Consider the following 55975-nt stretch of genomic DNA (forward strand, 5'->3'; position numbering starts at 1 on the left):
CTGGCTGCAGGCATTGGCTTAGCGATCGCTGCGAATCGGGCCAAATTCGACCGGTACCCAGGCATAAGCACTGCCTTCATTGCGAACATGGCCAATCCCTGGGAAGGGCATGTGCGCACCGGCTACCCAGAGCTTGTCGCGTGCGGCTTCAGCAAAAAGCTTCTTGCGGGTTGCCACGGCCTTGGCTTGGTCTGAGTCGAATTCGATCACCACTTCTGGTTTGGCGAACTGCACGGCATGGCTGTGCACAATATCGCCCCATACCAGCAGGCTCTGGTTGTTGGAACTGAGCAAGTAGGAGCTGTGCCCCGGGGTGTGGCCATTACTCGGTACCACGCTAAGCCCGGCAAACAGTTGGCTGTCAGGGCTGTAGCGCTTCAGGCGTTGCTGGGCGGCGTAGGGGGCGACCGCCTGCTGCGACATGCTGAACATCCCGCGTGAGGCTTCGGGCGCTTGGCTGGCGGTTTCCGCACTGAGCCAGTAGTCGGCTTCGGTTTGCGGTACATACACCGTGGCATTGGGGTAAGCCGCCTTGCCGTCACTGGTGAGCAGGCCGCACGCATGGTCAGGGTGCAGGTGCGTGAGCAGCACAGTGTCGACTTGTTCAGGGCGGTAACCCGAGGCTTTCAGATTGCTTTGCACCACGCCGAGGGTAGGGCCGAAGCATTGGGCGGCGCCCGTATCGATCAGCAGCAGTTGAGTGCCGGTATTGATCAAATACGCATTAACCGCGGTTTGCACGCCGTTGCTGGAATCGAGAAACATCTTGCTCAGCAGGCTTTGTATATCCTCGGCGCTGGCGCCCTTGAGCAGTTTGTTATCGAGGTCGATATAGCCGTCGTACAGGGCGGTCACTTCGAAGTCACCCAGGGCCATACGGTAATAACCCGGTACTTGTGTCTGCTGCTTGGCTACAGGCGCGGCACTGGCGCTTAGGGGAATCAGCGCGGTGAGGGCCGTGCAGCTGATGACGGCGGCGCGCAGTGTCTGGCGAACGAGCGATAGCGGTAGAGCCATGGGTGATCTCCTGTAATGATCAGCGCGCGAGCGATTGAAGCGCCGGCGCGGTATAACCCGCGTGGGTGAGGCAGTGCTTATGGCCTGTCTGGCCCGGCTTGTCCAATAGTCAGATCGTGTCATGCCGGTATGCAAAAACTATTAATTCGGCATGCCGCGCCTGGCTGGCATAGCTGTTGCGCGTGCTTTTTAAGCGGCATAAAGCTTCTTCTACTGCAGTGCCATGCGTGAGCGCCAGAGGCGGTGCGCGTGGCTAGTAATTTATCGTTTGTTGGATTCAAGGGGATTGTATGGGCAAGTCAAACTGGGCCGAACAGATGCGCGAGCGCATGCATGGGCAGGCGGAGTCGCTGGGTAATCTGTTAATGGAGGCATTCCATTACCTGGCGCTGTTTGCCATTGGTGCCGTGACTGCTTGGGCCGCAGTGATGGCCTTCCTCGGTATGTTGGACAAGGGCCACATCACCGTCGATGACATCCTGCTGCTGTTTATCTACCTGGAATTAGCGGCGATGGTGGGGATCTACTTCAAGACCAACCACATGCCGATTCGCTTCATGATTTATGTGGCGATTACTGCGCTGACCCGTTTGATGATTTCTGACATCTCGCACAACCACAAACCGGATTGGGGCGTGGTCATGGTGTCCGGGGCGATTCTGCTGCTGGCAATGGCGATTTTTGTGGTGCGTTACGCCTCCTCGCGCTTCCCTGCGGTGCAGGCCGGTGGGGCGCGGAAAAAGTCCAATCCGGCTGATGATGCGGCGGAAAAGGACGACACCCAGAGCGATGACTGAGTGACTTTGCTCAGGGGCTTAGCGGGGCAAACAGCGCCTGCAGGTCGTCTTCGCTGAGTTGCAGCTGAGTCTGGCTGCCGCCTGCCAACACGCCGCAGGCCAGGTTGGCCTTGGCCTGTTGCAGCTGCTGGATCTTCTCCTCAACGCTGCCACGGGCGATCAGTTTGTAGACGAACACCGGTTTGTCCTGGCCAATGCGGTAGGCGCGGTCACTGGCCTGGGCTTCGGCGGCCGGGTTCCACCAGGGATCGAAGTGGATCACCGTGTCGGCCGCAGTCAGGTTCAGGCCCGCGCCGCCGGCTTTCAGGCTGATCAGAAAGATCGGTAATTCGCCAGCCTGGAACTGCTGCACCGGGGTGCGCCGGTCCTGGGTGCTGCCGGTGAGTTTGGCGTAGGGGATATTGCGCGCTTTCAGCTCAGTTTCGATCAGTGCCAGCATCGAGGTGAACTGTGAGAATAGCAGCACCCGTCGGCCTTCGGCGAACAGCTCGTCAAGCATCTCCAGTAGGCCGCTAAGTTTGCCCGAGTCGGCACTGCTCAAGTTGTTGTCACCGTCATCACCCAGCAAGCGCAGGTCACAGCAGGCCTGGCGCAGGCGCAGCAGGGCTTCGAGAATCACGATCTGGCTGCGCGCCAAGCCTTGGCGGGCGATCTCGTCGCGCACCTTTTTATCCATGGCCAGGCGCAGGGTTTCGTAGCGATCGCGTTGCGCGGCGCTGAGTTCGACGTAGTGGGTGATTTCGGTTTTCGGCGGCAGCTCGCTGGCCACCTGCTCCTTGGTGCGGCGCAGGATAAAGGGTTTGATCCGCCCATTGAGGTGCGCCAGGCGCTGCTCGTTGGCGTTCTTTTCAATCGGCGTGCGGTAGTCGCGGGTAAAGCTCTTGCTGTCGCCCAGCCAGCCGGGCATCAGGAAATTGAACAGCGACCACAGCTCGCCCAAATGATTTTCCAACGGCGTACCGGTCAGGCACAGGCGCTGCCCAGCTTGCAGTTGCCCGGCGGCAATCGCGGCCTTGCTCCGCGGGTTTTTGATGTTCTGCGCTTCATCGAGAATCAACAGACGATAGCTGTGCGCGCTCAGCGCCTTGAGGTCGCGCGGCAGCAGGGCGTAAGTGGTGAGAATGATCTGGTGCTCGGCGATCTGCTTGAACAGCGCACGACGCTTTGGCCCGTGCAACGCCAGCACCTTGAGCTGCGGGGTGAAGCGCGCGGCTTCATCCTGCCAGTTGGGGATCAGGCTGGTGGGCATGACGATCAGCGCCGGTTGCTGCAAGCGCCCGGCGTTGTACTCGCAGAGGATGTGGCCGAGGGTCTGCAGGGTTTTGCCCAGGCCCATGTCATCGGCCAGCAGGCCGCCCACACCTAATTCAGCCAGCCCCTGCATCCAGGCCAGGCCTTGCAGTTGGTAAGCACGCAGCTCAGCTTGCAAACCTATGGGTGGCTGCAGGGTGGCGCTGTCCAGCTGTTGCAGGCGTTGGGCGAAGTCGCGCACCTGTCTACCGCCTTGCCAACTTAACGTGGGGCCTTCTGTTAGGTGATTAAGGCGTGCGGCATCCAGGCGTGACAGGCGCAGGCGTTGGCTGGATTCCCCCGGCTCGCGCACGAACAATTCGCCGAGGGTGGCCAGCAGCGGCTTTAGCCGGGCCAGCGGCAAGGCCACGCGTTTGTGGTTGTGCGGCAGGCTGACCAGCAGCATTTCATCGTCATCGCGCTTGTTCAGGGCTTCGCCATTGAGCAGCCAGGGTTTGTGGCGGATGGCCTGCAACAGAATCGGTAACAGGCTGATGCGCTGACCTTCGACTTCAATGCCCAGCTCCAGGTCAAACCAGGTTTGCTCGGGGTCTTCTTCGACCTCGGCGTACCAGTCATCGACCTGCGCCAGGTTGTATTGAAAGTCCGGCTGCATGCGGATCTGCCAGCCTTCCTCGCGCAGCAGCGGCAGTTGCTCACGGACAAACAGCAGCCAGGCGGCTTCATTGGCTTGCTCATAGGCTTCGCCAGCGCTTTCCGGCAGGGCTTCGCTTTGCCTGAGAGACACCTGCATCCCGGTCTGTTGCAGACGTTTGCGCAGCTGCGCTTCAGCGTCGAGGTCACGCACGATGCGCAGGCTGTGGGTGGGGCTTTGTTTGATCAGCAGGTCTTTGCCACTTTTTCCCGCGGCCAGGTGGCCTTGGTAATCGAAGGCCAAGGCGGCGCGGTGCTGGGTTTGTTCCTGCATGCGGCCCTTGCGCGCATCGAAGTGCACGCGCACCAGGCTGCCAAGGCTCAGTACGGGGCTGGGTTGCAGGTGCTCCAGGCGCTCTTCGCGGGCCTCCGGGCTGCTGACGATCAGCGGCGAGAGGTCGACGCCTTGCTCCTGTTGGCTTTGCAGGGTGAGTAGGGCGCTGGCTACGTGCTTGCAGTTGAAGCCCACCGGGCAGCTGCATTTGCCGCTGACAGCCCAGCCCTGACCGTAGTGATTTAGGGTGATGCGTTGCTGATAGGTTTGTGCGCCAGAGCCCCGGCAGCTCGCGAGCAGGGTGCTGTCCTTGAGGCTGAGCAGGCGGCTGCGGCCTTGCGCGGCATAGCCCTGGCCACGCTGCAGGTCGCCCACGCCGAATTCCGCACGCCAGTCTTCCAGGCGCAGATGCAGGATGTCGAGGGCCATCAGTGGCACCCAGTGGGCGAAATGGTGAGGCGTGGCATGGGCAGCTTTCTCGGGGGCAGCCGATGATTCTTGCACAGCCAGCCAGGGATTAGCAGACGGTGTGCGGTTTCAGCGGGTGATCCATCGTGCTATCTGCTGGGCGGGGCGCTGCATGAGCGCATGTTGGCCTCGGGCTATCGCAGGGTCGTACGGTATTGCCCCGGTGTGGCGCTGAAGGCCTGGCGGAAGCGGTTGTTGAAGTGGCTGGCGCTGGCAAAGCCACAGGCCATAGCCACCTCAGCCAGTGGCAAGTGGCCGTGTTGCAACAATTGCTGAGCATGGCGCAAACGCTGCGCCAGCACATAACGATGCGGCGGTACGCCAAAACTGAGCTGGAACATTCTGGCGAAGTGATATTCGGAGAGGGCGCACAAGCCGGCCAAGGTTCCAAGGCTCAGTGGCTCACTGAGATTGGCCTGGATAAATTCGCGCACCCGCCGGCGTTGGCTGGGCGCCAGTCCTCCTTTCAGGCGCAGCCCTTCGCGTCGTCCGACCTGAGACAACAGAGCATGGCTGATCAGGCCATGGGCCAGGCTGCTACTGAGCATGCGTTCGCCGGGTTCCTGCCAATCCAGCTGGCTAAGTTGGCGAAAGCGCTGGGCCTGCTGCGCATCATCGAGAAAGGTGCCTTCACGCAGTTCCAGCTCGCGTGGTTCGCGATCCAGCAAGTTGACGGCCGCCAAGGCGAACTGCTCCTGGCTGATATACAGGTGCGCCAGCTGGATTTCACCGTTGATCACCCAAGCCGACTGATGGCCTGCCGGCAGGATGCACAGCTTGTCCGGTGCGCCTTTGCTGTGCGGGCTTTCGCGGCGGAAGGTGCCAGTGCCGCCGGCCAGGTAGCAGGACAGTGTGTGGTGGCTGGGGGCTTTATAGTCGCGGGCATCATGACGGTTGCTCCACACCGCCGCCGCCAGCCCATCACCCAGCTCGGCGCTGCGATGCAGGCGCGTGTGCGGTGAGCTGTGCATGCTCTGGAAAACCTGTAAGTGCTCAAGTTGCGACATAACGCCTCCGTCGCAACATGCTACGCCGAGGGTTCCGCTGTGCCAGCCCCTGTGCGCAGAAAAGCGCAAGATTATGCAAAGCGGCGCATGAGTCAGGCGCTTAGCAGCTTCTCCACATCGCCGGTGCTGAGCACTTTGCCGACGGATACCACCTTGTCGTCAATCACCAGCGCGGGTGTCGACATCACGCCATGGGCGGCAATTTCGGCGATGTCGGTGACCTTGAGTACTTGTGCTTCGCGGCCGAGATTGGCCAGTGCCGCTTGGGTGTTTTCGCTCAGGGTGATGCATTTTTTACAGCCGGAACCGAGGATTTTAATGATCATGCTGTGCTCCATCAGTCAGATAAACAGGTAGGCGAACGCGTTAAACAGATAACCAATCAACATAATGCCAACGGCCACAATGCCGAAGAACAACGCCAGCAGCGGCGCTTTGACCACTTTTTTGAGCATGATCAGCGAAGGCAGCGACAGCGCGGTAACCGCCATCATAAAGGCCAGCGCTGTACCCAGGCCCACGCCTCGGCCAACCAGCGCTTCGGCAATCGGCAGGGTGCCAAAAATATCGGCATACATCGGGATGCCGAGCACAGTCGCCAGCGGCACCGACCACCAGTTTTCCTGGCCGAGCAGCGCTTCGATCCAACCGGCGGGAATCCAATTATGGATGGCCGCGCCAATGCCGACGCCGATCAATACGTACAGCCACACGCGGCTGAAAATATCGCTGACCTGCGCCCAGGCGAATTGCGCGCGATCGCGGCGCGTCAGCTGTTCTTGCGGGATATCGAGCACCGGGTTGTGCATCACAAACGCCTCGACGTAGCGCTCCATCCGCGCTCGGCCGATCAGCGTACCGCCGAGCACCGCGAGCACCAGACCGATCAGCACGTAGGCGATGGCAATCGACCAATTGAAGATGCTCGCCAGCAGAATCACCGAGGCCAGGTCCACCAGCGGCGAGGAAATCAGAAAGGCAAAGGTCACCCCCAGCGGCAGGCCGGAGCTGGTAAAGCCGATAAACAGCGGGATCGACGAGCAGGAACAAAACGGCGTGATGGTGCCCAGCAGCGCGCCGGTGAGTTTGGCCTTGAAGCCGCTCATGCTGCCGAGAATGCGGCGGGTGCGCTCCGGCGGGAAATAACTCTGCACCCAGGAGATGCTGAAAATCAGTACGGCGAGCAGGATAAATATCTTGATCACGTCGTAGATGAAGAAGTGCAGGCTGGCACCGACGCGGCTGCTCGTATCCAGGCCGAAGCCGTCCTCCAGCAGCACACGCACCAGCCAGGCCAGCCAGTCCATGCGCAGCAGTTGGTCATTCAGCCATGTGAACAGTTCCATGTGCAGTCCTTAGGTGTATGGCCAGTCTAGCCAGGCGTGTGGCGCTCAATGTTGATCTGGGTCGGCTCAGCGCAAACTAAATATACGGTTTACAAGATATATGGCTATCAATATATTCGCCAAATCGTATTTGCCAGGCACCCACCGCCATGAGCCAAAAGAGTCGCGTATTGTTCCTGTGCGTAGCCAATGCCGCCCGCTCGCAGATGGCCGAGGCGCTGTTGCGCCACACCGACCCCGAGGGTTACGAGGTGTGCAGCGCCGGCCCCCAGCCCAGTGAGGTCGACCCGCATGCGCGCCTTGCGCTGGAGCAACTGGGCGTGAGCACCGAAGGCCTGTACAGCAAACCCCTGGAAAGCTTCGACGGCCAGGCGTTCGACTACGTGATCACCCTGTGTGACAAATCCGCCTTCGAGTGCAGCACCTTGCCGGGTGCCGGCGAATACATTGCTTGGGATTTTGAAGACCCGGCCACCAGCCAGCAGGCCAATGCCTACACGCACTGCCTGCAGCAGATCCACGAACGCATCAAGCTGTTCGTGTTGGTCAAAAGCAAAGCCCATGCGCCGCTGCAGATGTTGGCCCCGGTCACCCTGTTCAAGTGCCTGGCCGATGACACCCGCGCGCGCATGACCCAGCTGATCGCCCAGGAGGGCGAGTTGTGCGTCTGTGAGCTGACCGCCGCCCTGCAGGAAAGTCAGCCGAAAGTCTCTCGCCATCTGGCGCAGTTGCGCAGCAGCGGCTTGTTGCAGGATCGCCGCGCGGGGCAGTGGGTTTACTACCGCCTGCATCCGCACTTGCCGGCTTGGGTTAGGCAGACCCTGGCGCAAGTGCTCACCGCCGATGACCCGCAACTGGCCGAAGACCGCCTGCGCCTGCACAGCATGCGCGACCGCCCGGACCGCGCCGTCCTGTGCGGCTAAGCCACCTTTTTCAGAGAAAGCCCATGACCTCCGAACTGCCGAATATCGACCCCGAACTGCTGGACATTCCGACCCCGGACAAGCTGACGCAACCGGCCGCCGCGCATAAACCGCGCATCCTGCTGCTTTATGGCTCCAACCGCGCACGCTCTTACAGCCGTCTGCTGACCGAGGAAGCCGCGCGTTTACTTGAACAGTTCGGCGCCGAAGCGCGGATTTTCAATCCCGCCAGCCTGCCGCTGCCAGATGATGCCCCCGAAGATCACCTCAAGGTACAAGAGCTGCGCGAGCTGGTGCTGTGGAGTGAAGGCATGGTGTGGTGCTCGCCGGAGCGTCACGGTGCAATGACCGGGGTGTTCAAGGCGCAGATCGACTGGATTCCCCTGAGCATGGGCGCGGTGCGGCCGAGCCAAGGCAAGACTCTGGCGTTGATGCAGGTCAGCGGTGGTTCGCAATCCTTCAATGCGCTGAACCAGATGCGCGTGCTCGGGCGCTGGATGCGCATGTTCACCATCCCCAATCAGTCCTCGGTGGCCAAGGCCTTCCTTGAATTCGACGAGGCTGGGCGGATGAAACCTTCGGCCTACTACGACCGGGTGGTGGATGTGATGGAGGAACTGGTCAAGTTCACCCTGCTGCTGCGCGGCCAAACCGACTACTTGGTGGACCGTTACTCCGAACGCAAGGAGTCGGCTGAACAACTGAGCAAACGGGTGAATCAGGCCGCCATTTAAGGCTCAAGCCTCATACCCTCCATACCCATCCAGGCCGACTGCAGGTTGGCCACAGAGGTCAGCATGCTTAACACCCTTGGGCTATTCGCCCTCACGGCCCTTGCCGAGATCATCGGCTGCTACCTGCCATACCTGTGGCTCAAGCAGGGCAAGAGCATCTGGCTGCTGGTGCCGGCCGCCGCCTCACTGGCGTTGTTCGCCTGGCTGCTGACCCTGCACCCCACCGCCGCCGGGCGGGTGTATGCCGCTTATGGCGGGGTGTATGTGGCCATGGCGATTATCTGGCTGTGGCTAGTGGACGGCATCCGCCCGACCCATTGGGACCTGCTGGGTGCGGCTGTGGCACTGCTCGGCATGGCGATCATTATGTTTGCGCCGCGTAGCGCCTAATCACTTTTGTAGAGGACATTGGTTTATGGCTATCAAGGTAGGTATCAACGGTTTTGGCCGTATCGGGCGCTTGGCGCTGCGCGCGGCCTGGGGCTGGCCGGAATTCGAGTTTGTGCAGATCAACGACCCAGCCGGCGATGCACCGACCCATGCGCATTTGCTCAATTTCGACTCGGTGCATGGCCGTTGGCAGCATGAGGCGAGCAGTGAGGGCGACTGCGTGGTCATTGACGGCAAGCGCATCACCGTCACGGCTAACAAGGCCATTGCCGATACCGACTGGAGTGGCTGCGATCTGGTGATCGAGGCCAGCGGCAAGATGAAGACGGTCGCGCTGCTGCAAGGCTATCTCGATCAAGGCGTAAAGCGCGTGGTGGTCTGTGCGCCAGTCAAGGAGGCCGGTGCCTTGAATGTGGTGATGGGTGTCAATCAGCAGCTGTTTGACCCGGTCGTGCACCGCATTGTGACGGCGGCGTCCTGCACCACCAACTGCCTGGCTCCGGTGGTCAAGGTGATCCATGAAAACCTCGGCATTTGCCACGGCTCGATCACCACTATTCACGACCTGACCAACACCCAGAGCATCCTCGATACGCCGCACAAGGACCTACGTCGCGCCCGTGCTTCCGGTATGAGCTTGATCCCCACCAGCACCGGTTCGGCCACGGCGATTGCCGAAATTTTCCCCGAGCTGCGCGGCAAGCTCAATGGCCACGCAGTGCGCGTGCCGCTGGCTAACGCCTCGCTGACCGATTGCGTATTTGAGGTTGAGCGCGCGACCACGGCGGAGGAGGTCAATGCGCTGTTTAAAGCCGCCGCTGCCGGCCCGTTGGCTGGGATTCTGGGCTATGAGGAGCGGCCGCTGGTGTCCATTGATTACCGCACCGATCCGCGCTCGTCGATTATCGATGCCTTGTCGACCATGGTGGTCAACGGCACTCAGGTGAAGCTCTACGCCTGGTACGACAACGAGTGGGGCTACGCCAACCGCACCGTCGAGTTGGCGCGGATGGTGGGTGTGGCCGAATGATCCGTTAGCCGGTCTCGCGGCCGGTTGGTGGGTTACGCCTTCGGCTAACCCACCCTACGTTCACGTCGCAGCCCGTAGGATGGGTTGAGCAAAGCGATACCCATCAAACACCCTGCGCCATCACAGGACTCATTCGATGCACGCCTTATCTCGCCTAGCCCCCGAAGTGCGCCAATACCTGCTGGTCACTAGCAATTACTGGGCTTTTACCCTGACCGATGGCGCGCTGCGCATGCTGGTGGTGCTGCATTTCCACAGCCTCGGTTACACGCCGCTGCAGATCGCCGCGCTGTTTCTGTTTTATGAGATTTTTGGCGTAGTCACCAATCTGCTGGGTGGCTATCTGGGCGCGCGGTTGGGGCTCAATCGCACCATGAATATCGGCCTGGGCCTGCAGGTGGCGGCGTTGCTGATGCTCACCGTGCCAGCCGCCTGGCTGACCATTCCCTGGGTGATGGGTGCCCAGGCGCTGTCGGGCATCGCCAAAGACCTGAACAAGATGAGCGCCAAGAGCTCGATCAAGCTGCTGGTGCCGGAAAGTCAGCAAGGCACGCTGTACCAGTGGGTGGCGATTCTGACCGGCTCGAAGAATGCGCTGAAAGGCGTGGGCTTTTTTATGGGCGGCGCACTGCTGGCGCTGCTCGGCTTTACTGGGGCGGTGTTGGCCATGGCTGCCGTGTTGGCGTTGATCTGGCTGGCCAGTTTGCGGCTGTTGCAGAAGGATTTAGGCAAAGCGAAAGCCAAACCGAAGTTTCGCGACCTGCTGTCCAAGAGCCTGGCGATCAACCTGCTCTCGGCCGCGCGACTGTTTCTGTTCGGCGCGCGCGATGTGTGGTTTGTCGTCGCGCTGCCGGTGTACCTGTCCAGCGTGTTGGGTTGGGATTTCTGGCTGGTTGGCGGCTTTCTCGCGTTGTGGGTGATCGGCTACGGCATCGTTCAGTCGTTTGCCCCAGCCATTACCGGCAAATCCAGCGGCCAATTACCGGATGGCCGCGCTGCCTTTGCCTGGGCGGCAGTGCTGGCCGGTGTGCCCGCCGCGATCGCCCTTGGCCTGAACAGCGGATTGTCGGCGCAGTGGGTGTTGCTCGGCGGGCTGCTGCTGTTCGGCGCGCTGTTTGCGGTGAACTCGTCGCTGCACAGCTACCTGATCGTCAGCTACGCCAAAGAGGACGGTGTGTCGCTGGATGTCGGCTTCTATTACATGTCCAACGCCGCCGGCCGGCTGCTTGGCACGTTGCTTTCGGGCTGGGTTTACCAGGCTTATGGCTTGGCCGCCTGCCTGTGGATTTCCTCGGGTTTTGTGCTGCTGGCGGCGCTGATTTCCATCGGCTTGCCCAGGCACCGTTTGGCCGTTTAGACAGCGGCTTGCCTGGTTTTGTAGGCGCGGGCTTGCCCGCGAGTCGCGTCAACCGGAAAGCGTCGCGTCCAGTCGATTCAACAGACCCATCACCGCTTGGTGGGTTACGTGGCGCACGGGTATGCAGCTGTTCCCCAGTTCTCGGTTCTACGCCACTAACCCACCCTACAGAAGCGGCCTTGGCGCGTAATAAGCGCAAGTTTGTGCAAGATCTGGCCCCAGAGAGCGCGCAGACTCTCGTTATCCAAAGGGAGTCTGTTAATGAACCTGTCGCTCTATCTGTTGACCGTACTGATCTGGGGCACCACCTGGATCGCCCTCAAGTTGCAACTCGGCGAGGTGGCGATTGCCGCCTCCATAGCCTATCGCTTTGCTCTGGCCTCGCTGGTGCTGTTTGCCATTTTGCTACTCAGCGGGCGCCTGCAAACGCTCGACAAGCGCGGCCAGCTGATCTGTCTGGTACAAGGGCTGTGTCTGTTCTGCCTGAATTTCATGTGTTTCTACACCGCTAGCCAGTGGATACCCAGCGGTCTGGTGGCAGTGATTTTCTCCACCGCCACGCTGTGGAATGCGATCAACGCGCGGTTGTTCTTCAAGCAGAAAATTGCCGCCAATGTGCTGGCCGGTGGCGCGTTAGGCTTGGGCGGTTTGGCGTTGTTGTTCTGGCCGGAGTTGGCCGGGCATGAGGCCAGCCATGAAACCCTGTTGGGTATTGGCTTGGCGGTCATCGGCACGTTGTTATTCTCCGCCGGCAATATGCTTTCCAGCCTGCAGCAGAAGGCGGGTCTCAAGCCGCTGACCACCAATGCCTGGGGCATGCTCTATGGCGCGTTGATGTTGGTGGCGATCTGCCTGGTTAGCGGCACACCATTCGGTTTCGAGTGGAACAGCCGCTACATCGGCAGTCTGCTGTACCTGGCGATTCCTGGCTCGGTGATCGGCTTTACCGCCTACCTGACCCTAGTCGGGCGTATGGGCCCGGAGCGCGCCGCCTACTGCACCGTGCTGTTCCCGGTGGTGGCGCTGAATATCTCGGTATTTGCCGAGGGCTATCAATGGACTGCGCCGGCGCTGTTCGGCTTGGTATTAGTGATGTTGGGTAACGTACTGGTGTTTCGTAAACCCAAGGCTGCGCCACTGTTGGCGACGCGCGAGGCGTAGGGTGCGTTCGCGAGGCTGGAGATTGATGTGGGAGGGGCTTTAGCCGCGACTCAGGCGATAAAGCTGTCGCGGCTAAAGCCCCTCCCACAAAAGTGGTTAGAACAACCCCAGTTGCCCACCAATCAAGGTGGCGAAGTCGTCATCGACAAACGGCAGAATGGCATCGGCCACCGGCTGTAATTGCCGTGTCAGGTAGTGTTCGTAATCGATGACGGCGTTGCGTGCTTCCAGCGGTTGTGGGCCGGCGGTGGTGATCAGATAACTGATCCAGCCGCCGCGTTGATATTGCAGTGGCCGGCCGTGGGCGGCGTTGTATTCGTCGGCCAGGCGTGCGGCGCGCACATGCGGCGGTACGTTGCGCTCATAGTCCGTTAGCAGGCGGCGCAGGCGCTTGCGGTAGACCAGCAGCTCATCCAGCTCGCCATTCAGGGTGCGTTCGACATAGTCGCGGATATAACCCTGGTAGGGCTGGTTGAGGAAGATCCGTTCATACAGCTCGCGCTGAAACTGCTGGGCCAGCGGTGACCAGTCGCTGCGCACGGTTTCCAGGCCTTTGTAGACCATTTCGTGGCTGCCATCGGCGCGGCTGATCATCCCGGCATAGCGTTTTTTGCTGCCTTCTTCGGCGCCGCGAATAGTCGGCATCAGAAAGCGGCTGTAGTGGGTTTCGTATTGCAGCTCTAGGGCGCTGCTCAGGCCGTATGCGCTGTGCAGATGTTCGCGCCACCAGGCATTGACCTTGGCCACCAGCGCGCGGCCGATTTGCCCCGCCTCGGCTTCGTCATGCGGGCGTTGTAGCCAGACAAAGGTGGAGTCGGTATCGCCGTAGATCACTGCATGGCCTTCGGCCTCGATCAGCGCGCGAGTGCGGGCCATGATTTCGTGGCCGCGCAGGGTGATCGAGGAGGCCAGGCGCGTGTCGAAAAAGCGGCAACCGCTGGAACCGAGCACGCCGTAAAAGGCGTTCATGATGATCTTCAGCGCCTGCGACAGCGGCGCGTTGTGCTCGCGTTTGGCGGCTTCGCGGCCCTGCCACACCCGCTCGACAATGCTCGGCAGGCAGTGCTCGCTGCGCGAGAAACGCGCACCGCGAAAGCCCGGCACCGAGTGCGCATCGTCCAGCTGGCGCAGGCCTTCGATCAGCCCCACCGGGTCGATCAGAAAGCTGCGGATGATCGAGGGGTACAGGCTCTTGTAGTCCAGTACCAGCACCGACTCGTACAGCCCTGGCTGCGATTCCATGACAAAACCGCCAGGGCTGGCCTGGGGTGGGTTGTCACCCAGGTTCGGCGCAACAAAACCGCGGCGGTGCATCAGCGGCATATACAGGTGCTCGAAGGCCGCCACCGAGCCGCCGTTACGGTCGGCGGGCAGGCCGGTGACCGTGGCGCGCTCAAGGAGGAAGTCGAGGATCGCGGTTTTCTCGAAAATCCGCGTCACCAGCTCACAGTCGCGCAGGTTGTAGCGCGCCAGGGCGGGTTTGTCTTCGCGGAACATGCGGTCGATTTCGTCCATGCGCTGGTAGGGCGTGGAGATATCCTTGCCTTCGCCGAGCAGGGTTTGCGCGACGTTTTCCAGGCTGAACGAGGGGAAGCTCCAGGTCGCCGAGCGCAGTGTTTCGATGCCATCAATAATCAGCCGGCCCGCTGCATCGGCGAAAAAGTGACCGTTGCCGCTGCCATGCTCGCGCCACTGCATCTCACTGCCATCGCGGCCTAGACGCAGGGGGATGGCCAGACGGCGGGCGTGTTCGTGCAGCACACGCAGGTCGAACTGCACCAGGTTCCAGCCGATGATCGCGTCCGGGTCGTGCTGCGCTATCCAGTGGTTGAGGCGTTCGAGCAACTGCTCGCGGCTGACGAAGTACTCCAGCTGAAAATCCACTTCTGGCGGCTTTTCCGGCGCGCGGCCGAGCATATACACGTTGCGCTGGCCGCAGCCTTCGATGGCGATGGAGTACAGCTCGCCGAAGGCATTGGTCTCGATATCCAGCGAGGCCAGCTTGAGGGTGGGGCGGTAGTCCGCGCAGGGTTTGATCTGCGCTTCCAGCAGCAGGGCCGGGTTAGCTGCATCAGGCGTGCCGGCGAACAGCACTGGCGCGGTAATAAAGCGCTCCATCAGGTAGCGCTCTGGCGGGCGCACATCGGCTTCGTAAACCGTTACGCCCGCGCGGCGCAGGCGTTTGTCGAGGTCGATCAACTGACGATGCTGCTGGCAATACAGGCCCAGCACCGGGCGCTGCTGAAAGTCTTTGAGGGCTAGCGGGCGCAGCTCAGCGCCGCTTTCATTGGCCAGTAGCGCCTCGGCCTGGGCGCGTTGCTCGGCCGGGATAAAGGCCACCGAGGTCTGCAGCGGCAAGCGGATCTGTTGCGGACCCTGTTCAGTGGCCAGCCAGAACTCCACCTGTGTGCCTGTTGGCGTATCACGCCAATGTCGGGTCAGGATAAACCCGCGCTGTAACTCCACCACTGCACCCTCAAGACTGCGCTCAGACGCACAATTCTACGTGGCATTGCCTCGCTGTAGTGGACCGTGAGTAGCACAGGTCACGGCAGCCTTTGCGCTTGGGCTTATTCGTCCTGTTCGGTTTGTAAATGCATCTTGTGCAGGACGCGGTGGACTATGGGCGAGAACAGCGTGCCCAAGGCCAGCAGTACGGTGGTTTCGATAAACAGGTTGTAGAGGGCGGTAAATACGTGGCCGCCGTGGGAGGTGAGCGGATGCGGAACCGGCAGGGAGCCCAGCAGAGAAACAGCATTTATAAAGGCTTCTGTCAGGGGCAGTTCGAAGAACAGATGGAACGTCATAACGCCGGGAATCACGGCAAGCGCCAGCAGCAGTATGGCGATGGCCAGGTAGGTGAGCAGGCGGTAGATAAACTGTTCAAAGGGCAATACATCATCTTTAACGTGCTCAAACATAGCGATTCCTTCTGCTTTATATGCATCGTGCAAGTGACGGCGTTAAGCGGCGAGGGTAGCGTGCCGCCTGCTGGAAAGACAGCCGGGAGCCGTGTGCGATGGCCAGCCAGACCTGTACCGGGTTGTACGGTTTTTGTGCGGCTGTCCGATGGCCACATACAAACCCGGCTTTAGGGGTAAAATGCCCGGCTTGATTGACTGCCTTGATGCCCACGCCATGTCCTTGCCCAAGCACCACCTCGAACTGCTCAGCCCTGCGCGCGATACCACCATTGCCAAGGAGGCCATCCTGCATGGCGCTGATGCCGTGTACATCGGTGGCCCTGGCTTTGGCGCGCGGCACAACGCCAGCAACAGCGTGGCGGAGATTGCCGAGCTGGTGCAGTTCGCGCATCTGTTCCATGCGCGGGTGTTTGTCACCCTCAACACCATCCTGCATGAGGATGAGCTGGAGCCGGCGCGGCAGATGATCTGGCAGCTCTACGAGGCCGGCATCGATGCACTGATCGTTCAGGACATGGGGGTGATGGAAATGGACCTACCACCCATCGAGATCCACGCCAGCACCCAGTGCGACATTCGCACTTTGGAGAAAGCGCGTTTTCTCGACAACGCCGGCTTCTCCCAGTTGGTGCTGGCCCGCGAACTGAACCTGGAAGAAATCAGCAACATCTGCCGCAACGTCGATGCAGCGGTGGAGTTCTTTATCCACGGTGCGCTGTGTGTGGCGTTCTCCGGGCAGTGCAATATTTCCCATGCGCAGACCGGGCGCAGTGCCAACCGTGGCGACTGCTCGCAAGCCTGCCGCCTGCCGTACACCCTGAAAGATGATCAGGGCCGTGTGGTGGCGTTTGATAAGCACCTGCTGTCGATGAAGGACAACAACCAGACCGACAACCTGATTCATCTGGTCGATGCCGGCGTGCGCTCGTTCAAGATCGAAGGGCGCTACAAAGACATGAGCTACGTGAAGAACATCACTGCTCACTATCGCCAGGAGCTGGATGCGATTCTCGAACAGCGCCCGCACCTGGCTCGCGCCGCCAGCGGCCGTACCGAGCACTTCTTCACCCCGGACACCGACAAAACCTTCCACCGTGGCAGCACCGATTACTTTGTGACTGATCGCAAAGTGGACATTGGCGCGTTCGATTCGCCGACCTTTACCGGGCTGGCGGTGGGTTACGTTGAAAAAGTGAACAAGCGCGACCTGATTGCCGTCACCGATACGCCGCTGTCCAACGGCGATGGTTTGAACGTGCTGATCAAGCGTGAAGTGGTGGGTTTTCGCAGCAACATCTGTGAGCTGAAAGGCGAGTTCGAGGAAGACGGCGAGAAGCGCTACCGCTACCGTGTCGAACCCAACGAAATGCCCGAGGCCATGCAGCGCGTGCGCCCACAGCAGCCGCTCAATCGCAACCTCGACCATAACTGGCAGCAAGCCCTGCAGAAAACCTCGGCCGAGCGCCGCGTTGCGGTCAGCTGGCAGCTGGCGCTGCACGGCGATCAGTTGAACGTGAGCGTGACCAGCGACGAAGGTATCAGTGCCAGCGTCAGCCTGGCTGGCCCGTTCGCTGCGGCCAAGGATGCTGAGCAAGCTCGTGAGCAGTTGGCCGATGGCTTGAGCAAACTGGGCACCACCATCTACTACAGCACCGGCGCGCAGATCGACTGTGAGGCCGTGCCGTTTGTCCCCGGCTCACAACTCAAGAGCCTGCGCCGTGAAGCCATCGAGGCGCTGACCCAGGCGCGTATCGCCGCGCATCCGCGAGGCGGGCGCAAGCCGGTCAGCGTGCCGCCGCCGGTGTACCCGGAGTCGCACCTGACCTTCCTCGCCAACGTCTACAACGACAAGGCGCGCACCTTCTATAAGCGTTACGGCGTGCAGTTGATCGACGCCGCTTACGAGGCCCACGAAGAAAGCGGCGACGTGCCGGTGATGATCACCAAGCACTGCCTGCGCTTCTCCTTCAACCTATGCCCCAAGCAGGCCAAAGGCGTTACCGGTGTGCGCACCAAAGTCTCGGATATGCAGCTGATCCATCAGGACGAAGTGCTGACCCTGAAATTCGACTGCAAACCCTGCGAGATGCACATCATCGGCAAGATGAAGGGCCATATCCTCCATCAGCCACAGCCAGGCAGCGCGGCGAGCAATGCGGGCGCAGTGGGCTATATCACCCCGGAAGATCTGCTCAAAACCATCAAGCGCTAACGCTAAGCGGTAATCCGTAGGATGGGTTGAGCGCAGCGATACCCATCAAACTCTTCGCCAAGCTGGCGGGTTTGTGTAGAAACCGCGAATACCGATGGGTATCGCGTTGCTCAACCCATCCTACGGCCACTCGGTGTTTGGTCGGCCAGCGCTTAAGGGCGCTGGAGCTTGGCCAGCGCCAGCCACGCCAGCAGTGGATAGCAGAAGTAGTGCAGGCCAAAGATCAACAGGCCCATCGGGCCGGGTTCGTCTTTTAGCCACATCAGGCCCATCAGGCCCAGGTAGAGCAGGGCGAGGATGCCGCCGTACAGGGCGACCAAGCGACGACGTTCGCTGGGCTGCGGGCGGCGTTGGTGTTGCCAGTGGAACCACAGGGCCATGCCGCCGGCGACCACTGCGGCCACCAGTAGGGTATTCACCACGCCGGGGAGTTTGGCGAAGGTGCGCACGAGTAGGTTGAGCACGATGACTGCCGCGACCCCGCCGAGGGCCAGGTGAGTGATCGGCGCGTGGTCAGGGCTGGCTTCGTGCATCAGGACGACTCCTAGAGGCTGCGATTAAGGCCGAAGCGTTTTTTCAGCACGCTTTCCAGCAGGCGTTTCGGTACCAGAGCGGCAAGCAGCGGCAGGGCGCGGCTGCCGTTGCCGAGGCGAATCAGCGTGGGCCTGGATTTACTTTGCACGGCGGCCAGCAGGTTGCGGGCGAAGTGGCGGGTGGGCGTGGGGTTGTCTTGCGAGGCGTTGGCGCGGGCGCGGATGCCCTCGCGGATCGGCCACCAAGGCGAGGCTTGGTCGATCAACTGTTCGGCCTGCTGGCTGGCGTTGGCGCCGAAGCTTGAGGCAATCGCACCGGGCTGTACTTCCATCACCTCAATGGCGAAGGGTGCCAGCTCCAGACGCAGGGCGTCGCTCAAGGCATGTACGGCGGCCTTGGAGGCGCAGTAAGCACCGGCGAACGGGGTGACCAGTACGCCGGAAACGCTGCCGATATTCACCACCAGACCCTTGTTCTGCCGCAGCAGCGGGAACAGCGCGCGGGTCACGCCGACGATTGAAAATACGTTGGTTTCGAACTGTTTGCGCATGGCTTCCACGCCACCATCGAGCAGCGGCCCCATGGCGCCGTAACCGGCGTTGTTGATCAGCACGTCGAGACCGCCGATTTCGCTTTTCAGGCGTTCGGCCAATTGGCCCAGTGCCTGGCCATCGTTAACGTCCAGCGCCACAGCGTGAAAGCCGGCTTCGCTCAGGGCCTCGAGGTCTTGGGTTTTGCGCGCGGTGGCCCAGACCTGATAACCGGCTTGTTGAAACACCTCGGCCAGGGCCCGGCCAATGCCGCTGGAGCATCCCGTGATCAGTACGCTGGGTTGGCTCATGCACAGCTCCTTATTGTTTTTATGCAGTCGTATAAGCGGTCTTAATAGACAAAGCTGCCTTGCAGGCGCTCGGCACGAAACGCCAGGGTGCTGGCACGATAGCCGCTGCGCAGGGGCGGCAGCGGTAAGCAGGTTTGCCACTCGGCGCCTGGCTGCAAATCGCCAGGGCCGCTGTAGCGCGGTGTTTCAAAAAGACGTTCGGCCAGGTTGGTGCTGTCGCCCGGACGGTAGGCGGCGATCTGCCATTGCAGTTCCACCAATACCGCTTCACTGGCGTTTTTCAGGTTGAGGGCCAGGGGGCGATCTGCCGGGCAACTGTCCGGGGCGTAGTCGAGGCGTAATTCGAGGTGCGCCAGGTGGCGGTTCTCGCGGCTTTCTTCCCAGAGCACCCAGCTGGTAACCAGGCCCAGGCCGATCAGCGCAGCGAGAGAAATCGGCAGCGCCTTGCTCGGGTAACGGATCAGCAGGATCAGCCAGCTCAGTACGAGGATTGCGCCGAATAGCATTAATCAGGCCTCAGGGTGGTCACGCAGGAACACCAGACTATCAGGCTTGGAGTGCTCCGCCGAATAACGATAGCCCTGGTAGTTGAAGTCCTTGAGGCCGTCCGGGTGGGTGATGCGCTCTTTGATCACGTAGCGCGCCATCAATCCGCGGGCTTTCTTGGCGTAAAAGCTGATGATCTTGTACTGGCCGTTTTTCAGGTCCTTGAATTCGGTGTCGATGATCCGTGCGTTCAATGCCTTGCGTTTCACCGCGCTGAAGTATTCATTGGAGGCTAGGTTGAGCAGCACCTCATCACCCTGGGCGGCCAGCGCGTCATTGAGCCAGCCACTGATGCGCTCGCCCCAGAAGTCGTAGAGATTTTTGCCGCGCGGGTTGGCCAGTTTGGTGCCCATTTCCAGGCGATAGGGCTGCATCAGGTCGAGTGGGCGCAGCACGCCATACAGGCCGGAGAGCATGCGCAGGTGGTTTTGCGCGAAGTCGAAATCGGCTTCGTTGAAGTCTTCGGCATTTAGCCCGGTGTAGACATCGCCCTTGAATGCCAGCAGCGCCTGTTTGGCGTTGGACGGCGTGAAGGGCTGCTCCCAGCTGCCGAAGCGTGCGGCATTCAGGCCGGCGAGTTTGTCCGAGAGGTGCATCAGCTCAGCAATCTGCGCCGGGCTGAGTTCACGCAGCTGCTCGATCAATTCCTGGGCGTGATCGAGGTGTTCAGGCTGGGTCACGCGCGGGGTCGCGGGCGGCGTCTCGTAATCGAGGGTCTTGGCCGGGGAAATCACCATCAACATAAAAGCTGCTCCTTAAAGTCTGCGGCGATTCTAGAAGCTGATGGCGGCGGAGACTACCTATAAGGTCGATTAGCGTTGTGGCTTGACCCCGGGGCCGCCACGGGGTTGTAGTTTGTTCAGGCCTGTTACCGCTTAATCCTTCAAGGAGCCGCCATGACCGCCTGCAATCATTCGCGCTGGGAACCGTCCCACGACTATCGCCCGCTGGAAATTACCGCAGAACGCCAAGCCTGGCGCGTGGCGGCACTGACTGGGGTGACCATGCTGGTGGAGATTGTCGCCGGCTATGCCTTCAACTCCATGGCGTTGCTGGCGGACGGCTGGCACATGGCCTCGCATATGCTGGCCATTGGTTTGGCGGCGCTGGCTTATCTGTTGGCCCGGCGTTATGCCCACGACCCACGCTTTGCCTTCGGCACTTGGAAGATTGAGGTGTTGGCCGGTTTTGCCAGTGCCTTGCTGCTGGTTGTGGTGGTGACGATGCTGGCATTCGAGTCGCTGTGGCGTTTATGGCAGCCGCAACCCATTAAGTTCGACATGGCGTTGTGGGTGGCGGTGATTGGCTTGTTGGTCAATCTGGCCTCCGCCTGGTTGCTGCGCGACAGTCATGAACACGCCCACGGGCATGCTCATGGCGATCACGATCACGATCACGATCACGATCACGATCACGATCACGATCACGCGCCAATGCCTGCGGGCAAAGACCTTAATCGCCACGCTGCTTTTATCCACGTGCTGGCCGATGCCCTGACCTCAGTGGCCGCCATCCTCGCTTTGGCTGGCGGCATGTGGCTGGGCTGGGATTGGCTCGACCCGCTGATGGGGGTGATTGGTGCGGTGATTATTGCGGTGTGGGCCAAGGGGCTGTTAATTGAAACCGCCAAGGCGCTGCTTGACCGGGAGATGGACAACCCAATTGTCGAGCGCGTGCGCAGTGCCTTGGCCCAAGAGGCCGATACCGAATTGGCGGATTTGCACGTGTGGCGCGTTGGCCGGGCGCAGTTCGCGTGCCTGGCCAGCGTGGTGACCCATGGCGATCGCTCAGCGGATCGTTACAAGGCTCGCCTGGCGGGGATTGCAGAGCTGGTGCATGTGACCGTGGAGGTCAATCGTTGCGCGGTTGCGCAGGGCGCCGATGAGAAAAATCGGCAGGCGTGAAGGCCGGTTGAATCATCGACTTTAACGGTGCTGGCGCGGTGCGCCAAGCGCTATTTGTCACACTGAAAAATAAACCCCTGAATAGGTAAAAAAACGTTTTTCTGTCATCCAAATAGGAGTAATTAAAAGGCAAGACCGCCGAACCCTGCAGACAGGTGGCGGCCATTGGCCCTCACCTTTTTGCAGCCTGCTCAGCCTCGCCACTGAGCAGCCGGCGGCCCCTCTGCAGCGCAGTTTCACTGCTGCGTTGCTTGGCTACTACAGAAGGTGACCGAGTATGGATGACCACGGACGCGCCAAATCCAACGCCCCAACCCTGTACGCCCTCGACACTAATGTGCTGATCCATGATCCCAATGCGCTGCTGAATTTTCAGGAGCACCATGTCGCCATTCCGATGACCGTACTGGAGGAGTTGGACAAGCTTAAAACCGGCAAGCAGGGCGTCGCTGCCGAATGTCGCCAGGCCATTCGCCTGATCGACAAAATCCTCGGCAGTGCCAGCCCCGAGGAGGTTGAGCACGGCGTCGCGATTCAGCGCGATAAGAGCGGACCGCGCGGCTTTCTGTCGATCCTGATGAGTAAACGCGCGGCGCCCATCACCTGGCTGCCCGAAGACCTCAACGACAACAAAATCATCAACCAACTGGTGGAGCTGAAGGCACGCCGGCCAGGCCTTGATGTGGTACTGGTGACCAAAGACATCAACATGCGCCTCAAAGCGCGCGCCTGCGGCATCGATTCAGAGGATTACCACACCGACCAACTGGTCGACGATATATCGCTGTTGCCCAAGGGTTACCACAACGTCAGTGGCTCCTTTTGGGACCGCGTGGAGAAAGTCGAAACGCGTCAGGGCCATGGCCGTACCTGGCACCAAGTGCAGCTGAGCGAAGACCTGCCGGCCATGCACCTCAACGAGTTCATCATCGACGAGCAGGGCTTTGTCGGCTGGATCAAAGGCATCAAACCGGGTGAGTTGCTGATCCTCGACATGCACCAAGAGCCGCTGATGCATCAGGAAGCCTGGGGCCTGCGGCCGCGCGATATCTATCAGTCACTGGCGCTGTATGCGCTGCTGGATCCGGACATTCATCTGGTCAACCTGACGGGCGCCGCCGGCTCCGGTAAAACCATCCTGGCCCTGGCGGCGGCCATCGAACAAACCATGGTCAGCAAGCGCTATCGGCGCATTATTGCCACCCGTAGCGTGCAGGGGCTGGATCAGGAAATCGGCTTTCTGCCCGGCACCGAGGCGGAGAAGATGGAGCCCTGGCTCGGCGCGATCACCGACAACCTTGAAGCCCTGCATATGGAGGACGAGAACACCCATGGCAGCGTCGACTACATCCTGCAAAAGGTGCCGCTGCAGTTTAAATCCCTCAACTACATCCGCGGGCGCAGCTTTCAGCAGAGCCTGATCCTCATCGACGAATGTCAGAACCTTACCCCGCATCAGATGAAAACCATCATCACCCGTGCCGGCAGTGGTTCAAAAGTGGTGTGCCTGGGCAATCTGGCGCAGATCGATACGCCCTACCTGTCGGCGCCCAGCTCAGGGCTGACTTACCTGACGGAGCGCTTCAAAGACTTCGAGCATGGCGTGCACATTACCCTGCAAGGGGTGCCGCGCTCGATCCTCGCCGAGTACGCCGAAAGCCATCTGTAGCTCACTGGCCGTGCTCGCCCTGCAGGCCTTATGGCTGCAGGGCGAGCGGTGGCTTGATGCTGAATCCCGCGGCATTCATAGGTGCCGTAACCTGACCCCAGGGTTTACAATCGCCGGACACCTGTCTGGAGTCTGCCCGTGTTAACCCATCTTGATTCCCAAGGCCGCGCCAATATGGTCGATGTCAGTGATAAAGCCCTGACCGTCCGTGAAGCCGTGGCCGAAGCCTTGGTGCGCATGCGCCCCGAAACGCTGCAGATGATTAGCCAGGGCGAACACCCCAAGGGTGATGTATTCGCCGTGGCGCGGATTGCCGGCATTCAAGCGGCGAAGAAAACCAGCGATCTGATCCCGCTGTGCCATCCGCTGATGCTCACCAGCGTCAAGGTCGAGCTACTGGCTGAGGGTGCGGATGCCGTGCGCATTACCGCGCGCTGCAAGCTGACCGGGCAAACCGGCGTGGAGATGGAGGCGCTCACCGCCGCCAGCGTCGCCGCGTTGACGATCTATGACATGTGTAAAGCCGTCGACCGTGGCATGGTCATCGAAGGCGTACGCCTGCTGGAGAAAGTCGGCGGCAAGAGCGGCGCCTTCAAGGCCGAGAGTGTGGCGGGAGCAGACGTATGATTCGCGTGCAGTATTTCGCCCGTTACCGCGAGGCGCTGGGGCTGGATGGTGAGCAGTTAAATGCCACGTTCAGCGACCTTGAACACTTGCGCCAACACCTGCTGAGCAGAGGGGGCGTGTGGGCGGTGCTGGCCGAGCAGAACCTGATGTGCGCGCGCAATCAGGAACTCTGCAGCCTGGATGAGCCGCTGCAGGCTGGCGATGAAGTGGCATTTTTTCCTACCGTGACGGGTGGCTAGATCTGTTGTTATCGCGGCTAAAGCCCCTCCCACAAATGATCACGCCTCTGTGGGAGGGGCTTTAGCCGCGACAGACCCTAGGAGGGTTTGAGTGCAGCGCCCCATGTGTCAACTCAGTTTTTGCCTTTGACCCTTTACGCTTCGAGGCCAGTTTTCATGAGCATTCGCGTCCAGTCGCAACCCTTCGATCCAGGCCATGAACTTAACGCCTTACATGCCGCCAATCTGGACATCGGCGCGGTGGTCAGTTTTGTCGGCTATGTGCGCGACTTCAACGAAGGGCGCGAAGTCGGCGGTATGTTTCTCGAACACTTCCCCGGCATGACCGAAAAAGCCTTGGGCAAAATTGCCGAGGAAGCGAAGCAGCGCTGGCCGCTGCTGGGTATTGAGATCATTCACCGCGTGGGGCGCTTGGAGCCGGGCGAGCCGATTGTGTTTGTCGGCACCAGCAGCGCGCATCGCCAGGGCGCGTTCGATGCCTGCAACTTTGTCATGGACTACCTGAAAACCCGCGCACCGTTCTGGAAGAAGGAAGACACCGCCGAAGGCCCGCGCTGGGTCGAGGGGCGTTGCTCCGACCAGGCTGCGGCTGAGCGCTGGAAACCGCAGCCCTAAGAACCTGTTCAAAGTCTGCTGCGCGTCGGCACTGCTGCGTTAAAAACAGGCTCGGAATGCTCATTTACAGCTCGTAAACTCCGCTTCCTCGCCTGTTTTTGCCTTGCATTGCTCTAGCTCGCGAGCCTTTGAACAGGCTCTAAGTCATTTTACCGACGTCGCCTGCGCTGATCGTTCAGTCGTAGCGATGACTTTTGCTTGGTTGACGATTTGTACCTATAAGTCCAGTATGGAATTTAAAGTATAAATCGAGACTGGCAAATGACCCGTCCACGCGTGCGTAACCGCTATCGCTTCCCGCTCAGGTGCGAACCTGCTGCGCCTTTCTTCTGTCTTGCAGCAACCGTCGTTGCCCTGCCGACCTGTGCAGCAATGCCAGCTGGCATGGGCCTGTCACTTTCCCAGTAGGAATCCGCATCATGAAGAAAATCGTCCTGGCGGGCGGCATCGCCCTGAGCCTGATCGCCTCTAGCCTATTCGCGGCAGACAAACCCTTACGTCTGGGTATCGAGGCGGCGTATCCACCCTTTGCTTACAAGGAAGCCAGCGGGCAGATCGCCGGCTTTGACGTGGATATCGGCAACGCCCTATGCTCCGAAATGAAGACCGAATGCCAATGGGTTGAGCAGGAGTTCGATGGCCTGATCCCCTCGCTCAAGGTGAAGAAGGTCGACGCCATTCTGTCGTCTATGACCATCACCGATGATCGGCGTAAATCGGTGGATTTCACCGGTAAGTACTACTACAGCCCCGCGCGCTTGGTGATGAAGGCGGGCAGTGAAGTCGCCGCCGATTTCAGCGACCTCAAGGGCAAGCGCATTGGTGTGCAGCGCTCAACCACCACCGACCGTTTCGCCAGTGCAGTGTTGGCCGCGCGAGGGGTTGAAGTGGTGCGCTACAGCTCGCAGAACGAAATCTATCTGGATCTGATGTCCGCGCGCCTGGACGGCACCCTCGCCGATGCCATCCCGGTGGAGGAGGGCTTTCTGAAAACCGATAACGGCAAGGGTTTTGCCTTCGTTGGCCCAGCCTTTACCGACCCTCAGTATTTTGGTGAAGGCGCCGGTATTGCCGTGCGCAAGGGCGACAGTGAGTTGCTCGGTAAACTGAACGCGGCCATTCAGGCGATTCGCGCCAGCGGCGAATACCAGAAGATTCAGGACAAGTACTTCACCTTCGACATCTACGGCGACTGAGTGCTCGGCATGCATAGCTCGGATGGCATTCGAGCTATGCATGCCGATTACGGCTGGCCTGGACGATGCGCTGAGCCGGTACCCGCAGCTGGGTTAGCAGGTACTCGGCAAACGCTGGCGCATAAGGCTGCAGAGCGATGGCCTGGGCCATGCAATTGAGCCAGCTCTGGCTGAGTTGCTCGGTGATCGGCCACTGGGCATGAAAGGCCGGCAGGGCGATGGAACCGTATTTTTCACTGAACAACCTGGGGCCGCCGAGCCAGCCGCTGAGAAAGCAGGCCAGCTTGTCACTCGCCAGGTGCAGGCTTTCGCCGTGCAGGCGGCGCAGTTCTGCGGCCTCGGGCTGCTCATCCATCAATCGATAGAAATCTGCGACCAGGCGGCGCAAACCCTCGATGCCGCCCGCGGCCTGATACGAGGCGTCGCCTACGCCGTAAATCGCTTGCTGTTGCATCCACTGAACTCCTCGCCAAAGCGCACATTGTAAGGCGGGTAATAGGCATTCGGGCCGCTGTGCGCTGAGCTGTGCTGTCGGCGTTAAAGTCCGACTGTCACTTCGCGCAACCCATCGCCGTCGCGCACGACAAAAATGGCGCTCAAGCCTTTGGCTTTGGCCAGCTGCGCGCCGTGTTCCACGCCAAGCACTATCAGTGCAGTGGCCCAGGCGTCGGCGTACATACAACTGGTGCACAGTACCGACACCGAGGCGAGGTCGGAGAGCAGCGGTGCACCCGTGTATGGGTTCATGGTGTGGGAAAACACCTGGCCGTTCTGTTCACGCCAGTGGCGGTAGTCGCCGGAGGTGGCGATGGCGGTGTTGCTCAGGGCCAGCGAGCCCAGCACTTCGCGTTGGCCTTTGAGGGGTTTTTCCAGTGCGACTGACCATTCGCAGCCATCGGCCTTTACGCCGCTGACGCGCATCTCGCCATCAATGCTCACCAGATAGGAGGTGATGCCATGGCGCGCCAAGCAGCGGGCCATCTGGTCCACGGCAAAACCCTTGGCGATGCCGTTGAGATCCAGGGTCACGGGCGCATGTTTGCGTACCCGAGCGTTCTCCGAGTCGACTTCCAGTACCTCGTGCGCGCTGGGTTGCTTGTCCGGCCAGGTATTGAGCGGCGCGTCTGGGCCAAAGCCGCAAGCGCTGACCAGCGCGCCGACGCCAATCTCGAACGCGCCCTCAGAGTCGGCACTGATGCGCAATGCGCTGCTCAGCACCCACAGCAGCTCATCGGGCACGCTCAGCCATTGGCCGCAGCTGACCGCATTGAGTTGCATCAGGTCGGACTCGGGCTTCCAAGTCGACATTTGCTGGTCAACTTGATCGACCGCCTGTTGCAGCTCGCTGCGGATCACGCTCAGGTCGAGTCCGGCCTGTGCATACAGCACCGCGCTCCAGCGGGTGCCCATGGTGGCGCCACTCAAGTTGTGGCGCTGCGTGGTGTGGGTCTCAGTAGACATCTTCACGGTAGCGTCCTTGTTGGCGGAGTTGTTCGATGTTCAAGCCCAGTTGCTGCAGCAAGGGTTCCAGCACGTTGCGCACCCCGGCTGCCATGTCGCGGGAGCCACACACCAACACCTGCGCGCCCTGTTGCAACAGCGCCAGCAGTTTGTCGGCGTCCTGCAGGAGGCGGTCCTGCACATACATCGGCTTAGATGCCTGGGAGAATGCCAGGCCCAGTTGGCTCAGGCGTCCGTCAGCCAGGTATTCATTCAGTTGCGTTTCATAGAGGAAGTCCGATTGCGCGCTGCGGCCACCCCAGTACAGGTGCAGCGGGCGCTGATTGGCATTCTTGCGGACAAAGCCAATCAACGGCGCCAGCCCAGTGCCGGCGCCCACCAGAATCAGCGGGTGCTGGCCGGCAGTCGGGCGAAACTCGGGGTGCGCTTGGATAACCCCTTCAATACAGTCACCCACCTGCAGCCTATGTAGCAGGCTTGAGCAAACGCCTTCAGGCTGTTTACGCACGCAGATTTCCAGCACGCCATCTTCATCACCGCTGGCAATCGAGTAGAAGCGTGGCGGCAGATCAATACCCGGACGGATAGCCAGCAAGTCGCCGGGCGCGAAGCGGCTGTTGCTGGTAGGCGATACGGCAAAGCGTAAAACGGCGGCCGGTGACTCGCTGCCTTCGCCATAAAGCTCGCAGCTCAGCAGCTGCAACTGTTGTGGGGTTTCGCGGCTGGCGTGCGCAGTGAAGTGCAGGGCAACGCCCAGTTTCTGACCAAGCCGCTGCGCCCACTGGTTGAGCTCGCCCAAGGCATTGCGGTCGATGCGCTGCAAGGGCAGTAACGTCGCTAAGCCCTGTTGTTGCAGGCATTGCTCAACGTGCTCGGCATAGCCGCAAAAGTGCTGAAACTGCGAATCACCAAAGCCCAGTACCGCGACTTGCAGCGTTGGATTCAGCTCGCTGCGCTGTAAACGCCCGAGAAACGCCTTGGCCGAGTCGGGAGCCTGGCCATCGCCATAGGTCGAGGTGAGTAGCAGCAGTTGGTTGGCTTGGCGGTAGTGCGGTTGCAGCTGATTCATGCTGGCGCAATGCACCCGCAGGCCCTGGCTCTGCAATTGTTCCTGCAACTGCCGGGCATAGCCCCAGGTCGTGCCGCCTTGGCTGCCGACCAGCAGAATGATCTGCGCCTGATCGGCCAGCGTGTTATCAGGCCGTGCGCCAGCCAGACGCTTGCGCCGTGCCCAGGAAAGCAGGCCGAAACCGCTGAGAAATAACACGGCCAGGCTGGAGCCGCTGAGGATCAGCGTCCAGAGTGGCGAGTGCGCGCCGGTGTGCAATTCGTAGATGTTTTCGTACAGGCGAGTGGCAAAGCCGTGTTGCTGATAGCTGATCCATTGGCCGGTGCTGGCATTGACGAAGCCTTCACCCGCCGCCGTGCGTACGGTGTAGAAATTGGCATCCGTGTCGCTGGGGAACTCCAGCTCGCGTAAGTCTTGCAGGTCCAGGTTGCGCAGGGCGGCAAGGCTGCTTAGCTCGGCAGCCGGTGCTGAGTAACTGGCGTCTGGATAGGCCGACGAGGCGTCTTGACCATCGTTAATCCAGCCCTGGCTGATTGCCGCTAGATACAACCCACTCAGGGCGAGAATCGCCAGGGCCGGCAGGGTCCAGCGGGCCACGACCATATGCCAGTGAATCAGCCCGCTGCTGGCTGGAATAGGCCGTACTAAGCGGCTCCAACCTCCGAGCCGGCGCGCTAATAGCCAAGCGCCCGTCACTACTAAGATCAGCAAGGCCAGCGCCGCCAGACCACTGAACCAGCGGCCCGGCTCGCCGAGCAGCAACTCGCGGTGCAGGTTGCGCGTCCAGGCAAGCAGGGCGGATGGCTGGTAGGGCGTGATAACCGAGCCGCTGAGCGGATCAACCACCACGGTGCTGTTTTCGTTCGCCGTGCTGAGCGCGACACGCAACTCACCACTGGGTGCCCGCTCGATGCGCTCGATGCCTTGCACCTGGCCGGCAATACGCGCGGCAACATCGGCAACGTTTTCACCGGTTGCTGGCGCCGTTTGCAGGTGTTCAACCAGGGTGCTGCTGGACAACACCAGGCCCGTGGCCGCCGAGACCATCAGCAAGACGCCAAGGAGCAAGCTGAGTACCACGTGGGTGCGTTGCAGCATGAGCGGGCTCCTGGGTTAGAACTGGTAGCTGAAGGTGTTGACGTAGCCTGTTGCGCTACCGGTGGCCGACGAGGGCTGCTGTGTGAGCGGCACTTTTATCTCGGCGCGGTTGTCACGTTTGTCTTCGACGGCGCTGTCGATGCGGATTTCATAGCCGGCATCAATCAGCGCATCTTCGAGCTCGACGGCGACCTCCAGTGTTTGCCCGCTGCCCACGCTGGCGCCAGTGAGGCCGTCGTATTCGGCAGGTTTGTTACCGTCACGCACCCAGTCACGCAGGTGCTTGTAGTACTTGGCCTTCTTGCCGGAGACCCACAGCGTGCGCTGGTAATTGCCCTGCGCATCGGTCACGTAGAACGCCAGGTAGGCCTCGTTACCGCGGTACTCTTTCAAAGTGGTTTGCAGGGTGATTTCGCGGGCTTGGCCCAGCGCGGGCAGCGCCGCTAAACCGGCTAAAGCGAGAGTGAAGGTGGTCTTGTTCATGCTGAGTCTCCAAGAAGGCATGACGCCACCTTAACGACCCAGCCTGAAGCCAAGCTGAACAGCAGAATAGACGGGCTTAAGGACACCTTAAGAATGTTCTGGAACAGGTTTTCCGGTTCAACGTCCGGCCTTTTTTGCAGGCAGGCGGATGGGCCCAAGTAGGCGGTGTGTTGAGCGCTGTTCAGGTGCGCTAAAGAGGGATTGCTGGATGTGCGCCGCCGCGAAGGTCACTGGCCATCTGCGGGTGGCAGCAGGCTACTCGGCCTTGATCTCTTTCAGGTGTTTGTACACCGTCGCCCGGCCCATATTCAGCACGTTGGCGACATAGTTGGCGGCGCTTTTACCTTTGAAGGCGCCTTCGGCGTGCAGGGCTTCGACCAGCTCGCGTTTATGTTCGCGGGTCAGCAGGTTGAGGCCGAGTTGGCGCTGACGCAGCCAGCTGTGCAGGAAGGTGTTGATGCGCTCCTGCCAGTCATCGCGGAACAGCGCGTCGGGCTGCGGCACCAGTTTGCTGGAGGAGAGAAACAGGTCCAGCGCCTGCTTGGCGGTTTCGAACAGCGAGATGTTCAGGTTGATGCACAGCACCGCGATCGGTGTACCGCTGGCGTCACGCAGCACGCTGCTGACCGAGCGGATCTTCTGGCCATCCCAGTTGAGCTTTTCGTAAGGACCGATGGTGCGTTCATCGACCTCGCCGCTGAGCATGTCTTCCAGCGCGGCGTCGTCGCCGATCACCCGCTTGGAGATGTTGTTGGCGATGTAGTCGACTTTCTGCGTGCGAACATCGTGCAGCACCACCTCGGCATGGGGGAAAAACAGCGTGGCGATGGCGTCGGCGATGGTGCGGTAGTTGTCCAGCTCGGGGGAGTGGCGGGGCGGCGTCATGCGGCTAACTCTTCGGGCTCTGGTGGCGTTGCGAGTGTGCCGCAAAGCGCTCGAGGCGTCACCTCGCGCGCGCTCGGCGTTATGTGTTTAGCCGTGCCGGCGAGAGCATGGCCTCGGTTAACCCAAACTGGCGCAAGTGCTCGGGTAACGGCTCGCCGCGCACCAGAGCAGCGCAGGCCATACCCATGGCGGCGGAGGTCTGGATGCCATAACCGCCTTGCGCAGCAACCCAGAAGAAGTCCGCCACCTGCGGGTCGAAGCCGCCCACCAGATCACCGTCGGCGACAAACGAGCGCAAGCCGGCCCAGGTATGCGCCGGGCGCCGGATGCTCAGGTGGGTGTGTTCTTCGATCTGATAAATGCCGAGTGCGATATCCAGCTCTTCTGGTTGCACATCGTGGGGCTCGACCGGGTCAGCGTTGGCCGGCGAGCCGAGCAGCAGGCCGGCGTCGGGCTTGAAGTAGAAGGATTCGTCCAGGCTGACCACGCAGGGCCAGGCCTGGCAATCGATGCCTTCTGGCCCGTCAAAGGTAAAGGCCGCGCGGCGTTTGGGCGTCAGGCCAATGGGCGCGACACCCGCCAGCGCGGCGATTTGGTCGCACCAGCCGCCAGCCGCATTGATCAACACCTTGGCGCGGTATTGCGCGCTGCCGCATTCAACCAGCCAGGCGTCGCCGTCGCGCTGGATGCTCAGCACTTCACGGTGGGTGTGGATTTCGCCACTCTGCTGGCGAATGCCGCGCAGGTAGCCCTGGTGCAGGGCATCGGTGTCGATATCGGCGGCGCTGGGGTCGAGCATGGCGGCCTGCACCTTGTCGCGGCGTAGCACTGGCACCAGCGCGCAGGCTTCGTCAGCGTTCAGCATACGCATCTGCGGCACGTTGGCGCGGCCACTGTCGAATTGGCGCTGCAGTTCTTCGGCGTCACCCGTGAAGTCCACCACCAACTCGCCCCGTGGGGTCAGCAGCGGGTGTTCGGCAAACCCGGCGGGCGGCGCGTCATAAAAAGCGCGGCTGGCGGCAGTCAGGGCGCGCACCTGCGGCGTGCCGTAAGCCACGGTGTAGAGCGCGGCGGAGCGGCCGGTGGAGTGATAACCGGGCAATTGCTCGCGCTCCAGCACAATGGTTTTGCCATGCGCCGCAAGAAAGTAACCGGTGGAAGCGCCGGCGATCCCCGCGCCGATAATCAGGTAGTCCGCCTGCTTCATCAGCATGCCTCCTGCTTGAGTTGGTACAAGGCGTGGGCCAAGGCGACATCTTCCAGGCCCAGGCCGATGGAGCGGAAGAATACCGAGCGGCTGTAGTCCGGGCGAGGGGCTTTAGCGCTGACCAGCTCGGCCAGGTCGCCCTGGATATCGGTGCTGCTCCAACCGAGCTGGCCTGCCAGCAGCATTTCTCCCGCGCTGCTTGGCGTGGTGGCGTGGTAGTCACAGTAAACATCCATGGTCAGCAAACTGGCCGGCGTGACTTCGTGGGCGCGCGGTGCGTTGGTGCTGATCGAGGTGATCAGTGCCGGCTTATCGAGGTCGGCAGGGTCCAGTAACGGCTTGGCTGAAGAGGTGCAGAGCATCACCACGTCGGCGTCGCGCAGGGCATCTGCCTGGCTGGTACAGAGTTCAATACGCGGGTCGAGTTGCCGCAGTTGATGTTTCTGCGCATCAGTCTTGCCGGTTAGGCCGGGTGAGTAGAGGCGAATGCTCTGCCATGGGCGCAGCTGCTTGGCGTAATGCACATGGGCCTGGGCCACGGCGCCGCTGCCGATCACCGCCAGGCGGCTGGCCTGAGGCGCAGCCAGCGCATCCACGGCGACGGCGGTGGTCGCGGCGGTGCGTGCAGTGGTCAGGCTACCCGCGTCACACAGTAGTAACGGCTGGCCGGTCTGCATGGACATCAGCAAGGTCCAGGCGGTGACCAGCGGGCCTTGCTCACGGACGATATAGGGCGAGGTTTTAACCCCGTAAACCCCTGCGCCGGCCAGCACGCCGAGGTAGTTGATAAAGTCGCCGCCGCCATTGGGAAACTCCACCAGCTGCTGCGCCGGTTGCACCGCATTGCCGGCGGCCAGCTCGCGGAACATGGCGACCATGGCCTGGTGCACATCGACCTGGGCAAGCAGCTGCTCGGCTGCGGTTTTATCCAGCACATAGGGGGTGGTCGACATGGGCGGCTCCGTCATGGATTAAACAATTAAATCCATTTTGGACTTTTAGGTATTAATCGACAAGCGCCGACGCGCCAAGTTGATACGCCGCCGCGACGTTCAGCGGGCTTGCCGCAGGCGCTTGCGAAACGCCCCTGGGCTCTCGCCGCAGAGTTGTTTGAACAGCTTGGCGAAGGTGGCGCGGTCCGTATAACCGACGCGTTCGGCGACCTGTTCGAGTGACGCGCCACTGCGCAGGGCGTGCTGTGCGGCGCTGATGTGTACACGTTGCAAGTAGTCGTTGGGCGTCAGCCCGGTGCGGGTCTTGAAGCGCCGTAGCAGGGTGCGCGATGAGCAGTTGGCCTGAGCGGCCAGGCGCTTGAGGTCGATGCGCTCAGCATGATGCTGATGCATCCATTGCAGCAGTGGGGCGAGTGGACAATCGCTGTTGGTGGGCGGCAACAGTGGGGCGAAGCGCGACTGCTGACCGCGCTGAGTATCGAAGACCAGCGCATTGGCCACCTGCTGCATCAACCCGTCGCCGCCATGCTGGGCGATCAGGTGCAGGCACAGGTCGAGCCCGGCATGCGCGCCACCGGAGCTGAGCAGGTGACCGTCCTCGCAGACCAGTTGCTCTATCTGCAGATTGACCTGCGGATAACGCTGCCGAAACTGGCCGGCCAGCGCCCAATGGGTGGTGGCGCGGCGACCCTCGAGTACACCGGCGGCGGCCAGCAGGAAGGCGCTGCTGCACAGGCTGGCCAGTTGTTGATGGGGTGTTCGTTGTGCCAGCCAGGGCAATAGGTCAGCGTTGTCAGCCAGTGTGGTGTCGATGGCGCTGCCGCTGGCGGGCAGCAGAATCAGGTCGGCGCTTTCGGCCAGGCGTAAATCGCCATCGACTTGGATCTGCGCAAAACCGAGGTCGACCGCTTGCCCGTCCAGGCTAAAGCGCTGCAACTGGAACAGCTGCTGCTCGGCCAAGCGGTTGGCCAGGGTGAAGGCATCCATCGCCATACTCAAACTGGAGCAGACGGTTTGCGGGCAAACGTAGAGGGCTATTTTCAGCATGACGGGTTCATGGCTGGCAAGGTTGGCGATTATTGACACAAGACTGTCTTTAGCGCCAATCGCGACTCAGGGTTTTTAGGGCAATACTGCCTGCAGTCGCCTTACGGAGTTCTGCCCAATGAACCATGCTAACGCCGAACTGATCGGCCGCTTCTACCAGGCTTTTCAGCAACTGGATGCCGAGACCATGGCCAACTGTTACACCGAAGATGTGCGGTTTAGCGACCCCGTGTTTACCGACCTGCGTGGTGCGGATGCTGGCGATATGTGGCGCATGCTGTGCGCCAAAGCGCAGGGTTTTACCCTGACGTTCGAGGGCGTGACGGCGGATGATCACAGCGGCCGAGCGCGCTGGGTGGCGACTTACACCTTTAGCCAGACGGGCCGCACCGTGGTCAACCTTATCGAGGCCAGTTTCCGCTTTCGCGACGGCAAGATCTGCGAGCACCGCGATCATTTCGACCTGTGGCGCTGGGCCCGTCAGGCGTTGGGCAGCAAAGGCTTGTTGCTGGGCTGGACGCCTTTTGTGCAGAACGCTATTCGCCAGCAGGCGGGTAAAGGGTTGGCGGCGTTCCAGAGGAATCGCTAAGCTCGGCGACCGTGTTAACTGCCTGCCGATCCGACTGATGCCCGATTCCTCTACTGCGCCTGAGACATCTGCCGCCAAGCCCTGGTTTGTCTACCTGGTGCGGGCAGCCAACGGCGCGCTGTATTGCGGCATCAGTGACGATCCCCATAAGCGCTTTGCCAAGCATCAGAGCGGTAAGGGCGCGCGCTTCTTCCATTCCAGCCCGGCGCAGGCCCTGGTGTATATCGAGGCCTGCGTAGCCAAAGGCGATGCACTGCGCCGCGAGCGAGCGATCAAGGGGCTGGCCAAAGCCGCCAAGGAAACCTTGGTGCTGGCTTACGGCGCTATCGGTGCGGCTGATAACCCACCATCAGGCTAAGCGGGTAGGCCGCTAACGCTTGCGCGGGTAAGCTGCTGCACTACCTGAATCCTTGCGGAGCCTGCCATGCACGAGTTGATCCTGCACCATTACCCGACCTCGCCCTTCGCCGAAAAGGCGCGGTTGATGCTCGGCTTCAAGCAGTTGTCCTGGCGTTCGGTGATGATCCCACCGGTGATGCCCAAGCCTGACCTGACCGCGCTGACCGGTGGCTATCGCAAGACCCCCGTGCTGCAGGTGGGGGCCGATATTTATTGCGACACGGCGTTGATCGCCCGTCGCCTAGAAGCGGAAAAGAACACCCCCGCGCTGTTTCCCGAAGGCCAGGAATTTAACGTCGCCTGCTTCGCCCAATGGGCCGACACCCAGGTGTTTCTGCATGCCGTGAGCCTGGTGTTCCAACCGGAATCCATCGCCGCGCGATTTGGCAAATTGCCGCCGGAGTTTCTCAAGAGCTTTATTGCTGACCGCTCGGCGCTGTTCACTGGCGGCCTGGCGACGCGGGTTCCGCTGGAAGTCGCCAAACACCAGTGGCCGACGCTGATGGCGCGCTTGCAGCAGCAGTTGGAGCGCGAGTCGGGTGACTTCCTGTTCGGTGAGGCCTCGCTGGCGGATATCGCCATGGCCCACCCGCTGTGGTTCCTGCGCGGTACGCCAGTGACGGCGCCGCTGGTCGACGCTTATCCAGCAGTGGCCACGTGGCTGGCGCGGGTGCTGGACTTCGGGCATGGCTCATTCAGCGACATGACTGCAGAAGAAGCCGTTGGCATCGCCCGCGAGGCAACCCCAGCCGCGCTGCCGGATGTCGCCCTGGCTGACCCGAATGGCTTTGCCGTTGGCCAGCAGGTGGCGATTTCTGCCGTCGATTATGGCGTGGATGCGGTAGAAGGTGAGCTGGTCTTCAGCGGCACGGAAGCACTGATTCTGCGCCGCGAAGACCCGCGCGCCGGCACTGTGCATGTGCACTTCCCACGCATCGGTTTTGCCATCAAGGCGCTGTAGAACCTTAATGCCCGGCGCGCTTAGGGCTTTAGGCGCCCGGGCTTAGTACGCGGCCCGCATCGCGCGTGGGTTATAGCCGTGAATCAGGGTGCCGTTGATGTCTATCAGCGGTACGCCGCGGCCGCCGAGGGCCTTGTAGGTGGCATTGCCATTGGCATCCTTCTCGATATCCACTTCCCGATACGCCACGCCGTCGTTCGCCAGTTGTTCGCGGGTCTTGGCGCAATAGCCGCACCACTGCGTGGCGTAAAGCACCACTTCGCTTGGCCGCGCAGCCTGCTCGGGCTGTAACCAGGCGTTGATGTTGTCCCAGTATTGATAGAGCGCCAGTGCGCTTAACAGCAGGATGATTTTCTTCATGGGGCGTTCCTTTGCCTCGCTATTGCGTTGTGGTGCGTGCGCCGGTTGCGCGCGCTGATTAACTGCGCGCCAAATCTGCCAGGCTGAATGGCGCTGGTGTGTCCGGCCAGTCCAGCTGTAACTGTTCCAGCGCGCGGGCCAGCAGGCTGGCCACCAGCCAGTCACGCAACCAGCGGTGATCGGCGGGGATGACATACCAAGGCGCTGCGTCGGTATGGCTGGCGCTCAGTTGCTCGGCCCAGCGCTGCTGGCGCAGGTCGAATTTGCGGTAGGACTGCAAATCGCTGCTGTGTAGCTTCCAGCGCTTATGGGGTTGCTCCAAGCGCTCCTGCAAGCGTTGCTTTTGTTCGTCTTTGGAAATCTGCAAGAAGCACTTGAGTGGCTGAATCGACTGGCTGAGCAATTGCGCTTCGAAGTCCGCAATCGCCTGCTGGCGCGCCGGCAGTTCGGCTGCGCTGCACAGGCCGTCCAGCGGGTCGCTGATCAGCCCTTCGTAATAGCTGCGGTTGAACACGCCGAGCAGGCCCGGTTCTGGCAAGCGGCGCTGGTAGCGCCAGAGAAAATCATGGCGCTGCTCGCAGGCATCGGGCTTTTGAAAGCTGTGAATGCGCAGGCCCTGAGGATCGAAGCTGCTGACCACCCGGCGGATCACGCCGTCTTTGCCGGAGCAGTCAGTGCCCTGCAAGATCAGCAGCAGGGCATTACGGCGGTTGGCCCAGAGCATGCGCTGCTGTTGGTTGAGCCAGGGGCGCAGCTCCGCCATGGCTTGGTGCGCCGTGTGTTTGTCCAGGCCGAATGTACGCGCCGGGTCCTGGCCAAAGGGGGCTGCGGGGTCACACCGACAGCTATCCAACAGGTGGTCAGGCAGGCGTGCCATGGCTAGTTTTTACGGCGTTTGAGTTGATCGGTCAGCTGCGTTGGCAGGTTGCGGATCACCAGGGTATCGCTGCTTTCGTCGTACTCGACCTTTGAGCCGAGCAGGTGCGCCTCGAAACTGATCGACAGGCCTTCGGCGCGCCCGGTAAAGCGCTGGAACTGGCTGATCGTGCGCTTATCGGCCGGGATTTCCGGCGACAGGCCGTAATCCTTGTTGCGGATATGGTCGTAAAAGGCCTTGGGGTGTTCTTCGTCGATCAGCCCTGAGAGCTCAGTCAGGGTCATGGGCTCGCCCATCTTGGCTTGGCTGCTGGCGTAGCTGACCAGGGTCTTGGTTTTCTCGCGGGCTTGCTCTTCGGGCAGGTCTTCGCTTTCGACGAAGTCGCTAAAGGCTTTCAGCAGGGTGCGGGTTTCGCCGGGGCCGTCGACACCTTCCTGGCAACCGATAAAGTCGCGGAAGTATTCCGAGACCTTTTTGCCATTCTTACCTTTGATAAACGAGATGTACTGCTTGGAGTTGGCGTTGTTACGCCACTCGGAAATATTGATCCGCGCCGCCAGGTGCAGCTGGCTGAGGTCCAGGTGTTTGGCGGTGGTCACGTCCAGCGTGTCGGTGACGGCCACGCCATCGCTGTGATGCAGCAAGGCAATGGCCAGGTAGTCGGTCATGCCTTGCTGGTAATGGGCGAACAGCACATGGCCGCCGGTGGACAGGTTGGACTCTTCCATCAGCTTTTGCAGCTGCTCCACGGCCTGGCGGCTGAACGCGGCAAAGTCCTGACCTTCGTCCAGGTAATGCTTGAGCCAGCCGCTGAACGGGTAGGCCCCAGACTCCTCATGGAAAAAGCCCCAGGCCTTGCCCTGTTTGGCGTTATAGCTCTCGTTAAGGTCCGCGAGCATATTCTCGATGGCCTGCGAGGCCGCCAATTCAGTGTCCCGGGCGTGCAATACGGCGGGGGTGCCATCAGGCTTCTTGTCGATCAGGTGGACGATGCAGTGGCGGATCGGCATAGCGGCCTCGTGGTGCGTAAACGGAAAGCGCGCATATTAACCGACCTTCGCTTCGGCAGTCGTGCGCCGCTGGTAAGCGGTCAGGCGTTCGATCATATAGCGCAGGTGCATGTGCAGCTCATACAGCTCATTGGAGTAGGACAGCGGCACCTCCACGCGCGCCAGCTCGTCCTCAAGCTTTTCTAAGCGTTCAATCTCGGCGCCGATGTCGCTGTCCAGATTGCCCTTGTACAGCTGTTGGTCGATTTCGCGCAGGTGCTTGTACCAGCGGTAAATGCGCGCACGGATACGCCATTGGTAGATCGGGCCGATGGCCTTGAACAGCGGGAATAGCAAGATCACCAGCGGAATGGCGAGGATGATGTAACGGTCGGCCAGCGAGGCAATGCGGAACGGCAGGTAGCGCTGCAGGATTGGCAGACCCTTGGCGTAGTAATACTCAGCCTGATCGAGAATCGGCAGCGACAGCGGCGGCCGAGCCGGATAGCTGCCGGCCGGGTCGAGCAGGCTGCCGTTTTTCAGTACGGTCTTGGCGGCTTCGAGGATCAGTGGGGTGATTGAGGGGTGAAAGTCTTCGCCGGCCGCCAGTGTGGCGACCGGGCCTAGGGTGACAATGTCCTGGTTCGGTGTGTTGTGCGCCAGGTCGAGCATGCCTTCACCGACCTCCAGGCGGCTCAGGTATGGCAGACGCGCGAGGTAGGCGTCGATACGGTGCAGGCCAACCAGACGGATTTTTTCTTCTGCGGCCAAGCGCTGGATCAGTGCGTTTTCCGCCGGCCCAACGAAGAAGGCCGCATCCAGCTGGCCGTCGATCAGGGCGTCGGCGGCGCGACTGCCGCCCAGTTCTTGCCATTGCGGCGGATAGTGCTCGGCCTCTATGCGGTTGGCACTTAGCAGTGCGGCGGTCACCGCTTGCGTGCCGCTGCCTGCTGAACCAATCGCCAGGCGCAGTTTCATCAGGTCGGCCAAACGCTCGAACTTGACCTTGTCGCCAACGAACAGCCATAGCGGCTCGCGGTACATCACGCCCAAACCTGAAATCTTGGCGCGCTGCTCCTCGTCCAGGGTCAGCTCTTGGCCGCTCTGCACCAGGGCCAGTTCCACTTCGCCAGCGGCGAGTTTGCTCAGGTTGTCTTGCGAGCCTGCACTGGGCACCAGCTCCAGGCTGAAGCCCTGCAGCGCCAGCTCGCTTTGCAGGCGCTCGCCAAACGCGTGGTAGCCACCGCCCTCGGCCCCGGTGGCTAGGCGCGCATGCATGGGCGGCGGCGGTGCCGCAAAATAAAACAGCGCACCCACCAACCCGGCCAGTACGGGGACCAGCCAGAGGTTGGTGAGGATGAGGATTTTCAGATCACGTAGAATGCGGCGCATGGTCGGTCCTTGTCATTACCTAGCTGGGATTGAGGGTAGCTGGAATGACTGACCCAGTTAAGGGTTAGCGCCAGGTTCAGTGTGGCCCGGTTGCCAGTCGGATGCTGCGCTGCTCGTTCCAATGGTCCAGCAGGCCGAGCACCGCCAGCAAAGCCAGGGCATAGCCTGCATCCACGCCGAGCATCAGCAGCACCAGCCCGCACAGGAGTGCGCTGAATGCTGCCAGCCAGCGCCAGATACCGCGCAGCAACAGGGTGCCGGCGGCCATGCTGAGCAGGTAGACCAGCACAAAGTTACCGTTGGCGTAGCGGATCAGGTCATCCACCGTCAGCTCAAGCACGTTCGCCAGGATGGCGCACAGGGCGCAGCTCAGGATCACCAGTAGCAGGGCGCGGGCTGGCACGCCGTGATGGTTGCGCTGGGCCAGGCTGGCCGGCAGCTTGCCTTCGTCAGCCAGGCTCCAGATCAACCGGGCAAAGCCCTGCATATACACATTCATCGAGGCAAAGCAGGCCAGGTAGCCGACCGTGGCGGCCAGCCAACGGGCTTTCTCGCCCAGCAGCACATCGAGCAGGCGCGGCAGCGAGGCGGCATCGCTGGTCACATCGCCGTAGGCATGGAAGCTCAATACGGCCACCGAGCAAGCCCAGTACACCAAGCCTGCGAGTAGCACGCCAAACAGCAACGCCAGAGGGAAGTCGCGTTCGGGGTTCTTGAATTCTTCGCCCATGTGGGTGAACGCCTCGATGCCGACAAAACACCAGAACATCACCCCCAGTGCTGCGGGCAGCAGGTGCCAGGAGCCGCCGATGGGTGGGAGCAAGGGCTGGCTGCTGACAGGCAGGTCGCCGACCCACCAGATCAATGCGATGGTGCTGATAATGGCCACGGCAATCGCGCCTTGAATCAGCCCGGAGGCTTTCGCCGGTCGCTGGCCAAGCCAGAGCATGGCCGCCAGGGTGGCCAGTTGAATGATCAGGGCCTGGTTGCTGTTGAGGTCAAACAGCGCCTGCCAGAAACCGCTGGCGATGTTGAGCGCAGCCGGTAAACCCACCGGCAGCACGGCGAGAAACAGCCAGGCGCTGAGACGTTCCATGCGCGGGCCAAAGGCGCGTCCAATCAGGTGCGGCGCGCCGCCGGCATGGGGAAAGCGGCGGCCCAGTTGGGCAAAGGTAAAGGCCACTGGCAACACCAGGGCGATGAGGATCATCCAGGCCCACAACGACGCCTCACCGGCGGCCGTGGCCGCCAGGGCAGGAATCACGAAAATCCCGGTGCCAAGCAGCGAGGTGCTCAGCAGACTAATCCCTTGTAGCAGGCCCAATTCCTGATTCAGACGACTCATGTTGTATGCTCTACGGTTTCGTTCGCCATGTTAAATCGCCCGCCTGATTCAGGCAGCTGGCGAAACGTCGGCTTTGCCCGACGAATCGGCGGCATTCTCCAGCAAATTGCTTTTGAGAGCACCCCGTGGACAAGTTCGATCAGCAGATACTCGCCCTGTTGCGCGCCGACGCGCGCTTACCCGTTAGCCAGATCGCCCGCGAGGTCAACCTGTCGCGTTCAGCGGTCAGTGAGCGGATACGTCAGTTGGAGCACAGTGGCGTCATCAGCGGTTACCACGCTCACGTGGCGGTGCCGGGTGAGGCGGCAATCAAGGTCTATCTGGAACTGTTCTACAACGGTGGCCGTTGTGAGCACTATGTCGAGTTGATGCGCGTGTTTCCGGAAGTGCGCCGTTGCAGTGGTATCAGTGGCGAGACCGACATGTTGGTTTACATCGAAGCGCCGTCGATGCTGCGCTTCAGTGAGGTGCGCGGCGAGATCGAAAACTTCCCCGGTATGCAGAAAGTGAAGACCCACATGATGGTTAAGGATTGGGTGTTCTAAACATGCGCATCCTGCACACCTCCGACTGGCACCTCGGCCAGCACTTTATGGGCAAAACCCGCCAAGCTGAGCATCAGGCCTTCTGCGTCTGGCTGATTGAGCAGGTGCGCGAGCAGGCGGTGGATGCCGTACTAATTGCCGGCGATATCTTCGACACCGGTGCGCCGCCCAGTTACGCCCGCGAACAGTACAACCGCTTTATCGTCGAGCTGCGCGCCAGCGGTTGCGAGCTGGTGGTGTTGGGCGGTAACCATGATTCGGTGGCCATGCTCGGTGAGAGTAAAACCCTGTTGGCGCAGCTGGGCACGCGGGTGATTCCCGGTGTTTGTGAGCCGATTGAAGAGCAACTGCTGGTGCTGCATCGGCGTGATGGTGCGCCGGGGGCGATTCTTTGCGGCATTCCGTTTATTCGTCCTCGCGATGTGTTGCTCAGCCAGGCCGGGCAGAGCGCCCAGGATAAACAGCAGTCCTTGCAGCAGGCGATCCAGCAGCACTATCAAGACCTGTATGCCTTGGCCGAAAGCAAACGCGCCGAGTTGGGCGGCAACCTGCCGATTATTGCCAGCGGCCACCTGACCACGGTCGGCGCCAGCGCCAGCGATTCGGTACGCGAGATTTATGTCGGCAGCTTGGAGGCCTTTCCCACCAGCGCCTTCCCGCCGGCGGCCTATATCGCGTTGGGGCATATTCACCGCCCGCAGAAGGTCGGCGGCCTGGAACATATCCGCTACTGCGGCTCGCCGATTGCCCTGAGCTTCGATGAAGCCAAGCAGCAGAAGGAGGTGCTGCTGGTCGAACTGGATAGCAGCGGCCTGCGCCAGATCACCGCGCTGCCGGTGCCGCGTTTTCAGCCGCTGCTGTCCTTGCGTGGCTCGCTTAAAGAACTTGAAAGCGCCATTCAGGAAGCAGCCAAACAGGGCAGTGCCGAGCAGCCAGTTTGGCTGGAAGTTCTAGTGGGCACCGACGACTACCTGAGTGACTTGCAGCTGCGGATTGTCGCGTTGTGTGAGGGGCTGCCGGTCGAAGTGCTACGCATCCGTCGCGAGCGCGGTAATGCCAGCGCCAGCCTGCAAGGCAAGGCTAAGGAAACCCTGGATGAGCTGAGTGTGGAGGATGTATTCGCCCAACGGCTAAGCAGCGAAACCCTCGACGAAACTGAGCAAGCCAAGCTGCTGGGGCTCTATCAACACGTGGTCAGTGAGCTGCGCGAGGGCGAGGTATGAAGATCCTTAGCCTGCGTCTAAAGAATCTCAATTCTCTCAAGGGCGAGTGGAAGATCGACTTCACCGCCGAGCCGTTCAAAGACAACGGCCTGTTTGCCATCACTGGGCCGACCGGCGCGGGCAAGACCACGCTGCTGGATGCCATCTGCCTGGCTCTGTATCACCGCACCCCGCGCATGAGCACGGTATCGGCCAGCGCCAACGAGCTGATGAGCCGGCACACCGCCGATTGTCTGGCCGAGGTCGAATTCGAGGTCAAAGGCGTCGGTTACCGCGCCTTCTGGAGCCAGCGCCGCGCCCGCGACAAAGCCGACGGCGCGTTGCAAGCGCCCAAGGTTGAGCTGGCCGCTGCAGATGGGCAGATTCTCACCGACAAGATCAACGAGAAGCTGCGCGAAACCGAGCGCCTCACGGGCCTCGATTTCGAGCGCTTTACCAAATCCATGCTGCTGGCTCAGGGCGGCTTTGCTGCCTTTCTCGAAGCCAACGCCAATCAACGCGCCGAGCTGCTGGAAGAGCTGACCGGCACCGACATCTACGGGCAGATTTCCCAGCGGGTGTTCGAGCAGACCCGTGAGGTCAAGGCTGCGCTTGATCAATTGCGCGCCAAGGCCTCCGGCGTCGAGCTGCTAAGTGAAGAACAGCGCACGCAGTTGCAGGCGCAGGTTGCGCAATTGGCTGTTGAAGAAGCCAGCCTGGGCACAGCGCAAACCGAACTGCAGCGCCAGCGCCGCTGGTGTGAGGACCTGAGCAAGACCCAGGCCCAGTTGCATGCCAACCAGAAGGCCGAGCAGGCCGCGCAGGATGAGTTGCAACTGGCCCAGCCGCAGCTGGCGCAATTGGCCGCCAGCGAGCCGGCGCTACGTTTGCAGCCGTTGCACCATGACTGGCAACAGGCCCGCCAGAGCCTGACGCAGACCGAGCAGGGCCTGCAGCAAAATGCCGCTGACCAGCGCCAGGTTGAACAGGCTATCGCCGAGCAGACGTGGCAGGCCCGCGAACTTAGCGCTCTGCTACTGGCCGATTGCCAAGCGCAACGTCAGCAGTTGGCCGAGCGTCTGCAGCAGTTGCAGCAACAACTGGCCGCGCAGCCGCAGCATGGCCGTCTAGGCGAGCAGCTGGGCAGTTGGGGCGAACAATTGAAGGTACGCCAGCAACTGGCTGGAGAAATCGCCCAGCTGCAACTCAGTCAGCAGCAACTGCAAGACAACATCGCCGGCCTGCAGGCGCAGCTCAGCCAGCAGAATGAACAGCTTGGCGCCGAACTGAAACACCTGCAGCAGGCGCGCGAGCAGGAAGATGCCGCTCAGCAGCAACACACTGCATTGCTGGCCGGGCGCAGTGAGGCGGCCTTGCGTGAGCGCTGGCAGCAGCTGCATATCCAGGGCGGTTTGCTGACTCAGCTGGCTGACGTGGCCGTGGCCCAGCAGCGCCTGACGGCCGAACAAACGCTACTGGCCAGCGCCCTGACGCTGCTGCGCGAGCAGCATCAGGCCAAGGGCGCCGAGGTGGCGCAGTTGCGCCTGAGCTACAAGGACCTGCAGCAACAGGTGCAGACCCAGGAAAAACTGCTGGAGCAGGAGCAACGCATCCAGGCCCTAGAAGCCCATCGCGCCCAGCTGCAGCCAGGCGAGGCCTGCCCACTGTGCGGCTCCGAGGCGCATCCGGCGATCAACGCCTATCAGGCCCTGGATGTTTCGGCGACCAAGGCGCTGCTCACCCGCAAGCGTAGCGAGCTGGAGGCCCTGACTGAACAAGGCCGGCAATTGGTTGGCGAGCTGGAAAAACTTGCCGCGCGCCTGGAACAACAGCAACAGCAGTTTGAGCGTGGCCAGCAGACCCAGGTCGAGCAAAGTGAGCGCTGGCAGACGCTTAGCGCGCAACTGGAAAATCCGTTGGCTGATGCCGTTGCCCTGGCTGAGCAGCAGGCGCAACAGAGCATCGAGTTGCAGCAACTGCAGCAGCAACTTGAGCAGTTGCAACAGTTGGGTAGCAGTCTTGAGCAACGTCAGCAGGCGCGGCTGGGTCTGCAACAGCAGTGCACTGAGCTGGAGCAGCAGCAGGCGCTTAACCGCTTGCAATTGCAGCAACGTCAGGAGCAGTGCGCGCAGGGCCAGTTGCGTTTGCAGCAGTTGCTAGACCTTGCCCATGAGCGCAGTGAAAGTCTGAGTCAGGCCCTGGCCAGCTTTGGCTATCAGTTGCCGGATGACGCCCGTGCCTGGCTAGCCGAGCGTCAGGCCGAATGGCAGCGCTGGCAACACAATCAGCAGCAAAGCTTGGATCTACAGCGCGAGCTAGGTGAGCTGGATCATGACCTGCAGGTCGCTATGCAACTGGCTCAACTCTGGCAGCAGCGTTGGGCCGCGTTGGAACTGGCCGATCAACCGGCCTTGGCCAAACCCGCTGATGTGCAGGCAGCCTTGCAGCAGGCGCAGGTTCAGTTGGAGAACGTGCAGCGCCGGCAGCAGCAGCTGGCCGGTAGCCGGCAGGCCCTGGCCAGCAGGCATCAGGAGGAACAGCTGCGCCTGCAGCAGGCTGAACAGCAGTGGGCTGCTGCGTTAAGCGCAAGCCCGTTTAATGATGAGGCGGGTTATCTGGCCGCCTTGCTGGATGAGGCGCAGCGCGTCGCCTTGCAACAATTGCGTCAGCGCCTGGATAAAGCCCTGAGCGATGCCCTGGCGCTGGCCAGTGCAGCCGCACATCAGCTGGCGGCCCTGCAAGTCAGTCCGGCCACCTCGCTTGGTCTTGCGCAACTGGATGAACAACTACTCACCCTTAACGCCCAGCTAAAAGCCCTGAGCGAACGCCAGGGCGAAATCCGCGCCCAGCTGCAGGGTGACGATGCGCGCAGGCTAGGCCAGCAAAGCCTGTTCGCGTCGATCAGCCTCAAGCAGGGCGAGTACGACCTGTGGCAGCAACTCAATAGCCTGATTGGCTCGGCCGATGGCGCCAAATACCGCAAGTTCGCCCAGGGCCTGACCCTGGATCATCTGGTCTACCTGGCCAACCAGCAACTGGAGCGCCTGCATGGCCGTTATCAGTTGGCGCGGCGCAGCAGTGGCGAGCTGGAGTTGGAAGTGCTCGATACGTGGCAAGCCGATGCGGCGCGTGACACCAAGACTTTGTCCGGCGGCGAGAGTTTTCTGGTCAGCCTGGCGTTGGCCTTGGCGCTGTCCGATCTGGTCAGCCACAAGACCAGCATCGACTCGCTGTTCCTCGATGAAGGCTTCGGTACCCTCGACGGCGAAACCCTGGAGGTGGCGCTGGATGCGTTGGACAACCTCAACGCCAGCGGCAAGATGATTGGCGTGATCAGCCACGTCGAGGCGCTTAAGGAGCGCATTCCGGTGCAGTTGAAAGTGCACAAGGGTGTGGGGATGGGCTACAGCGGCCTGGACAAGCGTTTTGCGGTTGACCCACGGGGCAATTGAGCGATCCCGCGGGGGCGTTTGCCACGCTAGCCAAGGTGTGTGCGTGCGCCGTGCGGGCTTACCCATCGAGCACCTTAATGCTTGGTACCTGCCAGGCAGCGGTGCATGATCGTGCTTCGTTCTGCTGAGTAGTCGCCCATGGCCAAGCCTCCCGTTGCTCCCCCTTCGTCCTCTGCGCTCGGGCGTTTCCTGACCTTGGCAAGCACTGCCACGCGCATCGGCAGCCGTGTGCTGGGGCAAAAGCTGATTCCTGGGCGCAGTGGCATTGACTGGCAGCCGGTGGCTGAGTTGCTGACGGATGTGTTGGGTGAGATGAAAGGCCCGGTGCTCAAGCTGGGACAAATGGCGTCGCAGTGGCAGGGTGTGCTGCCCGAGCCGGTGGCGCGTGCCCTGAGTTCACTGCAGAACCGTGTGCCGGCTTTGCCCTTTAGCGCCCTGCGCGAGCATTTGCAGCAGGTGTATGGCGCGGACCTTGGGCAGTTCTTTCAGCAGATCGATGAGCAACCCTTCGCCGCGGCTTCGCTGGGCCAGGTGCATCGCGCCGTGGCGGCGGACGGCCGAGCGCTGGTGCTCAAAGTGCAATACCCGGGCATCGCCGAGATCTGCCACGCGGATCTGCGTCAGTTGCGCCGCTTGCTGCCGCTGGGGCGTTTGTTTCGCGCCCCTGCCGCGCAGCTGGAAGGTCTGCATCAAGAGCTGGCGGCGGTCATTGCGGCCGAGTTGGATTACCCGGCGGAGATGCGTCGCTTGCAACACTTCCGCGCGCATTTTGCCGATTGGCCGGGCCTGCGCTTGCCGCAACCCTATGAGGACCTCTGTCGTCCCGGGGTGCTGGCGCTCAGCGAGGAAACGGGGTTGTCGTTTGCCGAGGTCGGCCAGGCCAGTGCCGAAGTACGCGAGCGCCTGGCCCTGACCCTGGTGCGCTGGCTGAGCGCTCAAGCATTTGACTTGGGGCTGCTGCATGCCGACCCGCATCCGGGCAACTTTGCCTACACCGCGGCCGGTGAATTAGTGGTGTATGACTTCGGCTGTGTGCAGGCGTTATCAGCGCCGTTGCTGGCGGCCTATGTGCAAGCCTACAAGGCCTTGCAGGCGCGCGATGGCGAGCAGCTGGAGCAGGCTTTTCAGGCGCTCGGCACACGCCAGCCAAAATCGACCATTCCTTATGGATTTTACCGCCAGCTGCATTGCTTGCTGGGGCCGTTGCTGCAGCCTGGCGTGCACTGGGATTTTGCCGCCATACCGCTGCATGAGCAGGTGCAGCGCTTGTTGCCGGATGTGCTGGGCGCGCTCGGCAGCTTGCAACCGTCACCGGCCACTTTGCTGGTCAATCGTACGCTGGAAGGGCATTACTGGAATCTCAGCCGCCTCGGCGTGGCGCTGCCGGTGGCGGATCTGCTGCAGGGATCACTGGCCGAACGCTAGCGCATTGTTGTCACGGTGACGGCTTTACCCTGCTCGATGCGAGTCAGATAGACCGCATCTGAACCCTGATGGCGGTTACGTGAAAACGCCACCGTGAAGCCACCGAGGTCCATATCAAGATGCTCCAACGCGTCGATAAAGGCCTCGCGTGTCGGCGCTGCGCCGGCCTTGCGCAGCGCCTCAATAAACACCCGCGCGCCGATGTAACCCTCAAGCGAGGCGTGATCAACGTCAGTGCCTTGCATGTCCGCCTTATAAGCCTGCACCAGTGCGTGTGAGGTGTCGTTAGGTGAAGGCACAACTTGGGAGATGTACACCCCATCCGCATCACGCCCCGCCACGGCGATAAGCCGCTCAGAACCGATAAACGACACGCTGATAAAGCGCGTCTTGAAGTTCAGCGCTTTCGCCTGTTTGATCGCGGCCGCCAGTTGCTTGTAAGTACCTACAAAGAACACCGCTTCTGGCTGAGTGCGCTGCAGCGCCTTGATGGCCTCCGTCACCTCCAGCGAGTTGCGCTGAATGCGCGCCTGCGCATAAATCTTCAGGTCGCGCTTGAGCAGGGCACCGTTAAGGCCGCTTTTGACGGATTCACCGAACGAGTCGTCCTGCATCAGGATGGCAATCTTGCTCAGCTTGAGGTCCGCGGTGATCCGCTCGACCAGCTGCTCGGTCTCCTCGATATAGGACGCCCGAATATTGAACACTCCGGGTTTTACCGGTGTGCGCAGAAATTCAGCCCCACTGAATGGGAATAGGTAAGGCACCTGCGCCCGCTGGGCGATCGGCACGGCTGTGCGTGAGGTCGGTGTGCCGACATAGCCGAGCAGCGCAAACACTTGCCGCGTCTTGAGTAAGCTCTGGGTATGCACCGCCGTGCGGCTGGGCTCATAGCCATCATCAAGGCTGAGCAGGCTGATACGTCGGCCGTGAACACCACCTGCGGCGTTTATGCGCTGGAAGTAGGCCTGCACACCGTTGCGCATGCTCTGGCCCAGCGCAGCGGCGGGGCCACTTTGCGCATTGACCATGCCGACGCGCACCTCGTCTGGGCTTAGCCCCGGTTCGGCGGCGACGGATAATCCGGGCAGCAATAGGCAGCTGATAAAAAGGCTAACCAGCCGCTGTCGAAACGTCATTGTTTGATTCCTGGCCATGGTTACCGGTCGCACTCGTACAGGCTGTTACAGGGTTGCTTAGGGTGGGCGGGCATGTGCTGCATGTAATTCTCTAAAACACTCTAGCCACGTGTGAAAGGCCCCGGGCGATCACTCGCTTGTGGGGGCGGCCACGGCGGGCGGCTCCAGCTGGTACTTGCCTTGTTGAAGGTCATCGAAGTAGCGCTGGTAGCGCCCGTTTTCGCGCCATAGCTGCAGGCGTTTATTAAAGCGCTCTAGCAAGGCCGGGCTGCTTTCCAGGCTTTTCGGCAGCATCAGGTAACTGCGGTTAATCAGCAGCGGTTTGCGGTGATGCGTAATACGCGCCTGCTCCGCCGGGCTGAAGTGGCTGCGCAGTGAGGCATAACCCACGTTCATCTCCTGCGGATAGAGCACTACGCGCTCCTTGAGCAGCTTTTCAAAGTTCTGCGTGTCGCTGGACACGCGCTCGATTTTGACCTTGCCGGTGGCGAGGAAACGATCGAAATCCGCGCCGTAGCTGTATTCCAGGCCGCCACCGAGGGTCATGCCGGTCAAGTCGTCAAAGCGACGCCAGTCAAAGGGCAGGCTTTTCAGGTGAAAGAACACAAACTGCTCATCCAGTAACGGTGCGCTGAAGAGAAAATCAGCCTCGCGCTCATGCTTGTGCATCCACACGGCTGTAGCATCAAAGCGGCCGCCTGCAGCCGAGGAGTAGGCGCGCGGCCAAGGCAGGAACTGGAAGTTTACGCGGTAGCCCTCAGCGGCGAACAGGTCACTGATCAGGTGAGCGATAACTCCGTTGTGTTTTAAGTCGCTGGACAGGTAGGGCGGCCAGTCCCCGACGCTGATGTTCAACGCTGGCTGTTCGCTGGCTTGTGTGGGTAGGCCCAAGAATAAGCACGCGGCGACGAACAAGTTTTTCCACTTCATTGATGTCCCTTACTGCAACCGATAATGCAGGTGCGTGTGTGCTCTCAGTACAGTAATACCATCGCCGTGCTGTGGATGAAACGCCATTAATGCGTCATTAAACCGTCATCGCGTGGGTTAAGACTGCTGCGGATTTGTTCAATCCCCCTGTCTTTGCTCAAGGATAGTTACCGTGCTGCGTATCCCAACCTTGTGTGCGCTATTTGCCCTGGCCCCATTGGCGTCGGCCCTGGAGCTGAAACCCCTGGGGCATTACCAAAGCGGTTTTGCTGAAGGTACTGAAATTGTCAGCATGCAGGCGTCCAGCCTGCGCGTGGCGGTCTCCAATAGCGCCGAAGGCCTGGTGGATATTCTGCAACTGGACCCGGCCAAGGGCCTCGACCGCCTGGCGCGCTATAACCTGGCGGCCGAGGCAGCGGGGGAAATCACCTCGGTGGCCTTCCACCCCAGCGAAGACCTCTTTGCCGTGTGCATCCGCGACCGCGATAGCCTGAAAAACGGTCGGTTAGAGTTTCGCAGCGCGGCCGATGGCAAACTGCTGAATAGCCTGGAAATCGGCATTTGGCCGGACAGCGTGGCATTTTCGCCCAAGGGTGATTTCATCGTGGTGGCCAACGAAGGTGAGGGCTATGTACGTGACGGTGCAGGTTTTCGCAGTGGTGAAGGCTCGATCAGCCTGATCGATCTGCGCGGTGGCGTGGCGGCAGCCAAACACAGCCTTATCAATCTGCCGGATCTGGCCGGTGTCGAGGGTGCGACCCAAACCGAGCACAAGCGTTTGCTGGAGCGGGAGATCGACGGTGAAGAGCTGAAAATTCCCTTCGGCACCCGCCCTGAGCATATCGAGCCGGAATACGTGGCCTTTAGCCCGGACGGGGCGCGTGCCTACATCAGCCTGCAGGAAAACAATGCGGTTGCCGTGATTGATGTCATGCAGGGCAAGCTGGCCAAGGTGTTTGGCCTGGGCACGGTGCGTCATGCGGCGGATATTGTGGATGACGGCAAGTACGACCCGAGTGCCGAACTGTTCGCCCTGCGCGAGCCGGATGCCGTGGCCGTAAGCGCCGATGGCCGTTACCTGATTACGGCTGATGAAGGCGACAGCGACCCGAAAATCGGTAAAACCAAGGCCGGCTTGCCCAGCGGTGGTGGCCGTACGGTTAGCGTGTTTGATGCCATGAGCGGCACATTACTCGGCGATACAGGCAGCCAGCTTGACGACAAGGCTGCCGCTGCCGGCGTTTACCCGGATGCGCGCAGCCCCAACAAGGGCAGTGAGCCGGAAGGCGTGGTGAGTTTCGATGCCTTCGGCAAGCGTCTGGCGGTGGCAACCCTGGAGCGCGCGGACTCGCTGGCGCTGATTGATCTCGATCAGCCGAATCAACCGCAGGTGCTGCAAGTGATTGGTGCAGGCGATGGCACAGGGTCCGGCAACCTGGCGCCTGAGGGGCTAGCGCATGTTGAGCACAATGGCCGACATTTCCTGGTGACTGGACTGGAGAAGAGCGGCAACGTCGCGTTGTTTGAACTGGTCAAATAATGCCTTGAAGCAAACGTAGGATGGGTTAGCCGCCACGTATATCCGCGCTCATGCACCTATAGCGAGGCGGCGTAACCCATCACTGCGGCATTCAGCGCCACGGGTATCACGAGGGACGTCCATGTCCCTCTCCCTACGACCAGCGTTCTTTACGCCATGCCTGTTGCTGCTCAGGCGTCTGGAAGGTCCAGGCGACAAAGCGGCTCTGCTTCTGGCCCTGGGCCATTTCCACGGTCTGTACTTGTAGCGCGCCAGCCTGTTTCAGTGCGCTGTAAACGCCCTGCAGATTACCGGCCTTGGAGATCAGGCTGCTAAACCACAGCACCTGCTGGCCAACGGCGGCACTTTCCCTGATCAACTGACTGACAAACGCCGCTTCGCCACCCTTGCACCACAACTCCGCCGCCTGGCCACCGAAGTTCAGCACCGGCAGTTTGCGCTTGGGGTCGAGCTTGCCGAGGTTGCGCCACTTACGTTTGCTGCCGCTGCTGGCCTCTTCGGCGCTGGCGTGGAAGGGCGGGTTGCACAGCGTCAGGTCGAAGCGCTCATCGTTGTTCAGCAGGCCCTGAAAAATATGCGCGCTGTCGCGTTGTTGGCGCAGCTCGATGGCTGCGGCCAGCCCTGGGTTGGCCTGCACGATGGCTTTGGCTGAGGCGATGGCCTCGGCGGCAATGTCCGCGCCGAGAAACTGCCAGGCGTATTCGCGGTTACCCAGTAGCGGGTAGATGCAGTTGGCGCCGACACCCACGTCCAGCGCGCGCACTTTGGCCCCGCGCGGTATCTCGCCAGCATTGCTGGCGGCCAGTAGGTCGGCCAGGTAATGCAGGTAATCGGCGCGGCCAGGGATCGGTGGGCACAGGTAATCTGCCGGAATATCCCAATGGTTGATGCCGTAAAACTGTTTGAGCAACGCCCGGTTGAACACCTTGACCGCCGCCGGATTGGCGAAGTCGATGCTCTGATTGCCATAGGGGTTGATGATCACAAAGGCTGCCAGTTCAGGGCTGGCCTTGATCAGCGCGGGGAAGTCATAACGGCCCTGGTGACGATTGCGCGGGTGCAACTGGCCCTTGGCGGTATCTGGCTTGGGCGCAGGCGGACGTGGCGCAGTGGTTTTGTTGCTGGGGCGTTTGGCTGGCGGGAGCATGGTCTGGCTGTCGAGCGAGTGGGGGGCGGGATTTTCCCACAGCCGCGGGCCGGCTGCAGGAAAACTCAACGTTTGCCGTTGTGGCGCCGGTCTAGAGCGGGAAAATCCATGGCACCAGTAGCACGGTGACCAGCATTACCAGCAAGGTGAAGGGCACTCCCACCCGCACGAAGTCGCCGAAGCGGTACTGCCCAGGCCCCAGCACCAGCGTGTTTACCGGCGAGGAGATAGGCGTCATAAAGGCTGCCGAGGCCGCCAGCGCGACGGTCATGGCAAAGGGGTAGGGCGAAGCGTTCAGCGCCTGCGCGGTGGCGATGGCCACCGGAGCCATGAGCACGGCGGTGGCGGTGTTGGAGATAAACAGGCCGATTACCGCTGTCACGGCAAACAGGCAGGCGAGAATCCCCCGTGGGCCGGCCTCGCCCAGCAGTTGGACCAAACCGTGCACGGCCAGGTCAACCCCGCCGGTTTGTTGCAAGGCCTGGGCGAACGGCAGCATGCCGACGATTAGAATCAGGGTCGGCCAGTGGATGGCGCGGTAGGCGCTGTCCAGGTCGATGCAGCGAAATGCGCCCATCAGCAAGCAGCCAATCAGTGCGGCCATGACATTGGGCAGCAGACCGCTGAGCATCAGCGTCACCATCACCGCGAGGCTGAGCAGGGCGTAGGGGGCCTTGCGCGCCGCCGGGGCCACTTCATCCACTTCGGCCGGCAGGCTCAGCACCAAGAAGTCGCGGCTCAGGCCCTGTAGGCGGTGAATGTCGCGCCAGTTGCCGGCCACCAGCAGGGTGTCAGAAGGTTTTAGCTTCTCGTCCACCAGCACCCCTTGCAGCGCTTCACCATGACGGCGTAAACCGACCACGTTGAGTTTGTATTTGCTGCGAAAGCCCAGCTCGAAGATGCTTTTGCCGGGTAATTGCGATTCCGGCGGCAGGGCGATTTCGGCCAGGCCCAGTTGATGGGCGTGCAGGCTGAAATAGGAGTGCGCTAGGTTCATTGGCTCCAGTCCCAGGCTGTGGTACGCATCCAGCAGGCCTATGGTCGGGCTGGCGAGGTCCACCAGCAGCACGTCGCCGGGTTCCAGCAAGGTGTTGCCGGTGGCCATCAGCAGCAAGGTCCGAAATTTACGCTGGCGTTCAACCGCGATCACGTTGATGCCGTACTGCTGGCGCAGTTCCAGTTCGTTGAGGGTCTGGTTGGCCAGGGGCGAATCGACGCGCACTTTCAGGCGTCGCTCGCGTTCGTTGAGCCGGTAGGCGTGCGCCAGGTCGCTTAGGGTCAGGCGTTCGGGGCCGGAGCTGTTGCTGTGGCTGCCGGCCAGCCAGTTACGGGTCAGCAGCATGTAGGCGATGCCCAGCGCCAGGATTGCCAGACCAATTGGGGTGAAGCTGAAGAAGCCAAAACCCTCCAGGCCCGCGCCGCGCAGTTCGGCATGAATGACCAGGTTGGGCGGGGTGGCGACCAGAGTCAGCATGCCGCTGATCAAGCCGGCGAAGGCCAGCGGCATCATCAAGCGGGCCGGGGCGATGCGTAAGCGCGCAGAGACGCCCAGCACCACCGGGATAAAAATTGCCACCACCCCAGTGGAGCTCATTACCGAACCGAGCCCGGCAGCGGTCAGCATGAGTAGGATCAGCAGGCGCGTTTCGCTGTTGCCGGCCCGGGCCACCAACCAATCGCCCAGGCGGTAGGCGATGCCGGTACGCACCAATCCGTCGCCGATGACGAACAGGGCGGCGATCAAAACCACGCTGGGGTCGCTGAACCCCGCCAGGGTTTGCTCAATGCTGAGCACCCCGGTCAGCGGCAGGCCGATGATCACCAGCAAGGCGACCACGTCCATGCGCGGCTTGTTGAGAATGAAGAGGGTCACGGCGGTCAGCAACAGACCGAGTACCCAGAACAGTTCGTTACTCATGCGTGTTTAGCCCTGCAGGGCGCGCAATTGTCTCAGGGATAACCCAGCACAGCCTTGATCTGGTGCAGGTTGTGCGCGACCCATTGCGGGTTGATCGGCCCCCAGTCACGTATCACATAGTGGCCGGCATTGTTGCGTTCGCCTTCTTGCTGGGCAAACTGGCAGTCGATGTCCAGCTCCGCCAAGGCGGTGAGGGTGTCCTGGGCGGTGCGTCGCGGCATGCCGGTGGCCTCCATCAGCGCCGGTACGCTGCTGGCGGTGCCGCTGTCGATCAGCCAGGCCACATAGAGGCGGCGGTAAAAGCTGGTTTTGGTCTTGCTGACATCCATCAGTGCGGTGCTCCTGCGTTTGACCCAGGCGCGCGGCCAGTTGAGCGCGCCGTGTTCGGGTGAAGGTGATCAGCCGAGGGTGGCAATACCAATATAGGTGGCTGCACCGGCGATATAACCGATAAAGGCCAGCAGGCTGATTCTCTTCAGATACCAGATGAAGTTGATCTTCTCCATGCCCATCGCCGCTACGCCAGCTGCGGAACCAATAATCAGGCAGCTGCCGCCGGTGCCGGCGCAATAGGCGAGCATTTCCCAGAAGGTGCCGTTGACCTGGAAGTTGCTCAGCCAGGTGCTATCCGCCCCGGCCAAGGCCAGCGCCTCCGGGCTCACAAGGGGGTACATCTTCATCGCACCGGCCACTAATGGCACGTTATCCACCACCGATGACAGCAGGCCGATGGCGATATTGATGGCGTAGACATCGCCCAAACCTTCGCGCAGCAAGGTCGCGACCTGGGTCAGGTGGCCGGCAGTGGCCAGGCTGGAGACCGCCAGCAGGATGCCGAGGAAGAACAACACGCTGGTGGTGTCGATACGCCGCAGCACGCCGACCACCGAGAGTGGGTGTTTGTCTTCATCGTTTTTGCCGCGATGGATGATTTCAGTCACCACCCAGAGCACGCCCAGACCCAGCAGAATGCCCATATAAGGCGGCAGATGGGTCACGGTCTTGAACACGGGGACGAACACCAGTGCGCCGATCCCGAGGACGAATACCAGATTGCGCTCGAACGGGGTGGTCGGGTCGCGACGCTCTTCGGCGGAGGGTTTTACCTCGGCACGTTGGATCTCGCCCTTCATGGTCACGCTGAGAATCAACAACGGCACCAGCAGGCATACCAGGCTGGGGATAAACAGGTTGGCCACGATGCCGCTGGTGGTGACCTGATTACCGATCCACAGCATGGTGGTGGTCACGTCGCCAATCGGCGACCAGGCGCCGCCGGCGTTGGCCGCGATCACCACGATACCTGCGTAGAACCAGCGCTCTTTCTGGTCCGAGACCAGCTTGCGCAGTAGCGAGACCATGACGATGGTAGTGGTCAGGTTATCCAGTGCGGCAGACAGGAAGAAGGTGATCAGCGCCACGGTCCACAACAGGGTGACGCGCTTGTTGGTGCGGATACGGTCGGTGATGACCTTGAACCCTTCGTGGGCATCGATCAGCTCGACGATGGTCATCGCGCCCATCAGGAAGAACAGAATCTCGGATATCTCGCCCAAATGGTGGCGCAGTTCCTCGGTGACGTGGTGGCCATTGCTGCTGGCGCCGGCGGTGCCTGAGCCAATCAGCGGCAGAATGGTGTCGGCACCGAGCACCAACACCGTCCAGCAGATCACCGCGGTGAGGATCGCCGAGGCGGCCTTGTCGATTTTCAGTGGGTGTTCGAGGGCGATGCACAGGTAACCGAGGACAAAGATCAATGCCATCAACGCATACATGGTCAGAATTCCATTTGCAGGGCTTTTTTATC

52 protein-coding genes are annotated in these 55975 nt (G+C 61.3%); 22 read left to right on the plus strand and 30 right to left on the minus strand.

The genetic code is table 11. The features are described from left to right. Positions 1-18: 18 nt before the first annotated feature. A complete protein-coding gene (locus tag SOP97_RS04545; RefSeq protein WP_322948363.1) occupies positions 19-1017 on the minus strand; it encodes an MBL fold metallo-hydrolase in 999 nt (332 codons plus the stop codon). Positions 1018-1307: 290 nt separating this feature from the next. Between SOP97_RS04545 and SOP97_RS04550 the strand changes: the two genes are divergently transcribed. Next, positions 1308-1814: a phosphate-starvation-inducible protein PsiE gene (locus SOP97_RS04550; RefSeq protein WP_274088167.1), complete on the plus strand. Its 507-nt coding sequence runs from the start codon at positions 1308-1310 to the stop codon at positions 1812-1814. Positions 1815-1824: 10 nt separating this feature from the next. On the opposite strand, the gene SOP97_RS04555 is transcribed toward SOP97_RS04550, so the two are convergent. The 4 genes from SOP97_RS04555 to SOP97_RS04570 all read right to left on the minus strand — a co-directional run bounded on the left by SOP97_RS04555 (position 1825) and on the right by SOP97_RS04570 (position 6853). Continuing rightward, positions 1825-4461, minus strand: coding sequence for a DEAD/DEAH box helicase (locus tag SOP97_RS04555; protein WP_322948364.1), 2637 nt, complete (start codon positions 4459-4461; stop codon positions 1825-1827). 173 nt (positions 4462-4634) lie between these two features. Continuing rightward, positions 4635-5507 (minus strand): AraC family transcriptional regulator, encoded by an 873-nt coding sequence (locus SOP97_RS04560; protein WP_322948365.1) that lies wholly within the window; start codon positions 5505-5507, stop codon positions 4635-4637. A gap of 92 nt (positions 5508-5599) precedes the next feature. Continuing rightward, positions 5600-5833: a thioredoxin family protein gene (locus SOP97_RS04565; protein ID WP_322948366.1), complete on the minus strand. Its 234-nt coding sequence runs from the start codon at positions 5831-5833 to the stop codon at positions 5600-5602. A 15-nt stretch (positions 5834-5848) separates the two neighbouring features. Then, positions 5849-6853 carry a permease gene (locus tag SOP97_RS04570; RefSeq protein ID WP_322948367.1) on the minus strand — a complete coding sequence of 335 codons (1005 nt, stop codon included), beginning with the start codon at positions 6851-6853 and terminating at the stop codon, positions 5849-5851. 149 nt (positions 6854-7002) lie between these two features. On the opposite strand from SOP97_RS04570, the gene SOP97_RS04575 reads away from it, so the two are divergent. The 6 genes from SOP97_RS04575 (at position 7003) to SOP97_RS04600 (ending at position 12448) form a co-directional block, all read left to right on the plus strand. Next, on the plus strand, positions 7003-7776 hold the full coding sequence (locus SOP97_RS04575; protein ID WP_322948368.1) for a metalloregulator ArsR/SmtB family transcription factor: 774 nt from the start codon (positions 7003-7005) through the stop codon (positions 7774-7776). 23 nt (positions 7777-7799) lie between these two features. Beyond that, positions 7800-8510 (plus strand): arsenical resistance protein ArsH, encoded by a 711-nt coding sequence (arsH, locus tag SOP97_RS04580; protein ID WP_322948369.1) that lies wholly within the window; start codon positions 7800-7802, stop codon positions 8508-8510. 63 nt (positions 8511-8573) lie between these two features. Beyond that, complete coding sequence (locus tag SOP97_RS04585) at positions 8574-8900, plus strand: YnfA family protein (protein ID WP_322948370.1); 327 nt, start codon at positions 8574-8576, stop codon at positions 8898-8900. 25 nt (positions 8901-8925) lie between these two features. Beyond that, positions 8926-9930, plus strand: coding sequence for an ArsJ-associated glyceraldehyde-3-phosphate dehydrogenase (locus tag SOP97_RS04590; RefSeq protein ID WP_322948371.1), 1005 nt, complete (start codon positions 8926-8928; stop codon positions 9928-9930). Positions 9931-10066: 136 nt separating this feature from the next. After that, positions 10067-11287: an organoarsenical effux MFS transporter ArsJ gene (arsJ, locus tag SOP97_RS04595; RefSeq protein WP_322948372.1), complete on the plus strand. Its 1221-nt coding sequence runs from the start codon at positions 10067-10069 to the stop codon at positions 11285-11287. Between the two features lie 261 nt (positions 11288-11548). Beyond that, positions 11549-12448, plus strand: coding sequence for a DMT family transporter (locus tag SOP97_RS04600; RefSeq protein ID WP_322948373.1), 900 nt, complete (start codon positions 11549-11551; stop codon positions 12446-12448). 96 nt (positions 12449-12544) lie between these two features. On the opposite strand, the gene SOP97_RS04605 is transcribed toward SOP97_RS04600, so the two are convergent. Continuing rightward, complete coding sequence (locus SOP97_RS04605; RefSeq protein WP_322948374.1) at positions 12545-14914, minus strand: DNA polymerase II; 2370 nt, start codon at positions 14912-14914, stop codon at positions 12545-12547. A 104-nt stretch (positions 14915-15018) separates the two neighbouring features. Beyond that, positions 15019-15369 carry a hypothetical protein gene (locus SOP97_RS04610; RefSeq protein ID WP_322948375.1) on the minus strand — a complete coding sequence of 117 codons (351 nt, stop codon included), beginning with the start codon at positions 15367-15369 and terminating at the stop codon, positions 15019-15021. 217 nt (positions 15370-15586) lie between these two features. Here SOP97_RS04610 and SOP97_RS04615 point away from each other — a divergent pair, with 217 nt between their 5' ends. After that, positions 15587-17584: a peptidase U32 family protein gene (locus tag SOP97_RS04615; protein WP_322948432.1), complete on the plus strand. Its 1998-nt coding sequence runs from the start codon at positions 15587-15589 to the stop codon at positions 17582-17584. Between the two features lie 152 nt (positions 17585-17736). Here the strand turns inward: SOP97_RS04615 and SOP97_RS04620 are convergent, their stop codons facing one another. From SOP97_RS04620 to yaaA, 4 genes are read right to left on the minus strand one after another with little or no spacing between them, the layout of a single operon-like run. After that, positions 17737-18117 carry a hypothetical protein gene (locus SOP97_RS04620; protein WP_322948376.1) on the minus strand — a complete coding sequence of 127 codons (381 nt, stop codon included), beginning with the start codon at positions 18115-18117 and terminating at the stop codon, positions 17737-17739. An 11-nt stretch (positions 18118-18128) separates the two neighbouring features. Further along, positions 18129-18959: an SDR family oxidoreductase gene (locus SOP97_RS04625; RefSeq protein WP_322948377.1), complete on the minus strand. Its 831-nt coding sequence runs from the start codon at positions 18957-18959 to the stop codon at positions 18129-18131. Between the two features lie 41 nt (positions 18960-19000). Beyond that, positions 19001-19465: a multidrug transporter gene (locus tag SOP97_RS04630; RefSeq protein WP_322948378.1), complete on the minus strand. Its 465-nt coding sequence runs from the start codon at positions 19463-19465 to the stop codon at positions 19001-19003. Positions 19466-19468: 3 nt separating this feature from the next. Further along, on the minus strand, positions 19469-20248 hold the full coding sequence (gene yaaA, locus SOP97_RS04635; protein WP_322948379.1) for a peroxide stress protein YaaA: 780 nt from the start codon (positions 20246-20248) through the stop codon (positions 19469-19471). Positions 20249-20401: 153 nt separating this feature from the next. Here yaaA and dmeF point away from each other — a divergent pair, with 153 nt between their 5' ends. From dmeF to SOP97_RS04665, 6 genes are all read left to right on the plus strand, one after another. Beyond that, positions 20402-21409 carry a CDF family Co(II)/Ni(II) efflux transporter DmeF gene (dmeF, locus tag SOP97_RS04640; RefSeq protein WP_322948380.1) on the plus strand — a complete coding sequence of 336 codons (1008 nt, stop codon included), beginning with the start codon at positions 20402-20404 and terminating at the stop codon, positions 21407-21409. A 277-nt stretch (positions 21410-21686) separates the two neighbouring features. Then, complete coding sequence (locus SOP97_RS04645) at positions 21687-23078, plus strand: PhoH family protein (protein ID WP_322948381.1); 1392 nt, start codon at positions 21687-21689, stop codon at positions 23076-23078. A 138-nt stretch (positions 23079-23216) separates the two neighbouring features. Continuing rightward, positions 23217-23705 (plus strand): cyclic pyranopterin monophosphate synthase MoaC, encoded by a 489-nt coding sequence (gene moaC / locus SOP97_RS04650; protein ID WP_322948382.1) that lies wholly within the window; start codon positions 23217-23219, stop codon positions 23703-23705. Next, on the plus strand, positions 23702-23944 hold the full coding sequence (locus tag SOP97_RS04655; protein ID WP_322948383.1) for a MoaD/ThiS family protein: 243 nt from the start codon (positions 23702-23704) through the stop codon (positions 23942-23944). The genes moaC and SOP97_RS04655 overlap by 4 nt, the downstream gene beginning before the upstream one ends. Before the next feature lie 156 nt (positions 23945-24100). Beyond that, positions 24101-24559, plus strand: a complete 459-nt coding sequence (moaE, locus tag SOP97_RS04660; RefSeq protein WP_322948384.1) for a molybdopterin synthase catalytic subunit MoaE — start codon at positions 24101-24103, stop codon at positions 24557-24559. A gap of 419 nt (positions 24560-24978) precedes the next feature. Beyond that, entirely contained in the window at positions 24979-25755 is a 777-nt protein-coding gene (locus tag SOP97_RS04665) for an ABC transporter substrate-binding protein (RefSeq protein WP_322948385.1), read from the plus strand. 34 nt (positions 25756-25789) lie between these two features. On the opposite strand, the gene SOP97_RS04670 is transcribed toward SOP97_RS04665, so the two are convergent. From SOP97_RS04670 to SOP97_RS04705, 8 genes are all read right to left on the minus strand, one after another. Beyond that, positions 25790-26209, minus strand: a complete 420-nt coding sequence (locus SOP97_RS04670; protein ID WP_322948386.1) for a group II truncated hemoglobin — start codon at positions 26207-26209, stop codon at positions 25790-25792. Between the two features lie 83 nt (positions 26210-26292). Further along, positions 26293-27216, minus strand: a complete 924-nt coding sequence (locus tag SOP97_RS04675) for an FAD:protein FMN transferase (RefSeq protein WP_322948433.1) — start codon at positions 27214-27216, stop codon at positions 26293-26295. Beyond that, the gene (locus SOP97_RS04680) at positions 27206-29383 is read right to left on the minus strand and encodes a PepSY domain-containing protein (RefSeq protein ID WP_322948387.1); all 2178 of its coding nucleotides are present in this window, start codon (positions 29381-29383) and stop codon (positions 27206-27208) included. Before SOP97_RS04680 ends, SOP97_RS04675 begins: the two co-directional genes overlap by 11 nt. A gap of 15 nt (positions 29384-29398) precedes the next feature. Beyond that, complete coding sequence (locus SOP97_RS04685) at positions 29399-29866, minus strand: DUF2271 domain-containing protein (RefSeq protein WP_322948388.1); 468 nt, start codon at positions 29864-29866, stop codon at positions 29399-29401. Between the two features lie 255 nt (positions 29867-30121). Beyond that, entirely contained in the window at positions 30122-30751 is a 630-nt protein-coding gene (locus tag SOP97_RS04690) for a helix-turn-helix transcriptional regulator (RefSeq protein ID WP_322948389.1), read from the minus strand. 79 nt (positions 30752-30830) lie between these two features. Continuing rightward, on the minus strand, positions 30831-31958 hold the full coding sequence (locus SOP97_RS04695; RefSeq protein WP_322948391.1) for an NAD(P)/FAD-dependent oxidoreductase: 1128 nt from the start codon (positions 31956-31958) through the stop codon (positions 30831-30833). Further along, positions 31958-32911 carry an ornithine cyclodeaminase family protein gene (locus tag SOP97_RS04700; RefSeq protein ID WP_322948392.1) on the minus strand — a complete coding sequence of 318 codons (954 nt, stop codon included), beginning with the start codon at positions 32909-32911 and terminating at the stop codon, positions 31958-31960. Before SOP97_RS04700 ends, SOP97_RS04695 begins: the two co-directional genes overlap by 1 nt. Positions 32912-33010: 99 nt before the next feature. Next, on the minus strand, positions 33011-33958 hold the full coding sequence (locus SOP97_RS04705) for a GlxA family transcriptional regulator (protein WP_322948393.1): 948 nt from the start codon (positions 33956-33958) through the stop codon (positions 33011-33013). A 118-nt stretch (positions 33959-34076) separates the two neighbouring features. Here SOP97_RS04705 and SOP97_RS04710 point away from each other — a divergent pair, with 118 nt between their 5' ends. The 3 genes from SOP97_RS04710 to SOP97_RS04720 all read left to right on the plus strand — a co-directional run bounded on the left by SOP97_RS04710 (position 34077) and on the right by SOP97_RS04720 (position 35907). Beyond that, on the plus strand, positions 34077-34547 hold the full coding sequence (locus tag SOP97_RS04710) for a nuclear transport factor 2 family protein (protein WP_322948394.1): 471 nt from the start codon (positions 34077-34079) through the stop codon (positions 34545-34547). 37 nt (positions 34548-34584) lie between these two features. Continuing rightward, positions 34585-34905, plus strand: coding sequence for a GIY-YIG nuclease family protein (locus SOP97_RS04715; protein ID WP_322948395.1), 321 nt, complete (start codon positions 34585-34587; stop codon positions 34903-34905). A gap of 66 nt (positions 34906-34971) precedes the next feature. After that, entirely contained in the window at positions 34972-35907 is a 936-nt protein-coding gene (locus SOP97_RS04720; RefSeq protein ID WP_322948396.1) for a glutathione S-transferase family protein, read from the plus strand. Between the two features lie 42 nt (positions 35908-35949). Here the strand turns inward: SOP97_RS04720 and SOP97_RS04725 are convergent, their stop codons facing one another. The 5 genes from SOP97_RS04725 to yjeH form a co-directional block, all read right to left on the minus strand. After that, positions 35950-36267, minus strand: a complete 318-nt coding sequence (locus tag SOP97_RS04725; protein WP_322948397.1) for a glutaredoxin family protein — start codon at positions 36265-36267, stop codon at positions 35950-35952. A 58-nt stretch (positions 36268-36325) separates the two neighbouring features. After that, complete coding sequence (locus SOP97_RS04730; protein ID WP_322948398.1) at positions 36326-37144, minus strand: polyphosphate kinase 2 family protein; 819 nt, start codon at positions 37142-37144, stop codon at positions 36326-36328. Positions 37145-37146: 2 nt separating this feature from the next. Further along, positions 37147-38154 carry a nucleoid-associated protein YejK gene (yejK, locus tag SOP97_RS04735; protein ID WP_322948399.1) on the minus strand — a complete coding sequence of 336 codons (1008 nt, stop codon included), beginning with the start codon at positions 38152-38154 and terminating at the stop codon, positions 37147-37149. 36 nt (positions 38155-38190) lie between these two features. Beyond that, on the minus strand, positions 38191-39525 hold the full coding sequence (locus SOP97_RS04740) for a TAXI family TRAP transporter solute-binding subunit (RefSeq protein WP_322948400.1): 1335 nt from the start codon (positions 39523-39525) through the stop codon (positions 38191-38193). Positions 39526-39601: 76 nt separating this feature from the next. After that, a complete protein-coding gene (gene yjeH, locus SOP97_RS04745; protein ID WP_322948401.1) occupies positions 39602-40870 on the minus strand; it encodes an L-methionine/branched-chain amino acid transporter in 1269 nt (422 codons plus the stop codon). Positions 40871-40995: 125 nt separating this feature from the next. Here yjeH and SOP97_RS04750 point away from each other — a divergent pair, with 125 nt between their 5' ends. From SOP97_RS04750 to SOP97_RS04765, 4 genes are all read left to right on the plus strand, one after another. Continuing rightward, entirely contained in the window at positions 40996-41415 is a 420-nt protein-coding gene (locus tag SOP97_RS04750) for an Lrp/AsnC family transcriptional regulator (RefSeq protein ID WP_322948402.1), read from the plus strand. A 2-nt stretch (positions 41416-41417) separates the two neighbouring features. Beyond that, positions 41418-42638: an exonuclease subunit SbcD gene (gene sbcD, locus SOP97_RS04755; protein WP_322948403.1), complete on the plus strand. Its 1221-nt coding sequence runs from the start codon at positions 41418-41420 to the stop codon at positions 42636-42638. Continuing rightward, positions 42635-46069: an AAA family ATPase gene (locus tag SOP97_RS04760; RefSeq protein ID WP_322948404.1), complete on the plus strand. Its 3435-nt coding sequence runs from the start codon at positions 42635-42637 to the stop codon at positions 46067-46069. The genes sbcD and SOP97_RS04760 overlap by 4 nt, the downstream gene beginning before the upstream one ends. Before the next feature lie 138 nt (positions 46070-46207). Then, the gene (locus tag SOP97_RS04765; RefSeq protein WP_322948405.1) at positions 46208-47494 is read left to right on the plus strand and encodes an ABC1 kinase family protein; all 1287 of its coding nucleotides are present in this window, start codon (positions 46208-46210) and stop codon (positions 47492-47494) included. Here the strand turns inward: SOP97_RS04765 and SOP97_RS04770 are convergent. Both SOP97_RS04770 and SOP97_RS04775 read right to left on the minus strand, forming a co-directional pair. Continuing rightward, positions 47491-48633: an ABC transporter substrate-binding protein gene (locus SOP97_RS04770; protein ID WP_322948406.1), complete on the minus strand. Its 1143-nt coding sequence runs from the start codon at positions 48631-48633 to the stop codon at positions 47491-47493. The genes SOP97_RS04765 and SOP97_RS04770 overlap by 4 nt on opposite strands. A gap of 129 nt (positions 48634-48762) precedes the next feature. Next, a complete protein-coding gene (locus SOP97_RS04775; RefSeq protein ID WP_322948407.1) occupies positions 48763-49563 on the minus strand; it encodes a substrate-binding periplasmic protein in 801 nt (266 codons plus the stop codon). Positions 49564-49735: 172 nt separating this feature from the next. Here SOP97_RS04775 and SOP97_RS04780 point away from each other — a divergent pair, with 172 nt between their 5' ends. Then, on the plus strand, positions 49736-51103 hold the full coding sequence (locus SOP97_RS04780; protein WP_322948408.1) for a choice-of-anchor I domain-containing protein: 1368 nt from the start codon (positions 49736-49738) through the stop codon (positions 51101-51103). Between the two features lie 133 nt (positions 51104-51236). Here the strand turns inward: SOP97_RS04780 and rlmF are convergent, their stop codons facing one another. The 4 genes from rlmF to nhaD all read right to left on the minus strand — a co-directional run bounded on the left by rlmF (position 51237) and on the right by nhaD (position 55943). Beyond that, positions 51237-52250 (minus strand): 23S rRNA (adenine(1618)-N(6))-methyltransferase RlmF, encoded by a 1014-nt coding sequence (rlmF, locus tag SOP97_RS04785; protein WP_322948409.1) that lies wholly within the window; start codon positions 52248-52250, stop codon positions 51237-51239. Positions 52251-52341: 91 nt separating this feature from the next. Next, a complete protein-coding gene (locus tag SOP97_RS04790) occupies positions 52342-54168 on the minus strand; it encodes an SLC13 family permease (protein WP_322948410.1) in 1827 nt (608 codons plus the stop codon). Between the two features lie 32 nt (positions 54169-54200). After that, positions 54201-54497: a winged helix-turn-helix domain-containing protein gene (locus SOP97_RS04795; RefSeq protein WP_322948411.1), complete on the minus strand. Its 297-nt coding sequence runs from the start codon at positions 54495-54497 to the stop codon at positions 54201-54203. A 69-nt stretch (positions 54498-54566) separates the two neighbouring features. Next, the gene (gene nhaD, locus SOP97_RS04800; RefSeq protein ID WP_322948412.1) at positions 54567-55943 is read right to left on the minus strand and encodes a sodium:proton antiporter NhaD; all 1377 of its coding nucleotides are present in this window, start codon (positions 55941-55943) and stop codon (positions 54567-54569) included. Positions 55944-55975 lie beyond the last annotated feature (32 nt).

Origin of the sequence: Pseudomonas spirodelae (assembly GCF_034653255.1) — a bacterium.
GTDB lineage: Bacteria > Pseudomonadota > Gammaproteobacteria > Pseudomonadales > Pseudomonadaceae > Aquipseudomonas > Aquipseudomonas spirodelae.

Bases quoted from the DNA above. Each gene is read 5' to 3' on its own strand.
- SOP97_RS04545 (WP_322948363.1), bottom strand. From the start codon at position 1,017: ATGGCTCTACCGCTATCGCTCGTTCGCCAGACACTGCGCGCCGCCGTC.
- SOP97_RS04550 (WP_274088167.1), top strand. From the start codon at position 1,308: ATGGGCAAGTCAAACTGGGCCGAACAGATGCGCGAGCGCATGCATGGG.
- SOP97_RS04555 (WP_322948364.1), bottom strand. From the start codon at position 4,461: ATGGCCCTCGACATCCTGCATCTGCGCCTGGAAGACTGGCGTGCGGAA.
- SOP97_RS04560 (WP_322948365.1), bottom strand. From the start codon at position 5,507: ATGTCGCAACTTGAGCACTTACAGGTTTTCCAGAGCATGCACAGCTCA.
- SOP97_RS04565 (WP_322948366.1), bottom strand. From the start codon at position 5,833: ATGATCATTAAAATCCTCGGTTCCGGCTGTAAAAAATGCATCACCCTG.
- SOP97_RS04570 (WP_322948367.1), bottom strand. From the start codon at position 6,853: ATGGAACTGTTCACATGGCTGAATGACCAACTGCTGCGCATGGACTGG.
- SOP97_RS04575 (WP_322948368.1), top strand. From the start codon at position 7,003: ATGAGCCAAAAGAGTCGCGTATTGTTCCTGTGCGTAGCCAATGCCGCC.
- arsH (WP_322948369.1), top strand. From the start codon at position 7,800: ATGACCTCCGAACTGCCGAATATCGACCCCGAACTGCTGGACATTCCG.
- SOP97_RS04585 (WP_322948370.1), top strand. From the start codon at position 8,574: ATGCTTAACACCCTTGGGCTATTCGCCCTCACGGCCCTTGCCGAGATC.
- SOP97_RS04590 (WP_322948371.1), top strand. From the start codon at position 8,926: ATGGCTATCAAGGTAGGTATCAACGGTTTTGGCCGTATCGGGCGCTTG.
- arsJ (WP_322948372.1), top strand. From the start codon at position 10,067: ATGCACGCCTTATCTCGCCTAGCCCCCGAAGTGCGCCAATACCTGCTG.
- SOP97_RS04600 (WP_322948373.1), top strand. From the start codon at position 11,549: ATGAACCTGTCGCTCTATCTGTTGACCGTACTGATCTGGGGCACCACC.
- SOP97_RS04610 (WP_322948375.1), bottom strand. From the start codon at position 15,369: ATGTTTGAGCACGTTAAAGATGATGTATTGCCCTTTGAACAGTTTATC.
- SOP97_RS04615 (WP_322948432.1), top strand. From the start codon at position 15,587: ATGTCCTTGCCCAAGCACCACCTCGAACTGCTCAGCCCTGCGCGCGAT.
- SOP97_RS04620 (WP_322948376.1), bottom strand. From the start codon at position 18,117: ATGCACGAAGCCAGCCCTGACCACGCGCCGATCACTCACCTGGCCCTC.
- SOP97_RS04625 (WP_322948377.1), bottom strand. From the start codon at position 18,959: ATGAGCCAACCCAGCGTACTGATCACGGGATGCTCCAGCGGCATTGGC.
- SOP97_RS04630 (WP_322948378.1), bottom strand. From the start codon at position 19,465: ATGCTATTCGGCGCAATCCTCGTACTGAGCTGGCTGATCCTGCTGATC.
- yaaA (WP_322948379.1), bottom strand. From the start codon at position 20,248: ATGTTGATGGTGATTTCCCCGGCCAAGACCCTCGATTACGAGACGCCG.
- dmeF (WP_322948380.1), top strand. From the start codon at position 20,402: ATGACCGCCTGCAATCATTCGCGCTGGGAACCGTCCCACGACTATCGC.
- SOP97_RS04645 (WP_322948381.1), top strand. From the start codon at position 21,687: ATGGATGACCACGGACGCGCCAAATCCAACGCCCCAACCCTGTACGCC.
- SOP97_RS04655 (WP_322948383.1), top strand. From the start codon at position 23,702: ATGATTCGCGTGCAGTATTTCGCCCGTTACCGCGAGGCGCTGGGGCTG.
- moaE (WP_322948384.1), top strand. From the start codon at position 24,101: ATGAGCATTCGCGTCCAGTCGCAACCCTTCGATCCAGGCCATGAACTT.
- SOP97_RS04665 (WP_322948385.1), top strand. From the start codon at position 24,979: ATGAAGAAAATCGTCCTGGCGGGCGGCATCGCCCTGAGCCTGATCGCC.
- SOP97_RS04670 (WP_322948386.1), bottom strand. From the start codon at position 26,209: ATGCAACAGCAAGCGATTTACGGCGTAGGCGACGCCTCGTATCAGGCC.
- SOP97_RS04675 (WP_322948433.1), bottom strand. From the start codon at position 27,216: ATGTCTACTGAGACCCACACCACGCAGCGCCACAACTTGAGTGGCGCC.
- SOP97_RS04680 (WP_322948387.1), bottom strand. From the start codon at position 29,383: ATGCTGCAACGCACCCACGTGGTACTCAGCTTGCTCCTTGGCGTCTTG.
- SOP97_RS04685 (WP_322948388.1), bottom strand. From the start codon at position 29,866: ATGAACAAGACCACCTTCACTCTCGCTTTAGCCGGTTTAGCGGCGCTG.
- SOP97_RS04690 (WP_322948389.1), bottom strand. From the start codon at position 30,751: ATGACGCCGCCCCGCCACTCCCCCGAGCTGGACAACTACCGCACCATC.
- SOP97_RS04695 (WP_322948391.1), bottom strand. From the start codon at position 31,958: ATGAAGCAGGCGGACTACCTGATTATCGGCGCGGGGATCGCCGGCGCT.
- SOP97_RS04700 (WP_322948392.1), bottom strand. From the start codon at position 32,911: ATGTCGACCACCCCCTATGTGCTGGATAAAACCGCAGCCGAGCAGCTG.
- SOP97_RS04705 (WP_322948393.1), bottom strand. From the start codon at position 33,958: ATGCTGAAAATAGCCCTCTACGTTTGCCCGCAAACCGTCTGCTCCAGT.
- SOP97_RS04710 (WP_322948394.1), top strand. From the start codon at position 34,077: ATGAACCATGCTAACGCCGAACTGATCGGCCGCTTCTACCAGGCTTTT.
- SOP97_RS04715 (WP_322948395.1), top strand. From the start codon at position 34,585: ATGCCCGATTCCTCTACTGCGCCTGAGACATCTGCCGCCAAGCCCTGG.
- SOP97_RS04720 (WP_322948396.1), top strand. From the start codon at position 34,972: ATGCACGAGTTGATCCTGCACCATTACCCGACCTCGCCCTTCGCCGAA.
- SOP97_RS04725 (WP_322948397.1), bottom strand. From the start codon at position 36,267: ATGAAGAAAATCATCCTGCTGTTAAGCGCACTGGCGCTCTATCAATAC.
- SOP97_RS04730 (WP_322948398.1), bottom strand. From the start codon at position 37,144: ATGGCACGCCTGCCTGACCACCTGTTGGATAGCTGTCGGTGTGACCCC.
- yejK (WP_322948399.1), bottom strand. From the start codon at position 38,154: ATGCCGATCCGCCACTGCATCGTCCACCTGATCGACAAGAAGCCTGAT.
- SOP97_RS04740 (WP_322948400.1), bottom strand. From the start codon at position 39,525: ATGCGCCGCATTCTACGTGATCTGAAAATCCTCATCCTCACCAACCTC.
- yjeH (WP_322948401.1), bottom strand. From the start codon at position 40,870: ATGAGTCGTCTGAATCAGGAATTGGGCCTGCTACAAGGGATTAGTCTG.
- sbcD (WP_322948403.1), top strand. From the start codon at position 41,418: ATGCGCATCCTGCACACCTCCGACTGGCACCTCGGCCAGCACTTTATG.
- SOP97_RS04760 (WP_322948404.1), top strand. From the start codon at position 42,635: ATGAAGATCCTTAGCCTGCGTCTAAAGAATCTCAATTCTCTCAAGGGC.
- SOP97_RS04765 (WP_322948405.1), top strand. From the start codon at position 46,208: ATGGCCAAGCCTCCCGTTGCTCCCCCTTCGTCCTCTGCGCTCGGGCGT.
- SOP97_RS04770 (WP_322948406.1), bottom strand. From the start codon at position 48,633: ATGACGTTTCGACAGCGGCTGGTTAGCCTTTTTATCAGCTGCCTATTG.
- SOP97_RS04775 (WP_322948407.1), bottom strand. From the start codon at position 49,563: ATGAAGTGGAAAAACTTGTTCGTCGCCGCGTGCTTATTCTTGGGCCTA.
- rlmF (WP_322948409.1), bottom strand. From the start codon at position 52,250: ATGCTCCCGCCAGCCAAACGCCCCAGCAACAAAACCACTGCGCCACGT.
- SOP97_RS04790 (WP_322948410.1), bottom strand. From the start codon at position 54,168: ATGAGTAACGAACTGTTCTGGGTACTCGGTCTGTTGCTGACCGCCGTG.
- SOP97_RS04795 (WP_322948411.1), bottom strand. From the start codon at position 54,497: ATGGATGTCAGCAAGACCAAAACCAGCTTTTACCGCCGCCTCTATGTG.
- nhaD (WP_322948412.1), bottom strand. From the start codon at position 55,943: ATGTATGCGTTGATGGCATTGATCTTTGTCCTCGGTTACCTGTGCATC.